53 protein-coding genes (1 of these 53 only partly in view) are annotated in these 57,671 nt (G+C 41.9%); 50 read left to right on the top strand and 3 right to left on the bottom strand.

Translation table 11 applies throughout. The features are described 5' to 3' along the window. From BM095_RS05040 to BM095_RS04955, 19 genes are all read left to right on the top strand, one after another. Positions 1–1,020, top strand: the 3' portion of a protein-coding gene (locus tag BM095_RS05040) for a TAXI family TRAP transporter solute-binding subunit (protein WP_091658400.1). 12 nt of this gene lie to the left of the window's left edge; only the last 1,020 of its 1,032 coding nucleotides appear in the window; its start codon lies beyond the left edge, outside the window; it ends in the stop codon at positions 1,018–1,020. Between the two features lie 44 nt (positions 1,021–1,064). Further along, positions 1,065–1,202, top strand: coding sequence for a hypothetical protein (locus BM095_RS16495; RefSeq protein WP_177194698.1), 138 nt, complete (start codon positions 1,065–1,067; stop codon positions 1,200–1,202). Further along, positions 1,203–2,183 (top strand): prephenate dehydrogenase, encoded by a 981-nt coding sequence (locus BM095_RS05035; RefSeq protein WP_091658394.1) that lies wholly within the window; start codon positions 1,203–1,205, stop codon positions 2,181–2,183. Between the two features lie 242 nt (positions 2,184–2,425). Continuing rightward, entirely contained in the window at positions 2,426–3,334 is a 909-nt protein-coding gene (locus BM095_RS05030; RefSeq protein WP_091658392.1) for a DUF4349 domain-containing protein, read from the top strand. Positions 3,335–3,498: 164 nt separating this feature from the next. Continuing rightward, on the top strand, positions 3,499–4,653 hold the full coding sequence (locus BM095_RS05025; protein WP_091658390.1) for an MFS transporter: 1,155 nt from the start codon (positions 3,499–3,501) through the stop codon (positions 4,651–4,653). Positions 4,654–5,152: 499 nt separating this feature from the next. Then, positions 5,153–7,177, top strand: coding sequence for a hydantoinase/oxoprolinase family protein (locus BM095_RS05020; RefSeq protein WP_091658388.1), 2,025 nt, complete (start codon positions 5,153–5,155; stop codon positions 7,175–7,177). Between the two features lie 20 nt (positions 7,178–7,197). Continuing rightward, the gene (locus tag BM095_RS05015; protein ID WP_091658385.1) at positions 7,198–9,180 is read left to right on the top strand and encodes a hydantoinase B/oxoprolinase family protein; all 1,983 of its coding nucleotides are present in this window, start codon (positions 7,198–7,200) and stop codon (positions 9,178–9,180) included. Between the two features lie 298 nt (positions 9,181–9,478). Then, a complete protein-coding gene (locus tag BM095_RS05010) occupies positions 9,479–10,891 on the top strand; it encodes a purine-cytosine permease family protein (protein ID WP_091658383.1) in 1,413 nt (470 codons plus the stop codon). Positions 10,892–11,096: 205 nt separating this feature from the next. After that, the gene (locus BM095_RS05005; protein ID WP_091658380.1) at positions 11,097–13,160 is read left to right on the top strand and encodes a sigma 54-interacting transcriptional regulator; all 2,064 of its coding nucleotides are present in this window, start codon (positions 11,097–11,099) and stop codon (positions 13,158–13,160) included. After that, positions 13,147–14,040 carry a 5-oxoprolinase subunit B family protein gene (locus BM095_RS05000; RefSeq protein ID WP_091658377.1) on the top strand — a complete coding sequence of 298 codons (894 nt, stop codon included), beginning with the start codon at positions 13,147–13,149 and terminating at the stop codon, positions 14,038–14,040. Before BM095_RS05005 ends, BM095_RS05000 begins: the two co-directional genes overlap by 14 nt. Further along, positions 14,037–15,011, top strand: coding sequence for a 5-oxoprolinase subunit C family protein (locus BM095_RS04995; RefSeq protein WP_091658371.1), 975 nt, complete (start codon positions 14,037–14,039; stop codon positions 15,009–15,011). Before BM095_RS05000 ends, BM095_RS04995 begins: the two co-directional genes overlap by 4 nt. Before the next feature lie 366 nt (positions 15,012–15,377). Then, positions 15,378–16,250 carry a 5-oxoprolinase subunit B family protein gene (locus BM095_RS04990; RefSeq protein WP_091658368.1) on the top strand — a complete coding sequence of 291 codons (873 nt, stop codon included), beginning with the start codon at positions 15,378–15,380 and terminating at the stop codon, positions 16,248–16,250. Beyond that, entirely contained in the window at positions 16,247–17,221 is a 975-nt protein-coding gene (locus tag BM095_RS04985) for a 5-oxoprolinase subunit C family protein (RefSeq protein WP_091658365.1), read from the top strand. Before BM095_RS04990 ends, BM095_RS04985 begins: the two co-directional genes overlap by 4 nt. Before the next feature lie 15 nt (positions 17,222–17,236). Next, positions 17,237–17,473 (top strand): acetyl-CoA carboxylase, encoded by a 237-nt coding sequence (locus BM095_RS04980; protein WP_091658362.1) that lies wholly within the window; start codon positions 17,237–17,239, stop codon positions 17,471–17,473. 69 nt (positions 17,474–17,542) lie between these two features. Next, on the top strand, positions 17,543–18,895 hold the full coding sequence (locus tag BM095_RS04975) for an acetyl-CoA carboxylase biotin carboxylase subunit (RefSeq protein ID WP_091658360.1): 1,353 nt from the start codon (positions 17,543–17,545) through the stop codon (positions 18,893–18,895). A gap of 1 nt (position 18,896) precedes the next feature. After that, positions 18,897–19,655, top strand: coding sequence for a LamB/YcsF family protein (locus tag BM095_RS04970; RefSeq protein ID WP_091658358.1), 759 nt, complete (start codon positions 18,897–18,899; stop codon positions 19,653–19,655). A 641-nt stretch (positions 19,656–20,296) separates the two neighbouring features. Beyond that, entirely contained in the window at positions 20,297–21,505 is a 1,209-nt protein-coding gene (locus BM095_RS04965) for a molybdopterin molybdotransferase MoeA (protein ID WP_091658356.1), read from the top strand. Positions 21,506–21,532: 27 nt separating this feature from the next. Further along, entirely contained in the window at positions 21,533–21,958 is a 426-nt protein-coding gene (locus tag BM095_RS04960; RefSeq protein ID WP_091658353.1) for a molybdenum cofactor biosynthesis protein MoaE, read from the top strand. A gap of 44 nt (positions 21,959–22,002) precedes the next feature. Further along, the gene (locus tag BM095_RS04955; RefSeq protein ID WP_091658351.1) at positions 22,003–22,185 is read left to right on the top strand and encodes a MoaD/ThiS family protein; all 183 of its coding nucleotides are present in this window, start codon (positions 22,003–22,005) and stop codon (positions 22,183–22,185) included. Between the two features lie 14 nt (positions 22,186–22,199). Here BM095_RS04955 and BM095_RS04950 read toward each other — a convergent pair whose 3' ends face one another. After that, on the bottom strand, positions 22,200–23,216 hold the full coding sequence (locus tag BM095_RS04950; protein WP_177194697.1) for a ThiF family adenylyltransferase: 1,017 nt from the start codon (positions 23,214–23,216) through the stop codon (positions 22,200–22,202). 198 nt (positions 23,217–23,414) lie between these two features. On the opposite strand from BM095_RS04950, the gene moaA reads away from it, so the two are divergent. From moaA to BM095_RS04925, 5 genes are read left to right on the top strand one after another with little or no spacing between them, the layout of a single operon-like run. Then, complete coding sequence (moaA, locus tag BM095_RS04945) at positions 23,415–24,428, top strand: GTP 3',8-cyclase MoaA (protein WP_091658347.1); 1,014 nt, start codon at positions 23,415–23,417, stop codon at positions 24,426–24,428. A 58-nt stretch (positions 24,429–24,486) separates the two neighbouring features. Then, on the top strand, positions 24,487–24,951 hold the full coding sequence (locus BM095_RS04940) for a CoxG family protein (protein WP_091658345.1): 465 nt from the start codon (positions 24,487–24,489) through the stop codon (positions 24,949–24,951). After that, positions 24,951–25,484, top strand: coding sequence for a (2Fe-2S)-binding protein (locus BM095_RS04935; RefSeq protein ID WP_091658343.1), 534 nt, complete (start codon positions 24,951–24,953; stop codon positions 25,482–25,484). Before BM095_RS04940 ends, BM095_RS04935 begins: the two co-directional genes overlap by 1 nt. Beyond that, a complete protein-coding gene (locus BM095_RS04930; protein ID WP_091658342.1) occupies positions 25,477–27,825 on the top strand; it encodes a xanthine dehydrogenase family protein molybdopterin-binding subunit in 2,349 nt (782 codons plus the stop codon). The genes BM095_RS04935 and BM095_RS04930 overlap by 8 nt, the downstream gene beginning before the upstream one ends. Beyond that, positions 27,822–28,679, top strand: a complete 858-nt coding sequence (locus BM095_RS04925; RefSeq protein WP_091658340.1) for an FAD binding domain-containing protein — start codon at positions 27,822–27,824, stop codon at positions 28,677–28,679. Before BM095_RS04930 ends, BM095_RS04925 begins: the two co-directional genes overlap by 4 nt. Positions 28,680–28,906: 227 nt before the next feature. On the opposite strand, the gene BM095_RS16835 is transcribed toward BM095_RS04925, so the two are convergent. After that, positions 28,907–29,029 (bottom strand): hypothetical protein, encoded by a 123-nt coding sequence (locus BM095_RS16835; RefSeq protein WP_281243864.1) that lies wholly within the window; start codon positions 29,027–29,029, stop codon positions 28,907–28,909. A gap of 59 nt (positions 29,030–29,088) precedes the next feature. On the opposite strand from BM095_RS16835, the gene BM095_RS04920 reads away from it, so the two are divergent. The 16 genes from BM095_RS04920 (at position 29,089) to BM095_RS04850 (ending at position 45,577) form a co-directional block, all read left to right on the top strand. Then, entirely contained in the window at positions 29,089–29,967 is an 879-nt protein-coding gene (locus BM095_RS04920; protein WP_091658338.1) for an AAA family ATPase, read from the top strand. Then, positions 29,964–31,187, top strand: coding sequence for a vWA domain-containing protein (locus BM095_RS04915; RefSeq protein ID WP_091658336.1), 1,224 nt, complete (start codon positions 29,964–29,966; stop codon positions 31,185–31,187). The genes BM095_RS04920 and BM095_RS04915 overlap by 4 nt, the downstream gene beginning before the upstream one ends. Before the next feature lie 2 nt (positions 31,188–31,189). Further along, positions 31,190–32,305 carry an XdhC family protein gene (locus BM095_RS04910; protein ID WP_245757815.1) on the top strand — a complete coding sequence of 372 codons (1,116 nt, stop codon included), beginning with the start codon at positions 31,190–31,192 and terminating at the stop codon, positions 32,303–32,305. Beyond that, positions 32,302–32,925: a nucleotidyltransferase family protein gene (locus BM095_RS04905; RefSeq protein WP_091658332.1), complete on the top strand. Its 624-nt coding sequence runs from the start codon at positions 32,302–32,304 to the stop codon at positions 32,923–32,925. Before BM095_RS04910 ends, BM095_RS04905 begins: the two co-directional genes overlap by 4 nt. Before the next feature lie 350 nt (positions 32,926–33,275). Further along, positions 33,276–33,359: a putative holin-like toxin gene (locus BM095_RS16900; protein WP_407639142.1), complete on the top strand. Its 84-nt coding sequence runs from the start codon at positions 33,276–33,278 to the stop codon at positions 33,357–33,359. A gap of 950 nt (positions 33,360–34,309) precedes the next feature. Further along, a complete protein-coding gene (locus BM095_RS04900; RefSeq protein ID WP_091658327.1) occupies positions 34,310–35,401 on the top strand; it encodes an amidohydrolase family protein in 1,092 nt (363 codons plus the stop codon). Between the two features lie 23 nt (positions 35,402–35,424). Then, entirely contained in the window at positions 35,425–35,778 is a 354-nt protein-coding gene (locus BM095_RS04895) for a Rieske (2Fe-2S) protein (RefSeq protein ID WP_091658323.1), read from the top strand. A gap of 12 nt (positions 35,779–35,790) precedes the next feature. After that, the gene (locus BM095_RS04890) at positions 35,791–36,537 is read left to right on the top strand and encodes an IclR family transcriptional regulator (RefSeq protein ID WP_177194696.1); all 747 of its coding nucleotides are present in this window, start codon (positions 35,791–35,793) and stop codon (positions 36,535–36,537) included. Positions 36,538–36,725: 188 nt separating this feature from the next. Further along, positions 36,726–37,724, top strand: a complete 999-nt coding sequence (locus BM095_RS04885) for an NAD(P)/FAD-dependent oxidoreductase (protein ID WP_091658314.1) — start codon at positions 36,726–36,728, stop codon at positions 37,722–37,724. Positions 37,725–37,862: 138 nt separating this feature from the next. Further along, complete coding sequence (locus tag BM095_RS04880; RefSeq protein ID WP_091658311.1) at positions 37,863–39,062, top strand: CaiB/BaiF CoA transferase family protein; 1,200 nt, start codon at positions 37,863–37,865, stop codon at positions 39,060–39,062. A gap of 23 nt (positions 39,063–39,085) precedes the next feature. Beyond that, positions 39,086–40,066 (top strand): NAD(P)H-dependent flavin oxidoreductase, encoded by a 981-nt coding sequence (locus BM095_RS04875; RefSeq protein ID WP_091658308.1) that lies wholly within the window; start codon positions 39,086–39,088, stop codon positions 40,064–40,066. A gap of 164 nt (positions 40,067–40,230) precedes the next feature. Beyond that, positions 40,231–41,046: a sulfite exporter TauE/SafE family protein gene (locus BM095_RS04870; RefSeq protein WP_091658305.1), complete on the top strand. Its 816-nt coding sequence runs from the start codon at positions 40,231–40,233 to the stop codon at positions 41,044–41,046. A 147-nt stretch (positions 41,047–41,193) separates the two neighbouring features. After that, complete coding sequence (locus tag BM095_RS04865) at positions 41,194–42,183, top strand: TAXI family TRAP transporter solute-binding subunit (protein WP_177194695.1); 990 nt, start codon at positions 41,194–41,196, stop codon at positions 42,181–42,183. Positions 42,184–42,443: 260 nt separating this feature from the next. Continuing rightward, on the top strand, positions 42,444–44,333 hold the full coding sequence (locus BM095_RS04860; RefSeq protein WP_091658299.1) for a TRAP transporter permease: 1,890 nt from the start codon (positions 42,444–42,446) through the stop codon (positions 44,331–44,333). Positions 44,334–44,416: 83 nt separating this feature from the next. Then, positions 44,417–44,656, top strand: coding sequence for a ferredoxin (locus BM095_RS04855; protein WP_091658296.1), 240 nt, complete (start codon positions 44,417–44,419; stop codon positions 44,654–44,656). A gap of 84 nt (positions 44,657–44,740) precedes the next feature. Then, positions 44,741–45,577: an alpha/beta fold hydrolase gene (locus BM095_RS04850; RefSeq protein WP_091658294.1), complete on the top strand. Its 837-nt coding sequence runs from the start codon at positions 44,741–44,743 to the stop codon at positions 45,575–45,577. A 381-nt stretch (positions 45,578–45,958) separates the two neighbouring features. On the opposite strand, the gene BM095_RS04845 is transcribed toward BM095_RS04850, so the two are convergent. Then, entirely contained in the window at positions 45,959–46,885 is a 927-nt protein-coding gene (locus tag BM095_RS04845; protein WP_091658292.1) for a ketopantoate reductase family protein, read from the bottom strand. A gap of 290 nt (positions 46,886–47,175) precedes the next feature. Here BM095_RS04845 and BM095_RS04840 point away from each other — a divergent pair, with 290 nt between their 5' ends. The 10 genes from BM095_RS04840 to cas2 all read left to right on the top strand — a co-directional run bounded on the left by BM095_RS04840 (position 47,176) and on the right by cas2 (position 57,143). Then, positions 47,176–48,315 (top strand): M14 family zinc carboxypeptidase, encoded by a 1,140-nt coding sequence (locus BM095_RS04840; protein ID WP_091658290.1) that lies wholly within the window; start codon positions 47,176–47,178, stop codon positions 48,313–48,315. 674 nt (positions 48,316–48,989) lie between these two features. Continuing rightward, positions 48,990–49,715, top strand: a complete 726-nt coding sequence (gene cas6 / locus BM095_RS04835; RefSeq protein WP_091658288.1) for a CRISPR-associated endoribonuclease Cas6 — start codon at positions 48,990–48,992, stop codon at positions 49,713–49,715. Positions 49,716–49,730: 15 nt separating this feature from the next. Then, positions 49,731–51,527, top strand: a complete 1,797-nt coding sequence (cas8a1, locus tag BM095_RS04830; RefSeq protein ID WP_091658287.1) for a type I-B CRISPR-associated protein Cas8b1/Cst1 — start codon at positions 49,731–49,733, stop codon at positions 51,525–51,527. Then, complete coding sequence (gene cas7i, locus BM095_RS04825) at positions 51,524–52,417, top strand: type I-B CRISPR-associated protein Cas7/Cst2/DevR (RefSeq protein ID WP_091658285.1); 894 nt, start codon at positions 51,524–51,526, stop codon at positions 52,415–52,417. The genes cas8a1 and cas7i overlap by 4 nt, the downstream gene beginning before the upstream one ends. After that, positions 52,414–53,100 carry a type I-B CRISPR-associated protein Cas5b gene (gene cas5b / locus BM095_RS04820; RefSeq protein WP_091658283.1) on the top strand — a complete coding sequence of 229 codons (687 nt, stop codon included), beginning with the start codon at positions 52,414–52,416 and terminating at the stop codon, positions 53,098–53,100. The genes cas7i and cas5b overlap by 4 nt, the downstream gene beginning before the upstream one ends. 55 nt (positions 53,101–53,155) lie before the next feature. Further along, on the top strand, positions 53,156–55,369 hold the full coding sequence (gene cas3, locus BM095_RS04815) for a CRISPR-associated helicase Cas3' (RefSeq protein ID WP_177194694.1): 2,214 nt from the start codon (positions 53,156–53,158) through the stop codon (positions 55,367–55,369). A gap of 14 nt (positions 55,370–55,383) precedes the next feature. Then, entirely contained in the window at positions 55,384–55,896 is a 513-nt protein-coding gene (gene cas4 / locus BM095_RS04810) for a CRISPR-associated protein Cas4 (RefSeq protein ID WP_091658278.1), read from the top strand. Further along, a complete protein-coding gene (gene cas1 / locus BM095_RS16830) occupies positions 55,893–56,342 on the top strand; it encodes a CRISPR-associated endonuclease Cas1 (protein ID WP_281243863.1) in 450 nt (149 codons plus the stop codon). The genes cas4 and cas1 (BM095_RS16830) overlap by 4 nt, the downstream gene beginning before the upstream one ends. Beyond that, positions 56,342–56,713 (top strand): CRISPR-associated endonuclease Cas1, encoded by a 372-nt coding sequence (gene cas1 / locus BM095_RS16825; RefSeq protein ID WP_281243876.1) that lies wholly within the window; start codon positions 56,342–56,344, stop codon positions 56,711–56,713. Before cas1 (BM095_RS16830) ends, cas1 (BM095_RS16825) begins: the two co-directional genes overlap by 1 nt. A 166-nt stretch (positions 56,714–56,879) precedes the next feature. Next, on the top strand, positions 56,880–57,143 hold the full coding sequence (gene cas2 / locus BM095_RS04800) for a CRISPR-associated endonuclease Cas2 (RefSeq protein ID WP_091658275.1): 264 nt from the start codon (positions 56,880–56,882) through the stop codon (positions 57,141–57,143). Positions 57,144–57,671: the final 528 nt, after the last annotated feature.

The raw sequence follows: 57,671 nt of genomic DNA, 5'->3' as shown, positions 1-57,671 counted from the left end.
TCTTGGCGTAAAATGATGTTAGCAGGTTCTCTTGCCGCAGTGACGGCATTTACGGCTGCATGTGGAGGCGGCGAAGAAGAAGGTGGATCGGAAGAAGGCAATAATGAAGAATCTTCCGGGACACAAGAACTTAACTTCCCGACAGCAAGTACAACGGGAACCATTTATCCGCTTGGTTCTGCGATGGCCAATGTGTGGAATAATGAAATAGACGGAATCCGCGTGAACGCGCAAGGTTCCAATGGTGGTGTTGAGAACTTAAACATGCTGAAAGAAGGCGAAGCGCAAGTTTCTTTCGCTACAGCTGGTATTATTTGGGAAGCTTACAACGGAGAACGAGGCTTTGAAGGCCGTCAGTATGACGATGTTCGTATTGTGGCCGGTCTGTACTACAACCCGAATCAATTCGTTGTCCGTGAAGACGCCGGCATTGAATCGGTGGCTGATCTCGAAGGCCGTAAATTTGCGCCAGGGGCCGTTGGGAGTACACCGGAAGTAGAGTCCAGCATTATTCTGCCTGCTTACGGTATCGATTACCCGGACGGCATTGAAGAAAACTTCGTTGGTTTCACAGAAGCGATTGATTTAATGAGAAATAATCAAATTGATGGAGCGCTCATTCAAGCAGGACTTCCGACAGCGGCTGTCACAGAAATGACGTCCACCGCAGGCGGAAAGTTAATAGGTATTGAAGAAGATGTCCGCTCTCAATTGATGGGCGAGTATCCTTGGTACTCTGAAGTAACGATCCCGGCAGGCACCTATGAAAATCAGGAAGAAGATGTCGAAACGCTTGGTATTAAAATGATGCTGATGACAGATGCTTCAGTGGATGATGAAACGATTTATGAAATGACAAAAACGTTTTGGGAAAATCTTGATCAACTCGAAGAATCCCATGCGATTGTAGAACAGATGGACATCGAAGAAGCAACAACCGAACTTAGCGGTATCCCGCTTCATGACGGCGCGAAACAATTTTATGAAGAAGAAGGCGTCTTAGCGGAGGAAGAAGAGTAAGAGAGTTTAGCGGAGAAGAGCGGAGAAGTGAGGAGACGAGAGCAGTGAAACAAACAGTTACCATTGTAGGAGTAGGGCTGATCGGAGGGTCGATCGCCCTTTCCATTAAAAAAGAACATAATGTTCATGTCATTGGATTAGACGCGAAGGAAGAATCATTACAAGAAGCACTCCGTTTGTGAGTGATTGACGAAGCCGCCACTGACTTTTCACAAGCGGCTGAACGATCGGACTTGATTGTGCTCGCCACCCCTGTTCGGGTAACAGAAACGTTCATACACAAACTCGCAGACCTGTCATTGAAAGAACATGTCATCGTGACAGACGTCGGTAGCACGAAAATGCAAATTGTGCGGGAAGCTGAACAACTGACGAAACGAGGAGTAACCTTCATTGGCGGTCATCCGATGTCAGGTTCTCATCGGAGCGGTGTGGGGGCAGCGCGCCCGGATCTTTTCCAAGCGATGCGTTATGTGTTGACACCAAGCGCCGGGACATCCAGCCAAAAGGTGACGGTGCTGAAAGAGTGGCTGAAAGGGATGGAAGCGGAATTTGTGGAACTTACTCCCGAGCGTCATGATAAGCTGGCTGCTACGGTCAGCCATTTGCCCCGTGTCGTCGCAGCAACCCTTGTGCAACAGACGAGACGAGCAAGCAGCGATCATGCCATCGCTATGGAACTTGCGGCCGGCGGATTTCGAGATACGACTCGAATCGCTTCCTCCAACCCGCCGATGTGGAGAGACATTCTTCTTCATAACAAAGACAACATCTTACATTTATTAGATGGATTTCAGAATAAATTAACGAGCGTCGAAAAAATGGTTGAACGAGAAGATAGTACGGAAATTCTGGAGTATTTTCAAACGATCAAAGCTTTCCGAGACAGTTTTTCCATCCCAGAACAGCATGCAAATTCAGGTGAACATGAACTTTTGGTTAAAGTGCCAGAGGGAGCGGACGCCATTGCGAGAGTCAGCGCAGTACTTGGAAAGGCTGGGATCAACATTACAGCCATCGATATGGTAGACGAGGAAAGCGCCCATGGAATGTTGCGTATCGTGTTCCGTACAGAAGTGGACCGAATGAAAAGTATAGCTCACTTAGAAAACGCTAATGTAACGTGTATTCTTGATAAAACAGAAAAAATAACAGTAGGCTAGGAGTCCTTGAACAGGGCTCCTTTTTTCATGCGACCAGCAGGATGGTGGAAGCAGAATAAACGGTCTGAAGAAGATCAACCATAGATTACTCTTTCTCTATAGCAAGAAGGATGCTAGCTTCCTTAACGTGCTATTTCTCATAAAATATTTTCTATATTTTGTCACTTCTTCTCTTCTTTCACGACAAATAGTTAAAGACATGAAATAGGGGGGGATGGGTTATTTATAATAGCAGGGGTTGGATGACAGGGATTATTCTTTTGTTTCTGTTGATGGTGACGGCCGGGTGCAGTAATAACGACAGTGGAAATGAGGCAGCTGTTGATGGTCCGAGCTCTTCTGTGGGGGAGAGCGATCAGCCGACTGTGGAACAAAGAGATGACGCAGGTTCCGTCGAAGAAGCGAGTGATTCTCGTGAGGCAGAAAACAATGCGGAAGTGATAGATAACGCCAACCAATCGGAACGCAAAGTGATATTCCATGGGGATATGACGATTGAAGTCTCAGCACTAGAAGAAGTGCAAAGTCATATTCAACAGCGAGTAGAAGAAGTGGATGGGTATATTGTAGAGTCCTCGGTAAACGAGTCGGAAAACGATCGTCGTCGCGGTACGTTAGTGGCGAGAGTCCCTCAAGAGCATTTTTCCTCCTTTCTAGATGAAGTGGAAAGTGCGAGTCAACGTGTTGTGAGGCGTTCCACCCGTGGGAATGATGTCACCGAAGAATATGTCGATCTCGAATCAAGACTACGTTCCAAAGAAACCGTTGAACAGCGTCTGACTACCTTTATGGAAGAGGCAGAGAATACAGAGGATTTATTGAATATTTCAAATGAATTGTCTGCTGTGCAAGAAGAAATAGAACGTCTGGAGGGACGTATTCAATATTTAGACAATCGTGTTGACTATGCAACAGCGACCATTCAGATGGAAGAACATGCGGCTTCTTCATTGCAGGATAGTGATAGTCTCGAAACATGGTCGAAAGCGAAAAATTTGTTTATGAGTTCCATCAATGGAATCGTTTCCTTTTTCTCTACTCTTATCGTATTTGTGGTTGGACTCTCCCCTATTCTCGTTCCGCTTCTTGCGATCACCGCCCTCTTATTATTTATACGGAAGAGAAAGGCAGGGAAGGAGAAGGGGGAGTGAACCAGCTCTGAGAGAACCTTTTCTTCCTGTGCAACACGGGAAGAAGGTTCTTTCGGAAGTTCTAACAAGGGCTGTTCTAAAATGAGGGCATCGCTATAATAGATGTAAGTTGTTTGTTAAAAAATTCATGCAATCTCAACTATTATTACAAAAGGATTTTGCGTATGAAACGTACATCTATCAACCTGTTATCAGCCGGTCACTTCACGGTAGATTTTTACCAGGGAGTGGTGCCGGCTTTGATTCCGTTTTTCATCGAACAGCATCAATTTACATATGCCGCGGCGGCAGGGCTGATATTCGCAACAAATATTACGTCTTCGATCGTTCAGCCGTTGTTCGGTCAATTCTCTGATAAATATCCAGCTCCGTGGCTGATGCCGCTTGGTGTGTTACTTGCCGGCGGTGGCCTCGCGCTGACAGGACTGTTTGAAGGGTATTGGATGATATTGCTTCTAACGGCACTCAGTGGGATCGGGATCGCCGCGTATCATCCGGAAGCGGCTCGAGGAGTAAATCGGGCGGCGGGGGATAAAAAATCGCTTGGTATGAGTATTTTCTCGGTGGGAGGAAATGCAGGCTTTGCGGTTGGACCGATCGCGGCGACCGCCAGCCTTGCGATGTTTGGTTTGCCCGGTACGTTATTGTTGATTATCCCGGCGGCTGTTGTCACCGTCCTTCTCATAACCCAGCTTTTTCGTTTTTCTGCCACGGCAGGCTCTGCGAAAAAGCAAGTGGCTGTGACGGAAGCAGAACCCCAGAAAAATGAATGGGGCGCGTTCAGTCGTTTGACAGTGCTGCTCATTTGTCGCTCGATTCTATTCTATGGGTTGAATACCTTCTTGCCGCTGTACTGGATTCATGTTCTGATGCAGTCCAAGGTAGCAGGGGGCAGTGCGCTTACCGTTTTGCTGCTCAGTGGCGCGGCCGGGACATTACTCGGAGGATATCTTGCTGATAAATTGGGAAGAAGACGAGTGGTTTCGACGTCGTTTGTTTTCATTGTCCCGGTTTTGCTTGTCTTTTTGATGTTGGAAAACGTGCTGGCGGCCACACTGTTACTCATTCCTATCGGCGTTCTATTGTTTGCGCCGACGAGTGTGATGGTTGTGATGGGGCAGTCCTATTTACCGAATCGAATTGGAATGGCATCCGGAGTGACGCTCGGCATCGCGATTTCGGCGGGTGGTGTGATGGCTCCGGCTCTCGGTTGGCTCGCTGATCATAACGGTCTGCCACTGATGATGCTGACACTGACGACCTTGCCTATTCTTGCTGCTATATTATCGCTTACTTTGCCAAAAAAAGAACAAATGTAACGTTTGCACAAATGCTCTTCTCGCCAGGAGTGTTTGTGCTTTTTTTCTGTCATTATTTGCTCATTTCATGTTCCTCTTTACATTCTGAAATATACTGGGAAAGTCCGTTTGTTCCATAGAATTATTTCATTTTTGAAAATAAACCTTTCATTATTGAAATAAAATCGACAAGGAAGTATCTATTTTTTAAAAGGATTTCCTATTATGACAATAATCTTAAAAATTGGAATGGAAATTGCATTTATAAAAAGAGCAACAACATAGAATAACAGCGTGAATATAGTAACTGTCTATCTAACAGGATCCACTCACCGTGGACCATACCTTAGATCAGAGCCAGTTATATGTATTTACCAGGCACCCTTCGTGTGTCTGAAATATATAGCTGGCTCTATTTGTGATTTTTATCCTATCCAGGAGGTGATCCTGCTTCTGACATCTAAGTGTTTGCAACTCATTCATCGTTTAGAAAAACTATATTAAACTAAGAGGTGAAAGCATGGAACAATATCGATTAGCTATCGACGTTGGTGGGACGTTTACAGATGTGTTTATTTTTGATGAAAAAACAGGTGCTATTTCCGTTACGAAAACACCTTCTACGCCTTCCAATCCAGAACAAGGGATTTTAGATGGAATTGCAAAGGCAGAGTTGAGTGGTGAAAATATAAAAGTTTTCTCTCACGGTACAACGGTAGGAACAAATGCTTTAATTGAAAGAAAATTGCCAAAAACAGCACTTATTACGACCAAAGGATTTCGGGATGTCACAGAGATCCGTCGTGGTACGAAGCTGGAGTTATGGGATGCGTATGACGATGTCGCTCAACCGTACATTCAACGCAGAGACCGCTTCGAAATAACAGAGCGTGTCGACTATTCGGGTAATATTTTAACAGAAGTGGATGAAGCGGAAGTCCGTGAATTGGCAAAAACACTAAGAGCTCGTGGGACAGAATCTGTTGCGATCTGTTTTATGAATGCTTATGTAAACGGTGCCAATGAAGTAAAAGTAAAAGAAATCCTCGAAGAAGAACTCGACAACGTGTATCTCTGTGCTTCATCAGAAGTATTGCCGGAAATTTTTGAACACGAGCGTATGTCGACTACGATTGTAAATGCTGTCCTCGGACCGCCGATCACTACATACATCGACGTGCTCGAACAAGAGATGGAGAAGCAAGGGTATGAAGATGACATTCTCGTTCTTCACTCCGGTGGTGGTGTGATGACTTCTGAAACGGTTCCGAAGTATGCGGCTCGTCTTGCAAGTTCCGGTATCGCTGCTGGAGCGATTGCTAGTAAACATATTGCGAAACTCTGCGGTTACGATAATGCGATCGGCCTTGATATGGGGGGGACAAGTACGGACATTTCTCTCGTGTACGGCGGGGACCTTCGCATTACGAAAGACTGGTATATCGAATATGGATACCCAATCGGCTTTCCGAGTATCGAGATTCTTACGATCGGTGCCGGCGGCGGTAGTCTTGCATGGACAGATGAAGGAGGATCTCTCCGCAATGGACCGCAAAGTGCGGGAGCGGCTCCGGGACCAGCGTGTTACGGAAAAGGCGGCGATGAACCGACTAACTCGGACGCAAACCTTGTCCTTGGCAGACTTGGTACGAAGCTTCTTGACGGCAAGATGGAGCTCGATAAAGAAAAAGCTGTTGATGCCGTAAACAAAATTGCTGACAAGTTCGGCTATTCTCCTGAAGAAGCGGCCGATGCAATTATTAAAGTGGCCAATGCAAACATGTGTGACGCGCTTCGCTTGATTTCTGTAAGAAAAGGATATGACCCTCGTGAATTCGCACTTGTTACATTCGGTGGCGCGGGGCCGGTTCAAGGAGCGTACGTAGCAAAAGAAATGGAAATCCCGACTGTGATTGTGCCTCCGCATCCAGGTGTTGCTGCAGCAATGGGCTGCTTGCTTGTCGATGTTCGTCATGATATTTCGAGAACCTATGTAAAAAATGTAGATGCTGTATCGACTGATGAACTCGAAAACCAATTTAAAGAAATGGAACAAGAAGCGGCTGGTCTTCTGCGTGAAGAAGGAGTGGCAGAAGAAGATTCCAATCTTGTTCGCTATGTGGAAATGCGTTACATGGGACAATGGCGTTCGCTGTCTGTGCCAATCGGACAAGACATTATTTCTCTTGATGAAGCGCTTGAGAATTTCCACCAAGAGCATGAACGCGAATTTGCATTCTCCAATAAAGATCAGCAAGTAGAAATCTATGGGTTGCGTGTAACGGCAATTGGTACGGTGCCGAAACCGGAATTCCCTACGTTTACTCCTAGCGGGTCCCTTGAAGAAGCAGTCAAAGAATCAAGAGAAGTGTATTTTGAAGACGGTTTTGTCGACACAGTGGTGTATGACCGTGAAAAAATCCCAGTCGGAGCTACGATCAACGGACCGGCCATTGTGGATCAGCTTGATACAACGACAGTGATTCCACCGGAATTTACGGCAGAAGTAGATCAATATAAGAACTTAATTATCAAAACCAACTAATCATAAAGAGGTGATATGATATGACAACAGAACATCAAGCAAGCTCTGTGACGGCGAAAAAGGCATTAGATCCGGTTACGTTTGAAGTTCTTAAGAATGGTTTTACAAACCTCGTCGACCAGATGGCTGAACAAATTTTGAGAACGTGTTATTCTTTCGTTATTTATAACCGTGACTTCAGTTGTGCCATGTGTGATGCGGAAGGAAATACGATCATGCAGGGGACACAGGACATTTCCGTGCACGTCGGAACGCTTCACTTAACTGCAAAAGCAGTGTTAGAAGATTTCGGAGATGACATTAACCCGGGAGACGTGTTCTTAGTCAATGATCCTTATCGCGGTGGTACTCACTTTAGTGATACGAGAGTAGTTCTTCCTGTCTTCGATGGTGACAAATTAATTGCTTTCATGCAGACCAATGGTCACTGGGCTGATATGGGTGGTTCCACACCTGGTTCCTTTGATGTCAATGCGAAAGATCATTTCGGTGAAGGAATGCGTATTCCACCGGTCCGTATTTACAGCGAAGGGGAATATTTGAAAGACACCGTCAATTTGTTAGTTTCTAATATGCGTGTACCGGAAGAACGTGTCGGTGACTTGAAGTCTCAAGTGGAAGCAGCGAAAGTTGGGGAACGACAGCTCCACGGCATGATTGAAAAATATGGCTTGGACACCATTTTAACGGCATTTGATGAAGTGCAAGACTATGTGGAAAAAATGACGAAAGCAAAAGTGTCATCCCTTCCGAATGGCACATGGGAAACAACGGATTACATTGATATGGACCCGGAAGTGGGCGACGGCCTTATTCCTATTCAGGTCAAAATGGAAATTACCGATGACCAGATTATTTATGACTTGGAAGGATCGCATCCGTACATTGGCTGTTTCTTGAACTCCGGCTTCGGTGCGTCAAGCTCAGCGGCGTACGCAGGTACGAAGACATTTTTCCCGGATATCCCGTTGAACTCTGGTTTTTATCGAGTGGTGAAAGTGAAGCTGCCAGAAAACTCGGTCGTAAACGCGCCATATCCGATTGCGGTAACTGGTTTCTGTTCCGGGGCTTACGAAAAAATTATGAATGCGTGTTTCGAACTCTGGTCTCATTTAATGCCAGAACGTGCGATAGCTTGCTCCTTTAACTTGGAATACTTGCTTATTGGCGGGAATGACAACAGACACGAACAAACGAGCTATTTCATGTGGTATGACTGGATGGCAGGTGGACATGGGGGCCGTTCTGACCGTGATGGTGTCAATGCGCTTTCTCCCGTGTTCGGCGTGGGTCTCAGCGTGCAGCCATGTGAAGGACAAGAACGCTTGTCTCCAGTTGTCACATCGAAGCACGAAATTGTCATTGATTCCGGTGGGCCGGGTAAGTTCCGCGGTGGCTGCGGGGTTGAAAAAGGTGGTACGCTTACAGACATATCTGATACCGTCATGTCAGTATGCTGTGACCGTTCCCGCTCGATCACGTGGGGTCTGTTCGGAGGATTGCCGTCTTCTCCGCACGGTGTGTGGTTGAACCCAGGCAAAGAAAATGAAGAATTTTTAGGCGCCATTTTCTCCAACGTGAAAGTGGGAAGTGGAGATTCATTCACCCGTCCTTCAGCTGGCGGTGGTGGACTCGGTGATCCGCTCGAGCGTGAGCCAGAAAAAGTATTGGAAGACGTCATCGACCAATATGTTTCTGTAGCACGTGCCGAAAAAGACTACGGGGTAGTTATTAAAGAAATGAATGCAGAGCTCGATCAATATGAAATTGACTACGAAGCGACAGAAACAGCAAGAGAATACATTCGCAACAACCGGAAAGATTGGTTAGAAGAAGATGCGGAGAAAGTTACCGAAATGTACCATAAAGGTGACATTGATAAGCTTGACGTCATTCGCCGCTATGGTGTCATTCTTGATTACAAAAATGACGAGCTGCTGCCGATCTCTACTCAGCAATTTAGAGAGTCAATGAAAAAGCGCAGTCTGTCGTACTGGAATTAATCAAAAGTTAGCTGACTGTTCCATATGTTTTTAAATTTTTCGCGCTATTTTTAGTGTTGCAGTTGAAATGTACTTCGCTTTCCGTGGGCAACGCTTCAGCTTCCTCGTGAGCAAAACCCGCTCACTGCGGGATCTTCAGCTGTTGCTGTTCCCACAGGAGTCTCGTACATTTCAACTGCTCATTACTTCGAAGAATTTAAAACTAATTTTGTGACAGCTGCGCCTATATTTAATTTTAGACTGAAAATTTTTAAAATTAATTCTATTGAAATATTTCATAAGGGAAAGGGAGATGAGAATGGAAAGAATTTCTGATGAAAATGTCCAGGGCGGAGTTGAAGATAAAGAAACGAAAAAGGATGACTTCGCGTTAGAGAAAGTACCAGCGGAAGGCCGCAACATGGGATGGTTAAGCTTAACCAATGTCACGCTTGGGGTGGCAACCGCCCTTCTATTCATGCAAATGGGGAGCTTAATGGCGGTATACTACGGATCTGTCAATGCTCTTTTGGCCGCTATTTATGCGACAGTGGTGGCTGGTACACTCGGAATCGGAATTTGTTATTACGCGGCGAAATCAGGGATGAATGTTAACTTAATGGCGAGAGGCGGAGGCTTCGGCTACATAGGGGCGTCGATTACCTCCTTCATTTACGCCACAAATTTCATTATGTACTGTGCGATTGAAGGCTCCATCATGGCCTATGCGGTTCATGAATACTTTCAAATGATTCCAGCCTGGGTACTTATGGTGTTTTTCGGACTTGTTGTTATTCCTTTAAACTGGTTTGGAATCAAGCAGTTAAATAAATTACAAAAATGGTCACTGCCTATTTTCATCGTATTATTGGCTGCCGGATTTGCGATTGCCTTAAATCGTGCTCCTGAATTTGCCGGAAATGTATGGAGCTTTTTACCAGAAGGTGTACAAGTCGGAGGGGGAGCTCTCTTAGCTTGTATTGGTATCATGAATGGACTTGTCGGAATAGTAGCACTTCTTGTTTCGGACTATGCTCGTTTTATTAAAAAAGAAGAATTCAAAATTGGTGTGTTCGCAGTGGGCTTTATCCCGCCGCTCGTTTGTTTCTTCTTAATGGGTGTAATTGGAATTTGGTTCGGAGTTCGCTTGGCGGAAGAAAACCCTGGCGTTTATTTCGTTCAGTTGCTTGGAATTGGAGGCGCCTTATTTACGATTTTAACGCAGCTTCGCATTAACATTACGAACTTATACAGTGGTTCTTTATCGCTGTCAAACTTTTTTGAAAATGTATTTAAGTTTACGCCAGGTCGTACTTTCTGGGTCTGCTTTACATCCATTGTTGCGATTATCATGATGTTAGCAGGGGTACTTGATCACTTGGATGCCCTGTTAACTTTCCAGGGAGTGTTCCTCTTATCATGGGCGGCAGTGCTGGTGTCTGACGCTTTTGTAGTAAAACGGGTAATGAAAATTGGACCGCGCTACTTTGAGCACCGACAGGAATATTTATACGCCTGGAATCCGGTCGGTGTCATATCATTATTAGTCGCAAGTATTATCGGCTCGATCGCCGCTTTTGGTTACATGGGAATGTTTTTACAAAGTGTCGCCGCTTTCTTCGCTGCCGTCATTGCTTTTGTCTTAACGATTATTATCGCTGCAGCTACGAAGGGGAAATATTATTTAAAACAAGAAGCTAATGATGTTTCAAAGGATGAATACATCGCTTAAGTAAACAAGGATAAGTCTATGGGAAAGCACTGCCATAGACTTATCCTATTTTTATGGGGAAAGGAGAGGGGGAAGTCAGAGATGCGAGGCTTGCACATTTTCGTTTATTACTAATTGTTGCTAACCTCGTAAAAATAGCCAATGAAGGAAAAAGGCTATTTTTCATTTTTGAAAAAAAGTATAATGATAGAAAAGGAGGGATACATTGATTGCCTGGAAAGACATCGTACGACCCATCGAAGCCGTGATTTACAAGAGTGATTGTTTTCAACAAGCAATTCGAGTGATGAGAGAACATCAGACTGATCTTGCACTTGTGAAAGATGACGACAACTATGTTGGCTATTGTACTCTTTCCCTTCTTCTCGATCATATAGGGGATGGCGGTCAAATCGATGAAACTGTGACGTATCAGACGGATATGATTACCGTGCCTGAAACCTCTGAGGCTGAGTTCCCTCATAACATTACTCTGATTGTGAGTGAAAATAGAAAGCAGGAAGCGACGGGATTTGTCACGTTAGAGGACGCGCGAAATAAGATGAATGCCTATCGCTTGAAAGAGCTGAATGAAATGCTTCACGGTTCAGGAATAGGGATTGTGAAGATGAATCTCCACTATGAAATAGAATTTATGAATGAAGAAGCGGAAAGTATCTTAGGGATACCTAGTGATTTCTTGCTTTTGCGAAATTATAAAACATTGTTAACGATGGAGAAGGATTTAGATCAAGTCGCTCAGGGAGAGACGATGATAAACGTCAGTAGTTCCTTTAATTTTAAAGAAATGAACGGTAATTTTTATCCGCTTCGGATTGACGGGAAAATAAAAGGCATTGTACATATTTTTTCTTTAAAAGAGGCATTTGAAAAAGCCGTACAGGAACTCGATTTTGTTCGAAATATTTATTCTGATTTGCATGCCGTGTATGCGTCGTCCCAAGAACAAATTATAGTGGTGGACCATAGCGGCAAAGTATTGAGAGTAGCCGGCAGTTTCTTAGAAAATTTCTGGGGTATTGAGACGCCGGAGGATATGGTAGGGAACGACTGGGGGCGCTACACCGAGGAGAAAAAGATGGAGCCGGATATTTTTAATATGTGTGTCACGCAGCGCCAAAAAGTATCCGCTCTTCAAACAACAGATCTTTCAGAGAAATTATGGTCCGTGGCAACGCCGATTTATCATGAAGGTCAGCTCGAGCGGGTGGTGATTCTTCTAAGAAACATTTCAGAAAAGAAAGGAAGCGGGATGGGAGAAAACCGTGATATGTCTGAACAGGTAGCTGAAGCCAATCAATTAGGAAACGAGGTTGTCTACCGCTCAGAAAAAATTGAAACCCTTCTTGCTGAACTGCACCGAGTAGCGCAAATGAATTCCACCGTTCTTTTAGAAGGAGAATCGGGGGTAGGAAAAGAGATATTTGCGAACAACATTCATACTTCCAGTCCGCGGCACGATCAGCCGTACATTCGCGTAAACTGCGGAGCCATTCCTGAACAGCTCATTGAGAGCGAATTGTTCGGTTATGAACGTGGGGCTTTCACCGGAGCCGATCGTAATGGCAAAGCAGGTTATTTCGAATTAGCTCATAATGGCACGCTCTTTTTAGATGAAGTTGGGGAGCTTCCATTAAATATGCAAGTAAAGCTGCTTCGTGTCCTTCAGGAAAAAGAGATCGTCCGCGTCGGTGGTACAGAAACGATTTCTATCAATGTTCGTCTCATTGCAGCTACGAATAAAGACTTAGAACATATGGTGCAGATGGGGGAATTTAGAGAAGATTTGTATTATCGTTTGAATGTCATTCCTTTTCAAGTCCCACCCCTTCGCGAGCGAAAAGAAGACATTTTCCCGCTGGCCATTTATTTTTTAGAACAGTTCAATCAGATGTATTCTTTCCAAAAAAAGTTCACGTCAGAAGCTATTGATGTGTTAGAAGCCTATGAGTGGCCGGGAAATGTAAGGGAGCTGCAAAACATCGTTGAACGGTTAATCGTCTTAAGTCAAGATGATTGGGTGGATGAAGATATTGTTGTCAAAGCATTATACGGACGCAGCGGTAGCACGAAAGAAGAAAAACCGTTTGCCGTAGAGATTATGCCGATGAAAGAGGCTGTGGAAAAATTGGAAAATGAATTAATCCGGCAGGCCATCAACAGATATAAAACAGCGACAAAAGTATCAGAGGTCTTAAAAGTGAGCCCGGCCACGATCAGCCGCCGTATGAAAAAATGGAAAGGAGGAGGGGAGAATGCCAACGTTTAGTCTTCCGGAAACAGTCTTCAGTTTCGGGGGAGATGAATTCATTTATGCAGAAATTACAAGAGATATGAAAGTGGAAAGCAATCTGAAAGCACTAGCGGTCACAAAGGAGCTGCGGGACAGAAATATTCCCGGAATTAGCGATGTTGTATCTTCCAATGCCTCCTACTTGGTTCGTTATAACCCGGAAGTCATATCAGGAAAAGATCTGGTGGATTATTTAAAAGAAATTGATTACACGAAAAGTGATCCTGCAAACCTCGGCATCTCCGTGCGAATGCTCGAAATTCCTGTGTGGTACGACGACCCGGTAACGAGAGAATGCACGGACCGGTTTATTGACAGACACCCTGATCCTTCTCTTTCTAATTTAGAATTTTGTATGAAGATGAATGGCTTTTCGGACAAAGAAGCGTTTATTGAACATCATTCCAGCATTCCTTATTTAATTACGATGCTTGGCTTTATGCCAGGAACGGCTTGGCAATTTCCACTAGGTTTGAAAGAACAGGAAATGATTCAAGCACCTAAATATAAAAGTCCGAGAACCGATACACCTGAAAGAAGTGTTGGCGTCGGGGGCGCTTTTACAGTGATATATCCCGTGAGAGGCTCCGGAAGCTACCAATTAATAGGAAGATCCGCTGTCCCTGTGTATGACTCCTCTCAGAAACTGGCTGATTTTCAAGACACTTCCTTTTTAGCTCGTTTAGGAGATTTATGGAAGTACCGACCGGTGAATGAGTCGGAGTACATGCGAATTCGCAAGGAAATAAAAGACGGGACGTACCGCTTTAACAAGAAAGATATTGAGCTCTCACCGCTGGAATATGTCAATAAAGGAAAAAAGTATATTCAAGAGCTGATGGAGGACATCCAATGATTCACATAAAAAAGGCAGGATTTTGGACAACGGTGCAAGACACAGGCCGAACTGGAACCTACTACTTAGGACTCCCACCATCAGGAGCTGCGGATAAATACTCTTATTATATTGGTAATATGCTCGTTGCGAACCCGATGAACTTTGCTGCTTTAGAAATGACACTTGTCGGCAGTACGTTTGAATTCCATAAAAGGACTGTCGTTGCATTAACGGGAGCTCCTATGAAGGCATACTTAAACCATGACCCTATCCCTTTTTGGGAAGCGTTTGAGGTCAAAGAAGGGGATATTTTGTCGGTTCAGGAGTGTCGCAAAGGTGTGAAAAGCTACCTATGTATTTCAGGTGGCGTTCAAGTGGATGAAATATATGGGAGTAAGTCCACTTATGAATTTAATAAAATTGGCGGCTTTAAAGGGAGGAAGCTGAAAGAAGGCGATGAGCTGCCAATCAATGAGCCGTTACCCGGTGCATTTAAACAGGTCGGAAAATCCGTGCCGCTCACGTACACTCCCTTATTGGACGATTTTCAAGAATTACGATTTACGATCGGACTTTCAAGCTATTTATTAAGTGACGAAGGGTTGAAAAATTTCTTATCTACGGATTGGACAGTGTCCTACGAATCCAGCCGAGTGGCATATCGGTACAAAGGGGGAAAGGTATCTTTTTCTCAACAACATCGGCCATTCGGAGCAGCCGGAGGTCCGGCAGATGTTGTTGATTTCGCCTATCCGATTGGCTCGGTGATGTTTGTGAATGAGGAAGAACTCATTGTCCTTCAAAATGACGGCACTACTGGGGGGAGTTATGTATCCGTCGGTGCTGTTATTAGTTCAGACTTGGATCGAATGGCTCAGTTGCGACCGAAGTCTACGTCACGTTTCCGGGCTATTACGTTCGATCAAGCAATGGAAGCTAGAAAGAATAGAAAAGCGAGGCTCGGAAAACTAGAGGAAATATTGTTATGAGAAAAAGCTGGAATGCGACAAGACTAGTACAAAATCTGTCTAAGAAGCAGGAAATGAAAAGAGAACTAGAGAATTAGTAGGAGAGAGGTTTGTGAACGGAGAAAGCCTCTCTCCAATACAAAGAAAAAAAGGAGGAGCATACGTAAATAATTTAAATAATTCTGGCAACAGGTAAGTAAGAGCCAAAAAAAAAGACGACTGCCTTTCATTTATGAAATATCCCTTTTATTTTTGAAAGAAAAACGAAGATAGAAAAAAAGAAAATACGGAACGAGTGGAATTTCGTGAGTTGGCATAGTATTTGCATTATATAGTTGAAAGATTTTTTTGAAATAAATGAAAGAACAACCATAAGAGAGGTGAAGGATGGTGCCCCGTTACGAATATGGCGGTGATGAGTTTATTTTTGTCGAATTGGCGGAGGAAATGAGTTTAGAAGTGAATTTCCAAGCCATGGCCATCACAAAACAATTAAAAGAAGATAACGTACCTGGAATTGTGGACATATGTCCTTCGAATGCGTCTTACATGATTCGATTTAAGCCAGAAGAGATCCATCCGGATGATCTTATTTCAAAATTGAAAGAGTTGGAGAAAACCGTATCACTCGAAGGTTTTGAAATTAAATCTCGTATTGTCGACATGCCGATCTTGTTTGAAGATCCGTGGACGCATGAAACAGTAATGAATAATAGAGATCGCCACCAAGATCCTAATTCGACAGACTTAGAGTATGCAGCACGCATCAATGGCTTTGATTCAAAAGAAGACTTAATTCAAGCCATCACGGATTACCCGTACATCGCTTCCATGATTGGTTTTGTACCTGGTCTGCCGTGGTGTTATCAAATGGTACCTCGCGAACAACAAATCGAAGTTCCGAAGTATGTTCGCCCGCGTACGTTTACGTCCGAAAGAGCGTTTGGGTTTGGCGGTGCATTTGCGGTTATTTACCCTGTTCAAGGCGCAGGCGGCTATCAGTTGTTCGGAACAGCGGCAGCACCGATCTTTGAAAATGAACAGCGCCTCCATGATTTCAAAGATTCGATGACGTTCCCGAGACAAGGAGATTTGCTTCGCTTCCGCAGCATTACTATGGATGAATATAAAAAGATCCGTAAAGAAGTAGAAGATGGAACGTTCCGCTATTTAATCAAAGAGTTCACGTTCACTCCTCAACAGGTGCTGGAAAATCCGAAAGCGTTTTCAGATGACGTGTTAGGGAGGTTGTATGCATGATTAAAGTAAAAAATCCCGGACTCCAAACAACGGTACAGGACTATGGACGAATTGGTTATTATGACGTCGGCATGCCGCCTTCCGGAGCAATGGATAAATATTCTTACACGGTAGGGAATTTGCTTGTCGGCAATGATGAAAATGCAGCTTCTCTCGAAATTACATATATGGGACCAACCCTTGAGTTTCAACAGGATGCGTTTATCGCTGTTACAGGGGGAGAAATCCCGCCGAAAATTAACGGAGAAGCCGTACCTATGTGGGAAACGCATTCCATCAAGGCAGGCGATGAGTTATCGTTTGACTTTGTGAAAAAAGGAGCTCGCGTTTACTTAGCTGTAGCTGGTGGAGTTGACGTTCCTGTTATTATGGATTCCCGTTCCACTTACACGCTGTGCGGCGTCGGTGGAATGGAAGGACGTGCTCTCCAAGCGGGTGATGAATTAAAAATCGGGAATGATAAAAAACAAGAAGTTAAAGAAGGAACAAGTCTTCCGGAAGAATATCGCCTGGACTTCAGCGGAGATAACGAAATCCGCGTCATTCTTGGTTTGTGCAGCTACCGCTTAACGGAAGAAAGCAAAAAGCGATTCTTCGAGCGTGAATGGTCTGTCACCACAGAAGCCAACCGTGTCGGTTACCGCTTTAAAGGCGAACGTCTTCATTTCGTGGAAAGAGAACAACCATTTGGAGCGGGAAGTAACGCGTCAAACGTTGTTGACCTCGGTTACCCGATCGGCTCCATTCAAGTTCCAGACGGCGTTGAGCCGATTGCTCTCTTGAATGATGCGGTTACAGGTGGAGGCTACGTTACAATCTGTACAATCATCAGCACCGACCTCGATAAAATGGCGCAAGTGAAAACCAACGAGAAAGTTCGCTTCGTTTCTGTTGATATCGAAGAGGCATTACAAGCAAGAAAAGAATACAGAGACACCGTAGAGAAAGTAAGACAATTTGTAGCGCAATAAAGGGAGGAATTTATAATGGCAGACAAAGTTTTATCACCACTACCAGGGATTTTTTACCGCAAGCCGTCTCCGGATAAGGATGTATATGTGAATGAAGGAGATTCCGTGAAAGAAGGCGACATTCTCGGACTTGTTGAGGTAATGAAGAATTTTTATGAAGTGAAAGCAGAGAAAGACGGAGTCATTGAGAAGTTTCATGTAGAAAATGAAAGTGAAATCGAAGCAGGCCAAGAAATAGCGACAATATCCTAACAAAAAGAATGAGGCGAAGAAGCAGTGAAACAGCGTCTTCGCCTTTTACTAACATAGAGGTGGAAATGTATGGCTTATTTCAACAAAGTGTTAATTGCTAATCGGGGAGAGATCGCTCTTCGAATTATCGATACATGCAAAAAACTCGGCATTCAGACAGTAGCTGTTTATTCCGAAGCGGATGCGGATGCACCATTCGTGCATGCAGCGGATGAGGCCGTTTGTGTCGGGCCGTCTCAAGCAAAGAAGAGCTACTTAGTCGTTGATAAAATCATTGATGTAGCGAAAGAAACAAATACAGATGCGATCCACCCGGGATATGGTTTCTTATCGGAAAATCCTGATTTCGTCGAGCGTTGTGAAAAAGAAAATATTACGTTCATTGGCCCTTCCGCCGATATTATGAAGATTATGGGAAGTAAGCTGTCGGCGCGAGAACAGATGCAGAAAGCAAATGTTCCCGTTGTACCGGGGTCAGAAGGTAAGTTGAATTCGATAGAAGAAGCGCTCGAAACAGCAGAAACTCTCGGTTATCCGCTGATGCTGAAAGCAAGCGCTGGCGGCGGTGGAATTGGGATGAAGCTCGTTCACAGCCGTGAAGAACTCGAGCGTGCGTTTGATTCTACGGTCCAGCAGGCAGAGTCTTACTTTAATGACGGAGCTGTATTTTTGGAAAAATTAATTACAAAGCCTCGCCATATTGAAGTACAAGTCGTTGCGGACCATCACGGCAATGTGGTTCACGTGTTTGAGAGGGAGTGTTCCGTGCAGCGCCGTAATCAAAAAATTATCGAAGAAAGCCCGTCACCTTTTCTCAATGAAGAAAAACGAGCAGAGCTTCTCGAAGCAGCTGTTCGTGGTGTGAAAGAAATCGGGTACACCAATGCAGGAACAATGGAATTTATTTTCGATGAAGATGGCAGTTTTTACTTCCTCGAAATGAACACACGTCTTCAAGTGGAACACCCGGTAACGGAAGAAGTGAGCGGATTGGATCTTGTTGAATGGCAGTTGAAAGTCGCAGCTGGAGAGAAGCTTCCGCTTGTACAGGAAGACATTCAAAAACAAGGTCACGCCATCGAATGTCGTCTGTACGCCGAAGATCCGAAAACATTCTTCCCTTCACCAGGAACCATTGAAAAGCTAACCGTTCCATCAGAGAATGTCCGTCTTGATTTCGGCGTGATAGAAGGAAGCAAAGTAACGCCTTTCTATGACCCGATGATCGGAAAAATTATTGTACATGGCGCAGGCCGCAGCGCAGCCATTGAAAATATGAAACGAGTGCTTGATCAAATAGAAGTAGAAGGGTTAACGACGAACCTGGATCTCTTGAAGCAAATTATGGAAAACAAAGACTTTGTGAGTGGAAACTACACGACCCAATTCATTAAATCACTTGGACTTGAGGGGGTGAGCTAATATGGCAAAGATTGATTTGAACTGTGACATGGGAGAGAGCTTCAGCCAGTATGTCCTCGGAAACGATGAGGAAATGATGCAGTATATTACCTCAGCGAATATTGCCTGCGGTTATCACGGCGGAGATCCGCACGTCATGAGAAAGACAGTAAAACTTGCGAAAGAGTATGACGTAAAGATTGGAGCCCATCCTGGTTTTCCAGACTTACTAGGGTTTGGTCGTCGTGATATGGCAGCTACTGCCAGTGAAGTGAAAGATTATGTGACTTATCAAATGGGGGCATTGCGTGAATTTGCCCGCGCGGAAGACATTCAGCTGCAGCACTGTAAGCCGCATGGAGCTCTTTTCATGAAAGCAATGAGAGACCGTGACTTGGCGCGCACGATTTTAGAAGCAGTGCATGAAGCAGATCCGAACATGGTTGTCTTTTCATTAGCCCGGTCAGAAGTGTATGAAGAAGCACAAAAAATGGGCGTTCCGGTTGCAAAAGAAGCTTACGCGGATCGCGAACATACGAAAGAAGGTTCTATCGTTATGACGCGGAAAGGCTCTGCGATCGAAGACTACGACAAAATGGCAGAGCGTGTCGTCCGTATCGTTACCGAAGGAAGAGTGATCACAAACGAGGGAGAAGACGTGAAGCTCGAAGCAGAAACCGTATGTATCCATGGCGACACACCAGGAGCACCCAAGCTCGCAAAGACCATAACAGAGGCTTTGCAATCAGCAAACGTTGATATTACTTCTGTAAAAGGGTAACACCTATACGCAAGAGGGGGGCTTTCATGAAGCCCTCTTTCTGTAAAATAGGAAGGTTCAGCATTTTCTCTGTACTGCTCAAGCCTTATCGACTCAAGGTCGCCTCAACAAATGCTTGCGATTTTTTTTACAAGGCTGTTTTCTAAAAGATTGTTGTTTGAAAAATACGAGTATAGATGAGCGATAGGCGGCGACTCCTGCGGTCGTCGGCTAAAAGGTCACGTCCTGTGACCAAACCGACACTAGAACGTCCTGTTCGTCGCAGCACGAGCTGAAAATCAACCGAAACAAGCTCGGCGAGTTTCGGGGGAGTTGAAGCCGTGCCCGCGGAAAGCGTCCGCCGATAGCGAATCTATTTCTTCATTTAAAGCAACAAAGTTTGCATAGGTAGCCTTTTACAATAACAATTGCCGCCAATTTTTCTCTCCTTTCGTTTCACTTGATTGTTTCCATGGGGAAGGGATCGAATAACTTCCTCACATGCCTCTTGAGTTTTAGAAGTAAAAAAGTTATTCACTTTTGAAATCCGCTGACATTTTCCAAAAGCTAGACGCCCCATGCTGCCAACGTTTTGAAAATTGGAACGGTTATTGCATGTTAATAAGAATAAAATAATCTTTCAATAGAACGAGGGATAACAGATGATAAAAGCAAGACAAGCCATAAAGATTGAGGAAGCGAGAGACAGGCTGCTTCAGTTCGACAAACCACTTGATCAAATTGATATTCCTGTCGATGACAGTATCGGCTTCGTGGTAGCCGAAGATCAATATGCTCCTGTTTCCATTCCATCTTTTAGAAGATCCCTATATGACGGTTACGCCATTCGGAAAGAGGATGACGGCCCATTCCCCAAGGAATTTACAGTAGTGGGCAATGTTCCTTGTGGCTTTGTATTTCCTGGTGAATTGGGGGAGCGAGAAGCTGTCCGTATTATGACGGGCGCGAAAGTTCCTGACTCTGCCGGCAAGATTATTATGCTAGAACAAACTGAAACGACGGAAAATCCGCAAAAAGTACGTATCCTCGACACTCATGAAACCGATAACATAAACCCGATTGGCTCTGATTTTCGGAAAGAAGACAAAATTCTGTCCAAGGGAGAAAAAATTAACAGTGGAACGATTAGTCTGTTCAAGGCGTTTGGAATGGAGACCATTTCTGTCTATCGTAAGCCAAAAGCCGCTGTACTCTCCACCGGTTCAGAGCTTCTTTCTGCAGGAGAAGCATTACAAGACGGGAAAATATATGACAGCAACAAGCCACTGTTAGAGCAATTGCTTCGTGAACACGGCTCAGAAGTGACATACTCTGGCCAGCTTGCTGACGAGAAGGAAAGTATAGAAAAAGAGTTAACTCAATTGGCTGAAGAAGTGGATCTCATTGTGACAACAGGCGGTGTGTCTGTTGGTGACTTTGATTTCATGGCGGATATTGTGCTTGATAACACTTTTTTATTTAACAAAATCCAAATGCGTCCGGGCAGTCCGACAAGTGCTGCGATGCTCGGTGACACTCTATTGATGGCGCTTTCTGGTAATCCTGGGGCTTGTTATATTGGATTTCAGCTCTTTATCCGAAGCTATATCAGCCAATTACTCAAGACGACGGATACAATGATTGAAACGAAAGCAGTCTTAGAAAAAGATTACCTTAAACAATCTTCTTTTGACCGTATTTTACGAGGACAATACAGGTTTGATGCCAATGGACAATTGTATGTAACTCCAGTTGGCAGCGACCAATCGAGCTCTCTCGGCAATTTACATCAGACAACCTGCTTGATTAACATACCAGGCCATTCCAACGGACATAAACGTGGCGACACGGTACAAATATGGTTGTTATAAAGCACGAGCGAATAAAGGGGCAGGCATATGATAGATGTGAAACTACAATATGAACCGATTGATATTGGCGAGTTTTTCAACAAAATTTCAAACCCGCATCATGGCGGGAACAACTTGTTCGCCGGTACGATCCGTGACATCACGGAAGATGTACAAACGACAGCCATCGAATATTACGCCTATGAAGAGATGGCCATACAGGAGCTGAGAAGCTTAGCGGAAGAAGTAGAAAGCCGTTTTAAGGCAGATATCATTGTCGTTCACCGGCTTGGAAGATTAGAAGTGAGTGACATTGCGGTGCTGATAGGTGTTTCTACCCCACACCGACCCGAAGCTTACGAGGGCTCTCGGTACATTATTGAGGAATTGAAAAAACGAGTACCTATCTGGAAAAAAGAATTTGATCACGACAAGGTGAGATGGGGAGGGATTCGTGATGACGGTAACCATTAAGTTTTTCGCTTATTTAGAGGAAAAGCTGGGATGATAAAGACACAATGAACATCTCTCGTTTGGAGACGATCGAGGAATTGAAAGAAGAGTTAAAAAGAAAATATCCATCTCTTGCGAACGATGTGTCTCAATGCAAAATCGCCGTAGATATGACCTTTAAACAAGATGACGACCCGCTGGAAGCAAAACAAGAAATAGCAGTTATCCCACCGGTGAGCGGCGGTTGATAACTGCTGAGAGATTACTGAAATAGCTGGTAATATATCTTTTTGGCAGCTTCTTTACTGTCTACTTTGTGAATCAGCATTCTTCCGTCTTTAAAGAGAGTAAACGGATGATTTTCATACGTGAAAGACAGAATAAATGCATTGCTTTTGTATGGAATGGCATGCTGTTCTAAGTAATCGGCCACTTGATGAAAATCAGTGCCGTTTTGAATGGTCGTTCGAAATTGGACGGTGTCTCGGCCGCAAAGCTGCATGGCTTCTTCCGAAAAAGGTTTATGTAAATAGTTATATTCCTTTTTCACGCAAGAAGGACAATTTTCTTTTCGAGAAAGGTTAAATTTATTCATCTCGAGTTTCCAAGAATCGACTTGGTAAAAGTAATAATCATCAAAATCTTCTTCTTCGATAAGCATTCGAACCATGATCGAGCACTGGATACTAGTAATAAAAGGGACTAATGTCGTTTGCACCCCAATTAAGTCACAGCTTGCTCCGTTTAAAAAAGGAGTATCGCTTAACAAACAATCGAGACAGGGAGTTACTTCTGGTTGAATCGGGACAATATTACCGTATGTGCCAGCACAGGAAGCATAAATCCACTTTTTTTCGTGGAGGATGCACGCTTCATTGATGAGAAAGCGGATGTCAAAATTGTCCGTACAATCAAGAACGAGGTCGGCGTCTGCGACATAGTGACCCATTTCATCTTTGGTGAGATCGGTGACTACCCCTTTGATGTCGATCGTTGAGTTAATTTTCTTTAAATGTTTTTCGAGGGCAAAGGCTTTTGCTTCTTTTTGTGCCACATCTTGTTCTGTAAAAAGGGTTTGACGCTGAAGGTTGCTTAGCTCGACATAGTCGCGGTCAATGATCGTCATGCTGGCAATTCCCATACGAGCACACATTTCAGCGGTATGGCTTCCGAGCGCACCCCCTCCGATAATGAGAATGGAGGCGTGCTGCAGCTTGCGTTGACCTTCTTTTCCAATCGATGGGACGAGAACATGACGGGAGTAACGGTCAGCACTCATACGAGGAGCTCCTTTCTGATAATGTATGTCATTTATCATAAATCAGATAGGTAAAACAATCAATTTCAAATTTTTTTAGTTTTCGGTTTCAGTTTCTTAAAAATAAACAAAATGTTAGCAAAGTCTAGTTGCGATATGAAAGGCATCACATTCCATGTAAGCTAAGTCATTTACGCTTTTCATGAAAGGAGGCGTCATATGATTCATGATTCTTACCAACGGCCGCTTCGTGACTTACGGATTTCTGTGACAGACCGCTGTAATTTCCGTTGCACGTATTGCATGCCCGAAGAGATATTCGGCAAGGACTATCCTTTCCTGCCGCGAGAAGAAATTTTAAGTTTTGAGGAAATCGAACGTACGGTTCGGCTACTCGTGCCATTAGGAGTGAAAAAGATACGAATTAGTGGCGGGGAGCCGTTATTAAGAAAAGATATACCGACGCTCATTCAGTCGCTAAGCCGCATAGAGGGCATAGAAGACATCGCACTCACGACAAACGGTACGATGCTTAAGAGGCTAAGTAAAGATTTAAAAGAGGCGGGTTTGCAACGTGTGAATGTTAGTTTGGACACCTTGGATGACAGGGTGTTTCATCGCTTGAACAGCCGACACCACTCGGTTCGAGACGTACTCGAAGGGATAGAGGCTGCCGCTTCAGAGGGCATCCAAGTGAAAGTGAACATGGTCGTGCAAAAAGGGGTGAACGACCAAGACATCTTGCCAATGGCACGGCATTTCCGCGACACCGATCATATTCTGCGTTTTATTGAATTCATGGATGTCGGTAACTATAACGAGTGGAACATGGAAAAAGTCATTACGAAACAAGAAATCCTGGACTTAATCCACAAAGAAATGCCTCTCGAACCTGCAGACCCTCGTTACTTTGGGGAGGTGGCCAGCCGTTTTACTTACAAAGGCACCGATAAAGAAATTGGCATCATTTCTTCCGTAACGGATACATTTTGCGGGTCTTGCACGAGAGCAAGGTTGTCAGCGAACGGTCAGATGTATACATGTTTATTTGCGACAGGAGGACACGACATCAAACGTCTCCTTCGCTCCGACGCAACAGATCTGGAAGTGAAAGAACATATAGCTTCCATTTGGAACGGACGTACGGATCGTTACTCTGAAGAGAGAGGAGGTGGGGACAGGAAAAACGGCAAACGAAGGAAGAAAATTGAAATGTCATATATTGGCGGATAACACGTTTGTTATATCCTAACTCTACTATTTTATTCCAACATGAAAGGGGATTTTACTGTTGGATATTACATCATCACACACATTTAAAGGAATCTCGAAGGACACTTTGTGGAGTACTCTACAAAACAATGAAGTTTTGAAAAGTGCTTTACCAGGATGCAAGAAATTTGAAGAAGTCGAAGAGAATGTGTATGACGCAGAACTAGGTATTAACATTGGCCCAGTAAAGGGGGTGTTCACAGCAAAGGTAAGCCAGGTGGATATTAATGAACCAGATTCTTATCGACTGTTGGTAGAAGGACAAGGAAAGCCCGGTAAATTCAACGGGGACGCAGCGATGGAATTAGTGGAAGAAGGCGACAGCACGACGCTTCATTGCAGTGCGGATGTGGAAGTTACAGGTGTCCTTGCTACAGCGGGACAGCGCGTCATGAGCGGTGTTGCCAAAGTAGTGATGGGACAGTTCTTCAAAGACATTGAGAAAGAAGCGAAAAAAATCGCGAGCTTATTGGAGGGTATGTAATGGCAGTTGAGAAAAGGAATGTATCAGTGACAGCAAACGGACAAGCATGCAGTGCAGAAGTGGAGCCTAGAAAATTGCTCGTTCACTATTTGCGTGATGATCTTGGCTTGACTGGAACTCACGTCGGGTGTGATACAAGTCAGTGCGGTGCTTGTACGGTCATGGTCGATGGGGATATTGTAAAATCCTGTACGACGCTTGCCGTTCAAGCAGATGGTTCCGAGATTACAACCGTCGAAGGGCTTGGAACAGCAAACGACCTTCACCCGATGCAGCAAAGCTTTTGGGAAGAGCACGGTCTGCAGTGCGGCTACTGTACACCTGGTGTCATGATCGCAGCCCTTGGTCTCTTGAAGGAAAACCCAAATCCGACGGAAGAAGAAATTCGCGAAGGGCTCGAAGGTGTCATTTGTCGTTGCACAGGCTATCAATTTATCATTTCTGCGATTCAAAAAGCCGCAACTATCATTCAAGAATCTGGTATCGACTTAAACAGCCAGCAATTAGTGGGGGAGGGAACTCACAATGAGTAAAGTGGTTGGTACGTCCGTAAAAAGAAAAGAAGATTCCCGTCTTCTTACAGGGAACGGTCGCTATTCCGATGATATCGTTCTCCCTGGTATGCTTCACGCGACAGTCGTCCGGAGCACAAGTGCGCACGCGAAAATCAAAAAGATCCACGTGGAAGAAGCACTTAACCATCCGAACGTTGTGGCCGTTTACACCGGAAAAGATTTGGAAGGGAAAGTAGGTCCTGTCCCAACGTCTTGGTATGTCCCTGGATGTAATTTAAAAGAGCCTCCTCAATACCCGTTGGCGATTGACCGTGTTCGCTACGTAGGAGATGGTGTTGCGTTAGTTATTGCCGACGACCGTTATGCGGTAAAAGATGCAGCGGAATTAATTGAAGTGGAATACGAAGAGTTACCAGCAGTCGTAGGTCAAAAAGAAGCCATGAAAGAAGATGCCCCTCTTCTTCATGATGATATTGAAAATAACATAGCTCTCCAATGGAAAGCAGGAGAAATTCCTGAAGGTGTCATGGAAAATGCCGAAGTTGTCGTGAAAGAAAGCTTTTATGTGCAGCGCGTATTCCCGAGTCCGATCGAGCCAAGAGCAGCAGTGGCCCAGTACAATCCGGGAAGTGGGGAGTTGACACTGTGGTGTTCCTCTCAAAACCCTCACATACACCGTATGGTTCTTGCTGAAGTGCTTGGTATTTCTGAAGCGAAGTTCCAAGTCATTGCTCCTGATATTGGCGGTGGATTTGGAGGAAAGATTGGTGTATATCCAGACGAAGCCCTCGTTGCTTTTGCATCGCGTGAAATCGGAAAACCTGTGAAATGGATTGAAGAACGCAGTGAACATTATACCGCTGCTAACGCGGGCCGTGATGAAATCATTGAGGTAGAACTTGCTGGTAAAAAAGATGGGACACTAGAAGCGATTCACGTCAAAAATACAGCTAACTTAGGCGCATACTTATCTACAATGGGCGCTGGCGTGTCTACTATTGACTTTGGCATGATGATCACCGGTACTTATGATATCCCTTACGCTGCCTGTGAAACGACTGGCGTATATACAAACACAACGCCTACAGATGCCTACCGCGGAGCTGGTAAACCAGAATCGACGTATCAGATTGAAAGAATCGTCGACTTGTTTGCACGCGAAGTCGGTATGGATCCTGTGGAATTAAGAAAGAAAAACTTTGTTAAAAAAGAAGCGTTCCCTTATCAAAACGCACAAGGGCTTTTGTATGATAGCGGAGATTATGAAAAGCCATTGAATAAAGCGTTAGAAACACTCAATTATGAAGAGTTAAGAAAAGAACAAGAGAGAAAACGTAAAGAAGGAAAGTTGATGGGAATCGGCTTTTCTACGTACGTTGAAATGTGTGGATTCGGTCCTTCTGAAGTCGTTGGTGCCGTTGGGTTCCAAGGCGGAACATGGGAGAACTCTACCGTACGTGTCCATCCTTCCGGAAAGGTAACCGTATTCTGTGGAACGTCACCTCACGGGCAAGGGCACGATACAACATTCAGCCAAGTGGTCGCAGATAAGCTTGGTATTCCTATCGAAGACATTGAATTTGTGTTTAGTGATACGAAATCAGTATCGATGGGCTGGGGAACATACGGATCCCGATCGACTGCTGTCGGTGGTGCTGCAGTATCGTTTGCTGCAGACCGCGTCGTAGAGAAAGCGAAAAAAATTGCGGCTCATGAGCTGGAAGTAGCAGAAGAAGATGTCGAATTTGAAAACGGCACATTCTCTGTCAAAGGAGTACCTGGAAAAGAAAGAGCGTTTAAAGACATTGCTCATTCTGCCAACATGGCTTGGAATTTGCCAGAAGGAATGGAACCGTCATTAGAAGCACAGTATTTCTTTAAACCAGAGAACTTTGTTTTTCCATTCGGAACACATGTCGCTGTCGTCGAAGTGGACAAAGATACAGGAGAAATTGACTTGCAGCGTTACGTATGTGTGGATGACGTAGGAACCGTGATTAACCCTCTTACTGCGGAAGGACAAGTACACGGAGGAGTCGCTCAAGGAGTAGGACAAGCCCTTTGGGAAGGTGCCGTTTACAACGACAACGGTCAGCTGGTGTCCGGTACATTGATGGATTACACCTTACCGAAAGCACGTTTCTTCCCTACCATTGAATCGGACTTTACAGAGACACCTTCTCCGGTAAACCCGTTAGGAGCCAAAGGGGTCGGCGAAGTCGGGACAACCGCTTCCATTGCTGCTGCAATGAATGCCGTCGTAGATGCTCTATCGGTTTACGGTGTAACGGATGTAGAGATGCCGCTTACTCCGGAGAAAGTTTGGAAAGTCATTCAAGAAAAGGAGGGTAATCAATGATCCCAGTAACATTTGATTATGTTCGTGCGGAGAGCGTAAACGAAGCCATTCAACAATTGAAAGACAGCGATGGGGAAGGAAAAGTGTTAGCAGGAGGACACAGCTTACTTCCATTGATGAAGATGAGGTTAACAGAGCCGCAAGTGTTAATCGATATTACCGGTATCGATGCATTGAAAGAAGTAAGAAAAGAAGGGGATCGTCTCATCGTTGGTGCCTTGAACACGCACAGAGAAGTATCGATCCATCCTGACATCAAAGAACATATCCCTCTCGTTGCCGAGACAGCACGCCAAATTGGAGATATCCAAATCAGGAATAAAGGAACCATGGGTGGAAACATCGTTCACGCCGACTCCGCCGCTGACTTGCCGGCAGCTGCCTTCGTACTTGATGCGGAAGTTCTGATTACAAACGAGTTTGGCGAACAAGCAATGGGCATCGACAGCTTCATTCTTGGACCATTAATCACAATGATGCCGGAAGATAGCATTGTAACAGGGGTTTCTTTCCAAATTCCTCCGACTCATACGAAATCGACGTACTTGAAGTATTTCCATCCTGCGTCCGGTTACCCAGTCGTTGGTGTCGCAGCCGTAGCTGGCACGGACAGCAATGGAAACATTGACTTCGTTCGCGTTGGAATTACGGGCGCCGGAGACGTGGCGTTCCGAGCGACATCTGTCGAAGAAGAGCTGCTCGGTAAAGCTCCATCCGAAGCAGTGATCAAAGAAGCATCCAAGCTCGCGGCCGACGACGGAGAAATGGGAAGCGACTTGTTCGCGTCACCAGAATACCGTGAAAACTTGTGCAAAGTTTATACAGAACGTGCGTTGAAATCGATTTTACTGTAAATCACACATAGGTAGTGGCTTAGGGGCAGCACGTGAAAAGTGGTGCCCCTGCCTTTCCTTGTATGGGGAAAGCCCATTGGTCACCCACCGGCTCTTGGAATAGTGACACAAAGGTTCATGAATCCGTATGCAACGTCAAGAACAAAAGTAGATAATGCCCTAGGAATAGAAGAAATCCAACCCAAGGGAAATAACAAGCAATTTAGATGCCCTTGAAGTCATAGTTTTCAACACCAAGGTAATGTATACTGTTCTTCCGTCTGTAATAGTGACCCAGACATTCCTGTGCCAGTATTCAACGTTACTAACAGGAGACGTTCATGCCCTTGGAGAAATAAATATGCAATCAAGAGTCACTACCCCTAAATATAATCTTTGTTTATTTGTTTACATAGAAAGGAGTGGAGGGATGAGCATCCAAGACGGTATCCGTTCAATTGAAGAAGAGTTTGATCAGCACGGATACATTACCGACCATGCCGTAGCTATTTCGTTACATCTCGTGAAGACATTGCAAAAGCCTTTATTGATCGAAGGCCCTGCGGGAGTCGGAAAAACAGAACTTGCGAAGGTTCTCGCCCGATCGTTAAACACGAAGTTGATCAGACTTCAATGTTATGAAGGGCTAGACGCCGCTCATGCCATGTATGAGTGGAACTACGCAAAACAAATGCTTCATATCCAAATGAGGAATGGAACGAATGCCGATCCAACTCAAATCAAAGAGGAGATCTTTAGTGAAGACTTTTTATTAACGAGGCCTTTGCTGCAAGCGTTAAAAGAAGAAAAAGCTCCCGTGCTATTAATCGATGAAATCGACCGAGCGGATGAAGAGTTTGAAGCGTTTCTCCTAGAAATGCTTGCTGAATTTCAAATTTCTATACCTGAGCTGGGAACGATTCGCGCCAACGAGCGTCCTTATATTATTTTAACTTCAAATCGAACGCGTGAATTAAGTGATGCCTTGCGCCGGCGCTGTTTGTATCAATGGGTGGACTACCCAGATTTTGAAAAAGAAACCGCGATGATTAAAAAACGTTTCCCGGATATTAGTGCGAAGCTCGCTGACCAAATCGCTGCCTTTATGCAAAAGCTGCGGACACTGCCGCTTGCCAAAATACCAGGAGGAGCGGAAAGCCTCGATTGGGCGGAATCGCTGCTTTATTTACATGTCAACGAGCTCGACAAAGAAATTGTGACAGAGACGTTGGGGTGCTTTATTAAAGGAAAAGAGGACTGGAAAACAGTGGAGGCTGTTCTAGAAGAAGAGGAGTTGCTCCATCCATGATATTGTCGTTCCAGCCCCTGTCCAGAACGGGTAATTTGACAGAATATGTGTTATTATTTTGTCAAGCCCTGAGACGGGAAGGTCTTCTCGTCGGTATCCAGGAGGAAATCGATAGTTTGCGAGCATTGGAAGCCGTCGCCATCACGAACTATGAGCAGTTTAAGTTTGCACTACAAACCGTGCTTTGTTCGGGGAAAGAAGATATCCCTATTTTCGAAGACGTTTTTTATCAATATTTTGAAAAAAAAGACGATACGCGAGAGATGCAAAAAAGAAAAACAAAGGACGGGCAGTCCGATCCCCATTCCCCACACAATAAAAGAAAATCCGGCTCCAATGACGAGCCCATGACGAAAACAAAGCGGAAGCAAGGGAAAAACAAGGAGATGTCTTCTTCTTTCTCTTACGGGGCCGATCAACAGAACACAAGCGAGGGACTCGGTCAGGCTATTCAATTTATGGCGGCGAAAGCGAACAAGCAAAGCCAAAAACCTCGAGAAGCGATCATACCTGAAAGCGACTTGGACAAAATGGAGAAAGCGGCGTACCGGTTTATAAAAGCGTTGAAACTCCGTCAATCCCGTCGGACGTCATCCATTGATGGACTGCTGTTACATGGACGAAAGACGATCCGTCGCAGTATGCATACCGGTGGTGTTCCTATCGACCTTATGTTTAAAGGAAAGAAGCCCGAGCAAGCGAAAATTGTATTGTTGGGAGACGGTAGTCGGTCGATGGCTCCTTACACACCAAGGTTTTTACAATTTGCGTATTGTTTAACTGCGAAACATAGATACACAGAAACGTTTCTGTTTTCTAACTCGTTAACCCACGTCACCTCCCAATTAAAAACGGAGGAGCGTTATCTTCCTGCTCTTCACATGTATGAGGATACATGGGGAAGTGGAACGTGTATTGGCGATTCGTTGAATGAATTTGTGAAACAGTACAGTCACGCTTATTTAACGAGAAACACAATAGTTCTTATTATGAGTGACGGGTTAGATACGAGTGAAGCGGGACAAATGAAAGAAGCGTTACAGGAAATCAAAAAGAAAACGTCTCTTCTCCTTTGGTTCAACCCATTGCTTGGCACTCCGGGCTATCAGCCTGAATTGACAAGAATCAGAGAAGCTCTGCCTTATATCGATATTTTTGCGGAAGCACATCGGCTGGATTCTTATGTACAAGTTTCAAGAGAGATAAATAAACAGAGGTGATGATGGTGGAGGAACAAAAGAGGGTATTCGAAGCGATTCGGAAGGCGCAAGTAGAGAATAAAAAATCTGTGCTCGTTACAGTGGTAGAAGTGAGTGGGTCCGCATATCGCCGGGAAGGGGCAAAAATGCTGGTCGATGAAAGCGGAAAGACGACCGGAATGATATCAGGTGGCTGCTTGGAGTCAGACGTGGCAGAAGTTGCGAAAGAAGTATTGGAAACAGGGAAATCGGTGCTGAAGACGTACGTCATGGATGAAGACCTCGTTTGGGGACTGGGACTAGGGTGCCCGGGAACGGTTCATCTCTTTATGGAGCTCGTTCCAGCGGAAGAGGAAGCTTTCTCAGCATGGATCAACGCCATAGAAACAGATCAAGAAGGTATGATGGCTACCGTAGTAGAAGAAAGCCAGTCATCGAGACGGTTGTTTGTGCCGAAGAAAGACGGAAATAGCGTAGGAACCATACAAGATTCCTATCTCGAACAACAAATCAAAGATACAGTAGCAAAAAAGTTTGCAGAGCGTAATCCCAAATCAGAAACGGTACCATACAAGGATGAAGCCGGTAATCAGGTAGATGTATTTTTGGATGTGTATCAGCCGCCCATTCCTCTTCTTATTTTCGGTGCTGGTCATGACGCAATCCCCGTCGCTCGTTACGCAGTGTCACTGGGGATGAAGACGACCGTTATCGATCAACGACTATACTATAACAGTGAGGAACGCTTCCCGGGTACCAACCGGATTATCGCGTCTCCCAGTCAGTTTGCCGACAACGTACACATTGATGACCGTACGTATGTCATTGTAATGAACCACCATATCGAAAGAGATAGAGACACGTTAAAGTTCGTCTTACCGTCTGACGCATGTTACGTAGGTGTATTGGGGCCGCGGAAACGCCGGGTGAAAATGCTGGAAGCTATAAAGGAAGAAGGGATCGAGTTTAGCAGCAGCCAGCTCGCACGGATGTATAACCCCATCGGATTGGACATCGGGGCTAGCACCCCCGAAGAAATCGCGATTAGCATGATGTCTGAAATTATTGCTATTCAGAAAGGCCATACTGGTGGCTTTCTTCAAGGAGCCGAACATATTCATGAGGCGCAAAACGCATGAAGCCTCCTGTGTTCGCGATCATCTTGGCTGCAGGTACTTCCTCTCGAATGGGGGACATAAAGCAAATGCTGCCTCTCCAAGGGAAGGCGATGCTCCAGCACGTCATAGACAAAGTGATAAAAGAAGACTTTACGGAAATCATCACTGTCGTAGGGCACGAAGCGAAGCGAATCCAAGCAGAAATAGAAGGGAAAGATCCTCGCTTCCAGTGGAAGGTAAACCCTGACTACAAACTTGGTCAAAGCACCTCATTGAGATGTGGGTTAGAAACAGTCATCAAACAAGCAGAATCTTATCCCTGTCATGTTATGGTATTCCTTGCAGATTTGCCTTTTCTTTTACCTTCTACCATTCGTGACGTCTATACAAAAGGTATAGAAGTAGCTAAAATGGAAGATAAACCATTTATCGTCCGGCCAAGCTATGAAGACGTAAAAGGGCATCCCGTCTTTTTCGGAAATGCCGAAAACCTTTCCATGGACGTATTGCAAGGGGATGAAGGCGGAAAGCCGCTGATGTCCCAACTACACAAAAAAGAAATCCTTCCTGTGACAGATGAAGGGATTCTTCTCGATATCGATCATAAGAAAGAATATGAGATGGCACGGAAGCGAACATAAAAAGCAGGAAGGCAGATAACAGTCCCTTCCTGCTTTTGTGTGTCATACGGTATTCAAGCGCAGGCTTTCTAGATATTAAAATTCAACGCATTTTCTATTCGTTTCAGTTCCTTATAGATATATTGTTTACTAAAGTCATAACAAAATGAATTAAATGACTTCTCTTGAGTTGTTCCGTCTCGGAGTATTCAGCTAAGAGAATGAGTAACAAGAGCCCACTATCATTACGATGGTGGGTTTTTCCAATATATCGGATACAATCACAATGTACCATGATATACTTATAAGACAATAGATTGGTAACTCAAGGGTGGTCAGGCATCATCTCCGAGGAAAGGGGGTGGTGCACTATGACGGTATTTCAAGCGCTTATTTTGATGATTAGCTTTGCTAGTCTTGTCGTGGCGATACTGTCATTTTACGACAAAAAATAAATCACCCTTGAGTTAGGTTAGGCCCAGGGTGATTTATTCGCACCTAGCCGATCCCCCTTGACGGGAACCAACTATTGTGTGAGACCGTAGGTGTTACCGCACCTATGGTCTTTTTTAGTATATGAATTTTCTAATTATAGTATACCCTAAATTTCGGGAACAGCAAACAATCAGTTATTAATCATAGTGATATTCACTGTGGAAGAGAACGTTTGCTTGAAAAACTTCACCTTATCGAACGATCCGCATGATATCGGTGTGATTAGTGACATAGTTAGATAAAAGTTGAAGTTCAGAATAACGAATTACCTCTATTATTGCCTTTGAAAGGGTAAGCTCACTAATCTCAGAAATTATGCCTTTCCATTCCGATAAAAAGCGGTGAGACAAACGCACCGTTGTTTTTCTGGTATTGTTTGAACTGCGGAAGGACTCCATCTCATTTCCTCTGTAAGAAAAGGAAGGTATTCTTTTATAGGAATTTTACGGTGTTAGATTTTTCTTGTTATCAAATTACCTCCATTAAGAATGGTAACTTTCTAACAAACATGAGTGAGGTTAAAATGTGGGATTTTAGTACTTTAGGAATCTTTGCAAATACATTAATCTTACAGTCCTTTGTTCTCTTATATTATCTTACTAAAAATAAAGATTACTTATAGCTAACATTAAAAAAATTTATTTTTCATGTCGTATATAACATTTTATGCTGAAATGTAACAAATTATTATTGAACGCTTACTCCGTAGGTTACTAACAGCAAAAACCGGTAGTGAAGGATAAGCTTAAGACTAATTAGCATACAGGGAACACATAAAAATGTATTTTATTTAATTTTTATATAATTTTAAAAATTGTGTTGATTATTGGGTAAAAAACTAATATAATCTTTTTTAGGGACAGTGTCCCTCTTACAAAGTTTAAAGAATATTATAAGGAGGTTTTACATTATGAGTACTAAACAAACACAAGTAATCGAGAAAAACTCGCTGTCAATTAGACAACCTATTATCGATGTGGACGTGCATGAAATGTTACCTCATCATCATGATTTAGCTCCTTATTTAGAACAACCCTGGAAGAGATGGTTGACGGAATGTGGTTGGAATGGTACCAGACAGTTACCATATGTACAACACTTACCAGGAGGGGTTGAGAAAATGGACGCAAAGCCTGGGGATGGTAGGCCCGCGGGCTCCGATTATAAGCTAATGAAAGAACAATTATTAGATAAATATGATGTCGAGCATGCAATATTAACTGGTTTATTTTATCCATCTACTATGAAAGCCCAATATGAATTTGCTACAGCACTGGCGTCTGCCTACAATGACTGGCAAATTGAGAATTGGTTGGATAAAGATTCACGATTTAAAGGATCTATCCACGTTGCTGCACAAGACCCTCACTCGGCAGCAAGAGAAATTGATAGGCTCGCGTCACACCCTCAAATGGTTCAAGTATTACTGCCTATTGCCTCATTTTCTTATGGAGACCCATTTTACCATCCGATTTTTGAAGCGGTAGAACGTAATGGACTACTTATCGCAATGCATCAAAGCACCCACACTACCACAGCTTTAGATAATGGATACCCACGATTTTTTATCGACTGGCATACTTTATTACCCCAGGCTTTCATGTCTCAAGTTGTAAGTTTAATAACGAATGGCGTATTTGAGAAATTTCCAAGTTTAAAAGTAATAATGCTTGAGGGAGGTTTTGTATGGTTACCTGCTTTAATGTGGAGGTTAGATTATAACTATAAGTCTCTGAGACAAGAAGTACCTTGGGTGAAAAGGATGCCTAGTGAATATATTAAGGAGCATTTTCATTTTGCTACTCAGCCTATTGAAGATGCGGATCCCAAGGAAATGAAACAAGTAATTGAAATGATTGGAAATGAAAAGACTTTGTTATTTGCAACCGATTATCCTCATTGGGATTTTGATTCACCGACAAGATCACTACCCACAACCTTATCCAAAGAGTTGAAACGTAAAATATTATTTGAAAATGCCAAGGAAGTTTATGGACTATAACAATATGAGAAGAGGTGTTTTTGATGAAATATACCATTTGCAAAAAAAATGAGCTCCTTCCAGGTGAAAAAAAAGCAGTTTCAGTAGGTAAAAAATCTATTGTAGTAGTTTGTACTGGAGATAATGAATACCACGCCATAAAAAATTCGTGTCCACATCAGGGGGCGGAGTTAAGTGAAGGTAGAGTGGGAGGTACTACAGTTTCGCAGGAGGTAGGTGTAATTCAATACGATAAAATAAATGAAGTAATTCGATGTCCCTGGCATGGGTTCGAATTTAATGTAAAAACAGGATGTCCACTATATCCGAGTGATAAAACTAGGATAAAAACCTATGATGTACAAGTTGAAGACGAAAATATCGTAATTAATCTTTAGTAGGTGAATAACTTGGCCGATCACATTAAAATTGTTGAAACTACTATTAGAGCTTTAAAAATACTAAGCGAGACTAATGAAGGCATGGGTGTTAGAGAATTAAGCAGGATGTTAGAGGTTAACAAAAGTACTTGTCATAGAATGCTCTTAACATTAGAGGATAATGGGATCGTTAACTATGATAATAGTAATCAAAAATACCAGCCCAGTTTAGGAATGCTCCAGATAGCTAATAAAACAGCTGAACATAATAACTTGATAAACACTGCTCTCCCTCATATGACAAGGTTAAGAGACTTAACAAATGAAACAATAGCATTGTATGTCCGTATATTAGATTATCGTATAGTTGTAGCGAAAGTAGAGAGCAATCTTGATCTTAGGTGGTCTCCAGTCATCGGAAACGCTTATCCCCTCCACCGAGGAGCAGCAAGTAAAGTTTTTCTCACTTGTGAATCTGATGAGCTTTTTCAGCAGGTGTTGGAAAATTTTTCCGAAGATAAAGACAAAGATAAGTTTGTTCAAGAAATTAGGGAAGCAAAGTTAAATCAATATGCAACAAGTGTTAATGAAATTGAATTAGGGGGCACAGGGATTGCTGCACCAATATATGATAAAGAAGACAATTTGGCAGCAGTAGTCAGTATTTATGGTTTGTCAAGTCGTATAGATAATAAAATGCTAGGTTCATTTATTGAAGAAATTAAACAGACAGCAATGAACATAACAAAGGGGTTAACTCTTACGCTAAAACATTAAATTTATGACTTAATGATGTTACTCGCAGGTATTTAACTAGTAACGAAAATGATTTTTTAATACTTTCTAGAATAATAAGATTTTCATAGGAGAGTGGGGGATATACTGAACAAATAAAGTTTTCATCAATTGTAGATGATATTTTTGAATAATCAAATGTATGTTCGATTATTGGGGAGGTTTTTCTGCTGCAAAGTGACAAAGTGATTTATGACATAACTATTATTGGTGGGGGCCCCACAGGTTTATTTACAGCATTTTATGCAGGCCTACGTCAGATGAAAGTGAAAATAATTGATAGTTTACCAGAGTTAGGTGGTCAGCTAGCCACACTTTATCCGGAAAAATATATTTATGATGTTGCTGGTTTTCCAAAGGTAAGAGCACAAGATCTGGTTGAACAGCTTGTGAAGCAAACTAATTATTTTGAACCTACTATATGCCTTAATCAATTTGTGGAAACACTAGTCCGCACAGATAACAAAACTATTAAACTGACAACAAATAAAGGTGTCCATTTAACAAAGACTGTCGTACTTACAGCAGGAAACGGTGCTTTCAGACCTCGGAAACTAAAAATTGATAATGTGGATCAATATGAAGGGAAAAACTTACATTATTTTATTAATGACCTAGAACAATTCCGAAATAAAAATGTTCTTGTCTGTGGTGGTGGTGATTCAGCAGTAGACTGGGCTCTTATGCTAGAATCATTGGCAAAAAAAGTTACCTTAGTTCATCGCCGTGATAAATTTCGCGCCCATGAACACAGTGTCAAACAACTTCTAGACAGTAACATTGATATAAAAACCCCATACGTTCCGGAAAGTTTTAGGGGAGATGGTGAATTTATTCATGAGTTAGTACTTCGTCATAGTAAGGACAAAAATAATATAGAAACAATCAAGGTTGATGATGTGATTGTAAACTATGGTTTCATATCTTCCTTGGGGCCAATTGTGGACTGGGGGTTAGAAATTGAAAGGAACTCGATTGTCGTGAATACAAAAATGGAGACAAATATTCCGGGAGTTTATGCAGCTGGGGATATTTGTACTTATAATGGCAAGGTTAAATTGATTGCAACTGGTTTTGGTGAAGCACCTACGGCTGTTAATAATGCAAAAAACTTTATAAATCCTGAAGAGAAAGTACAGCCACGTCATAGTACATCCATTTTTTCATAAGGATGAAATGATTTAGAGAGAAGAATGTTTATTATTCTAGGAAGCTATTATAAATATTAGTTTAACTTTCTCCTATCACTAACTTCATGGCAAATTTATTTTTTATAACGCTTCCTCTTAGGAATGGAGGAATAAAATATGGGACTTCCTTTAACTGGAGTAAGAGTCCTGGATCTCTCACATGTCGTAGCAGGTCCTTTTTGTTCAATGCTTTTAGCTGATGCAGGCGCAGAAGTAATAAAAATTGAAAACCCCAGAGGAGGTGAGTATGGAAGGAAAATTGGTCCATTTAAAGAAAATGGGAATGGTGAACGAACTGCAGCATGTTTTACGAGAATGAATCGTAATAAAAAATCAATAACAATTAATTTGAAAGATGAACGAGGACGAAAAATATTTTTAGATATGATAAAAGAAAGTGACATAGTTATCGAAAACTTTAGACCTGGAGTTTTGGATAAAATGGGTATTGGTTATGACGTGTTGAAAAAAGAAAACCCAAAATTAATTTTAGCTTCAATAAGCGGATTTGGCCAACAAGCGGAAGATAGCCCTTATTGGGAGCGGCCCGCTTATAATATGATCGCTCAATCTATGGGGGGGATTATGAGTGTAACAGGGGATGAAGAAGGACCACCAATGGATGTTCCTTTACCAATCGGCGATATGATTCCTGGAATGATGGCTGCATTCGCGATATTACAGGCACTCATTTATCGGGGACAAACGGATAAAGGTCAGAAAATTGATCTTTCTATGTATGACGTAATGTCCCTGTTGAGTGAAAGGAATATGTTTAATTATCAGTTTACTAACATATTACCTAAAAGGGGTAAAGAGGACTATATCGCTCCACATTCTGCCTACAAGGCAATAGATGGTTATTTCGTCGTAGACTGTTATTCGAATAAGGAATGGAGGAAGATATGCGAGAAAATGGGCCACCCAGAGTATATTGAAAGTTTAGACACAGGAGTCAAACGGGCAAAGCAAGCTGAAAATTTAATCAGACCAATGATTGAAACATGGGCTAGTAATAAAACTAAGTTCGAGGCAGCCGAAGAGTTGGTACTTGAAGGAATAGCAGCTGGCCCCGTACAAGACATCTCAGATTTATTAAATTGTCCGCATCTTAAACACAGAGACATGCTTGTAGAAGTAGAGGATCAAATTGCAGGGAAACTAATATACCCGGGTAACCCTATTAAATTCTCTGCAATTGAAAGGAGTTCTTTTGAACCCTCTCCAACTCTAGGAGAACACACTGAAATTTTGAAAGATATGTTGGGTATAAACGAGGCGGAATATGATGAATTAAGAGAAAAAAATATTCTATAGGTTAATTAGGAGGGCTCTTCCAGATGAACACTCGCATAACTGAACTCTTTGGTATAGAGTATCCAATTGTCCAGGGAGGTATGGCCCATATAGCTTATGCTAGGCTAGCTGCGGCTGTTTCTAACGCTGGTGGTTTAGGACAGATAACAGCTATGTCATTAGAGACTCCTGAGTTATTAAGAGATGAAATTTCTAAAATCAGAGAATTAACATCTAAACCCTTTGGAGTAAATTTTGCAATTGGGATGGGTAGAAGACCTTATAAGGAACACTTGAAAGTTGCCATCGAGGAAAATGTACCAATTATTAGTATTACAGGTGGGAATCCCACCCCCTTAATTGAAGAAGTGAGAGAAACTGAAATAAAAACTCTGATCTTAACAGCCACTGTAAGACAAGCTCAGAAAGCTGAAGAGCTCGGTGCAGACGCTATCATTGCCGTAGGACAAGAAGGAGGGGGACATATTGGAAGGGAGAACATTGGCACGATGGTTCTGTTACCAAGAATAACTGAATCTGTCAGTATTCCTGTTCTTGCAAGTGGAGGCATTGCTGATGGTAGAGGATTTTTAGCAGCTATGTCTCTAGGGGCAGAGGGCATTGAAATGGGTACAAGATTTATAGCCACCAAAGAGTCAATTGTGAGCAAAAATTATAAGAAGGCTCTGGTGAATTTGTCAGAAATGGACACCGTAGTTATTAAACGATCATTGGGACAGCCGGGAAGGGCTATAAAAAACAGAGCAACAAAGGAAATTTTAGAAAAGGAATCTAAAGGGGCTAGTTTTGAAGAGTTAAAAGAATACTTAAATTCAACTACCAATAAAAAAGCGATTTACGAAGGGGATGTTGATAATGCCTATTCTTGGGCTGGACAAGCTATAGGATTAATTCATGATATTCCGAGTTGCAAAGAGCTAATTTCAAATATAGTAGAAGAGGCTATAAGCATCAATAGTAATATTGGAGTCAAAATAAAAGGCGAGAATAAGAATTTTGTTTAACAAGTTTTTGACTGAAAGTTTATGCAAGAGATTTACATTTAAGGATATTTGAGATATCAAAATCGAGTTAATCCATAAAGCATAGACCCAGAAACAAAACTACTGTACAGATATAATTTCAACAATTTTTGAGCACCTTCAAAATAAAGAATTTACCAGGGTTCATGCCTACTGGAAATCCCTTATTGGGAGGTGAGTCTTTTAATATTGCAGGGGGGATGATTCTGGAGATTCTATTACTATTAACAGGGGCTTTGCTTACCGGTGTAATTAAAGGGAGTGTGGGTCTAGGCAGTGGGATCCTCCCAGTCACTGTACTATCCATATTTTTGCCTCCTGATCAAGTAGTTGTTTTATTGTATCCTGTCATGCTTACCACAACTTTATTTTCTCTGGTGCCTAACTGGAAGAAATGGAATACTACGATGTTAAAAATCTTATTACCATCCAGTATTTTAGGTTCTTGGTTAGGGGTATTACTGTTAGTAGCTATTACAAATAATGTTTTGCGTATAACCGTAGGGGCTTTAGCTCTCTTATTTGTTATAAATGAGTATTTTAAAACAAGAAAATCAAATAGCGAAAACGAAAAGAGTAAAAAAAAAGGATGGGTATTTTATGCTGTCGCTATCATCATTGGCTTTTGTGGAGGTGTTATGAGTAGTCTGATTCATTCCGGTGGTTTAATTTTTAGCATGTTTTTACTACGTTTGAATCTCTCTAATAAATCATTTGTTGCCACTTTAGTTGCGCTAATGGCAGTCAATGACTTAGTTAAAGGTTTATTTTACGGACAAGCGCAACTTATTGATCTTTCGAGTATAGCCCTTCTAATTGGGATTGTTATTTTGGGAATAATAGGTGTGGCCGGTGGAAATTGGATCCAAAAATTTATTTCGGTAAAACACTTTCGTCTTATAATACTGACTGTCTTAACAATAAGTGGATCATCATTATTTTTCAGTGGTATGAGTTTTTGAAATGAGCATTCAATCGCAAAACCAAATCAATGTAACTAATTTTTACAATATTAAATTTACTGATCTCAAAATGCTTTCTATCATATGTTTGGGGTACCTTTATTCGCGTATTAAGCGATGAAATATATCAGTGAGGAGGAAAATAAAATGAAAAAGTTCCTATCGGCGTTATTTAGTTTATGTTTGGTTTTTGCATTAGTGGCTTGTGGATCGAGTGGAGGAGGAGAAGCATCTGGAGGTGAAAGTGAGGAAACCTTTCTATCAATTGGGACTGGTGGAACTGGGGGTGCTTGGTACGCAATTATGTCAGCTGCAGGAGCGGCGCTTAACTCTGATTTAAATTTAGACGTTCAAGCCACTGGTGGAAGTATAGAGAATATGAAACTTGTGACAAATCAATCAGCCGATCTTGGGTTTGCATCACCTGATACTGCCTACTTTGCGTACGAAGGCGGTAGAGAATTTGATAATGCTAACCCTGATTTAAGAGTAGTAATGGCAGGAAATATGATGTACGAATATATAATTGTAAGAGCTGACTCAGATATTCATGAAATGGAAGATATTAATGGAAAGACCGTATCTATTGGAGCTCCTGGTAGTGCCACAGATATTGTGGGAAATGAGGTTCTTAGTTCATTAGGAGTTGAGCCAGCCGAAACTATAAATCTAGCTCACTCAGAGGCTGCAACTGCGTTACAAGAAGGAACGGTTGATGTCATGATGGCTCTATCTGGAGTCCCGTTTACTGCGGCTACAGAATTAAGTACCGTGGAAGATGTTAGATTTATACCATTAAATCAGAATGAAATTGACACAGTAGTCGAAAATAATCAGTACTGGTCAGGAGGAGAACTTCCTGCGGAGACTTATGAAGGTCAAAATCAACCTATCCCTGGTATTAATGTAGGGTCATTGGTAATAGCAGATGAAAGTGCATCAGAAGATGACATTTACAATCTATTAAATACATTACTGGTAGAAAATCATGATGAATGGGAAAAAGGGCACAATTTAGCTTCTGATTTTACTATCGAAATGATGGAAACCTATGTAGAGAACGGAGTGGTATTGCTGCCATTTCATCCAGGGGCTGAGAAATTCTTTGAAGAACAGGGGGTTACACTCAATAAGTAATTACCTTATTATACCTAATTAGGTGAATGTTATGAATATTTGGAATATTGTCGGCAGATGCACCGTTAATTTAATGATTCGAACTCTGAAGAATTCTATTACCTAGTAAATAAAATTAATGGGATATTGCGCGGAAGGGTCAAGTGTTTAACGCTTTCCTTTCCCGCCCTATCATTTAATAATGCTGAGGCGTGATCGGATCAATAGAGAAATTTAATCTTTTCAAACCTTCCCATTCAAGGGGAGTCAGGAGGGAAATAATGAAACAGGATGTTACTAGTTTTAAAAGTGCATCGATGATGCAAAAAGCAGCTTTTATTATTGCAACCATTTTTGCTCTCACAAGCTTGTACTTTGGCTTAAGTCCCCAAGCCGGGATTATACAACAGGTGGTCCATTTAATGTTTGCGATAATAATAGTCTTATTGTTTTATCAAAACGGTAAAAAGACAATTGTTGGAATAGTCACACAGTTTGTTGATTTAATTGTTTTGATTATGATTACCTGTAGTATGCTGTACTTGCTGATTAATTTTGAGTCTATTGTTTGGAGAGCGGGAAATTTAAATACACTTGACCTAGTTGCCGGTGGTGTTACCATATTCGCTGTTTTATACGGAACCAAAAAAGTTATCGGTTGGAGTTTACCGATAATTGCCTCAGTGTTTATCTTGTATGCAGTATTTGGAAGACATGTTCCTGGGCCTTTTCAACACGGCGGATATAGTTTAGATCGAATTATAGGTCATGTCTATCTCACGGAAGACGGTATTTTTGGCTCACCATTACAGGCATCTGCAACTCTAGTTATCTTTTTTTTAATTTTTTCCTCCTTTTATGAAAGAGCAGGAGGTAGTAATTTAGTAATTCAGTTAGCTAACAGTTTATTTGGGTGGATGAAAGGAGGCCCTGCAAAAGTTTCCGTCGCGGCAAGTTCACTCTTTGGTAGTATTTCGGGAAGTGCTGTAGCAAACGTCGCCGGTACCGGGGCAGTAACCATTCCTTTAATGAAAAGAACTGGATACAAGCCACACTTTTCAGGGGCAGTGGAAGCGGTTTCTTCTACAGGTGGTCAGTTTATGCCGCCTATAATGGGGGCAGCAGCATTTATTATGGCGGAAATGCTAGGCATTTCTTACGTAGAGGTTATTATTGCGGCAATTGTGCCAGCCATATTATATTACTTCACGCTGTTTATCGTAGTACATCTAGAGGCTAAACGGCTAGATTTGAGCAAGATTAGTAAATCTGAACTTCCTCCTCTGAAAAGTGTGTTATTGGACTACGGTCATATGATCATACCCCTGATTATCTTGGTTTATCTTTTAGTTTTTTTACATTATTCACCTGCAAGAGCGGCTTTAATTGCAGTGGGGCTTACTGTTTTGGTGAGTTTTTTACGGAAAAGCACTCGACTAAATATTAGGTTGATATTTGATTCTCTACGAAGTGCCTCTATGAGTGTACTACAAGTAGCATTAGCATGTGCTTGTGCTGGCATAGTCGTAGGTGTATTTGCTTTAACTGGGTTGGGGATGAAGTTGTCACACATTCTGATAGACCTTGCTGGAGGAAGTCTGTTATTGTTACTCATTCTTACGGCCGTTACGAGTATTATTTTAGGTATGGGAATGCCAACTGTTGGGGCTTATTTAGTTTTGGCTATTTTGATTGCCCCTGTACTAATTGATGCAGGATTTCATCCAATTGCGGCTCACTTGTTCATCTTTTACTTCGGTAATATGTCGAATATCACTCCTCCCGTTGCGTTAGCATCTTTTGCCGCTTCAGGGTTAGCCAAGGCGAATATATCTAAAACTAGTTGGACGGCAACACGATTGGCTGTTGCAGGCTTCATCTTGCCGTTTATGTTTATCTATAATCAAGAATTGATGCTGGTAGGTAATTTTATTGATATTGCACGGGTTGTATTCTTCACTGGAACAGGGATTGTATTTTTAGCAATAGGGCTTCAAAAGTATTTTTTGACAACCCTAGGACGCATGGAGCAAGTCATTTTAATTGTCGCTTCTATTATGTTAATAAGTCCAGAAGTCATAACCTCTATAATTGGAATAGTACTTGGAGTAGCTATACTAATTAACAACAAAAGAAAGGTAAGTTCCCTGGAAGCAAAAATCCCTGCCTAGTCAGAGTTTAGGCAATCATTGTTCACCAACGTGTAAATTTATTTTAAAGGTATCAAATGATAATTTATGGAGGTATGTATGGAGTGGCAAAATATACTATGGTTGATCAGGAAACTTGCATAGCTTGCGGAGCTTGTGGGGAATCTGCCCCTGAGGTCTTTGAGTATGATGAAGAGGGTCGTTCCTATGTTGTCTTAGATAGTAACAATGGGATCGAGGAAATTCCAGAAGAACTTCTAGAGGGTGTGGAAGACGCCTATGAAGGCTGTCCAAGCGATTCCATAAAAATGAGCAATAAGCCTTTTAAGGTATTGAATAAATAAAATAATATTTTCATTTCAAATTAGAATTTTTTATGGGTTGTTCACTAACATCTTCGTATTCCCAATACTAGAAAGGTTGATTATATGGGCTCCTATGTAAAAACAAAATCAGGTAACTCATTGTATGTTGAGGATATACACGGGGTTCAAGGAACCATTATTGCTGCCCATGGACTGACTGGAACACACAAGCAACTTCACTATTATAAAGAGGTATTTGGCGGGGATTACCGCTTTATTAGTTATGACCTACGAGGACGCGGCAACAGTGACCCGGCTTCGCCTAATACTTCTATATTTTCTCACGCAACTGATTTAATTGAACTCATCGAAGAACTAGATGTTGAAAACCCAATTTTAATGGGGTATTCGATGGGAGCTTATATATGCGCTCTTGCTGCGGCTAATTTACCCAGGGTCTCTTCGCTTATCCTACTAGATGGCGCTGGAGATGCAGATGAAGTTTCTAGAGAATTAATGCTTCAATCGTTAAACAGAATAGCAAAAGAATATTCCTCTACAGACATGTACGTTGATGAAACACGCCGTTTGTACAAGAATTTTAATATTGAATGGGATGAAACTATCCATTCTATTTCCCGATATGACATTCAAAAGGCACAAAACGGTAACTGGCAGCACAAATCAAATGTTTCCGCTTTAAAAAAGGACATCGAAAGCTTTTATTCTTTCAATCCCATGGAAACTAGTGCTTCCTTGTCTTGCTCAATACTTCTTGTTATTGCCACAGGGAGTATTGGAGATAAACGCTCATTATTTACAGAGGAAATGTATCATAGAATTCAGCACTCCAGTTCTGACTTACACACAATTAAAACACGAATCAATCATTACGAACTTGTATTCAATAGACAACCTGACGATTTCTATCAACGTATCCGCTCGTTTTTAAGCCCGTAAGATAATATGAACTCACTTTTAAGAGCGAAATGTAAGCACAACTCAACATCTTCCAAATTTTTACTAGGTTAATGGCTTAATTTGTCAATTGTCGCATAATAAACTAATAAATTTTTTATATGAAGAAAAAGCGATCAACAACTCCGAAGGAATAACTTAACACTTTTCGTACTTCTGATTGAAAGATGTCAATTAACAATCTCTATCTAACGCGTCTTAAAAGACTATAATTACTCTTTATGGGATCGACGTTCCCGATAGTTTGTACCTAGTTCTTTCTTTTATACAACAGCAAAGACAGTTTGAAATCGTTCTCACCCTGCGACGCAAATTCACTCATGGCAATAACGCAGGGGAGAACTTTTTCGTATGGGTTACCTTCTACTCAGGTGCCCCGTTTTCATATGGCTTCAATAATCCATACACCGTTTCCACTACGGGAACGGAGACGTTATATTTTTTCGCATAACGGAGGGCGCCGCCGTGCAAGTGCTCGACCTCGATCGGAAGTCCTTTCCTTAAATCTTGATGCATGGAAGACGTGGCATCCATCGGTGTTTTCCTCAATCTATCTTGAATTTCCTGGATCTCTTCCTCCGTATAAGGCGTGCCATCTTTTTCAGCAAGCATTGCCATTTCTTTGATCATATTCTTCGAGACAGCAAAAGTGGCTTCGTTATTGAGCGTAAATCGATGAGGGAGGCGAGTAGTGGCAGTTACTCCTGAGAAAGCAGTGATGTAAATATATTTGCTCCACATTTCTTTCGTGATATCGTCCACCTGTTTAATCGTCGTATTCGCCCGATGTCCAATATCAGCGAGTTCTCGGCAAATGCCCCGCTGCTTCTCATGGATTGGCCCAAATTTTAAAGAGCCCTTCGCATTCGTGTGTTCGACATGTCCTTTTTCATTCAATGTGGCAATAATAGCCACAAACCCACCAAGCACATTTTCAGCTCCCACCGCTTCCTGCAGCCTCGGCATATGTTCCATTCCGTTCAAAAGTGGAAGGACAAACGCACCGGTGTTTTGCTGGATTTGTTTGAGTTGCGGCAATACGCCATCCAAATGATAGCCTTTCACCGCAAGAATAATAAGGTCTATGTCGGTTATATCATCTGGCGAGGTGAACAAGACAGGATCCTTTATTTCCATGTTTCCTTCCGGGCTATGGATGTGAAGCCCTTCTTTCCGTAGCTGGGCCGCCCGCTTGTCACGGACGAAAAAGGAGACATTCTCTCCAACCTCTGCTAGTCTCCCGCCAAAATAAGCTCCCAACGCCCCAGCACCATGAACTAAGATATTCATAAAAAAGCAGCCTCCTTATGTACGATTGTTTAGGTTCCTTTCATCGTAACACGGAAAAGTATGTCGATTCTGTTTATTGTCGAACTAAACCGTAATCAATTAAAAACGAACGATGGTCATATAACTTTGTCCCATGACTATATACCACAAATTACAAGTCTAGCTCCAAAAATACAAGGATAAAAGGATGGTTTTATTAAAAATATATTTAAATATTCTGAAATAAATGTTTTAATGAATTTATATAACGGCTTCTATCTAATTTACTAAATATTAACAGGAGGGATGGAATGAGTAAGAAAAAAGCCTTATATGTAGCAATGATTGTCAGTTTGATTGTGTCTATATTTGGCGGGACGGCTTTCGCGGAAGCAGACCGAGTCCCAGGAGGTCCATCTACGGAAGGAAACACAAATATTTCAAGTATTATTACATACGATGAGATGATAAAGGAGCTGAACAAACTAGAAAAACGTAGCAAAGGCAGCCTGGAGATCATGACATTGGACGAGTTTGGATACGAGCCTGGGAAAAGTGAAGCAGGCAGGGATCTTTATGTTGCCAAAATTGGGGAAGGGGATGAAAAAGTATGGGTTCAAGGCCGTATACACGGGAATGAACCATATGGAACAGAAAGTATTTTAGAAGTTATGAAAAAACTAGTTTCAAATGGATCACCTACTTATGAAACGTTAAGGGAAGAAATTACTTTTTATTTTATCCCGATGTATAATCCGGATGGAAGCGAAAAAAACATTCGTCATACGCTGCTGGAAGAATCAGAAGATAGGAGAATTGATTTAAATCGAGATTGGGCAGAGGATGGATTTGCAGCCTCCGAATCTCTTGCTTATTATTCGTTCTGGACCGATGTAAAGCCTGATTATGCGATTGATATTCACCACCAAGGTTTGAAAACGCAATACGGCACAAATAAAGCAGTCACATTGTCGTTAGGTATTTCTCTTGCGCCAGGCGGTCCAACTCTACCATCCATAGAAGACGGTGCTTATGATGAACTAACTCGTCAAATGCAAGTGTATGTATATGATGCTTTAAATGATTATGGAAATATTAACATTGATCGCTACACTGTAGGTGGTGGAGACTACGTCATTGACATTAAAGGAGGTGTCGTTTCCGCGATGATGCTGGGTCTTAATTACGATGGTATGAATGCAGACGGACACAGCAACCCGGCTGTTTTCTTTGAAACCTCCGGCAATACCAGAGATGGAAATTTGGGACAAAAATCCAGAGGTAAGCTCATCCGTCAAAATGTGCGTGGGCTTGAAAGTCTGTTGTACGGCATCGCTACGGAGGAAGTAAAAGATGTCGATGCCGAGCGCTGGGATGAGATTCCTATTTCTCCTATTAAAGGATACCAAACCGACGATGGTATTATTCCTATCGATAACGAAGGGTTTTAATAGCTGGTATTTTGCGACTCGTCGTGGCAGGGACTCAAATGTGGAAAGACCATAGGTGTTCGCGTACCTGTGGTCTTTTCTATCGTACGGATTGATCAGTGAATTGACCAAATCATCATATGACATGGTAAAATTATGTACCAAAATATACAGTTATTGAAGTTCTAAAATGATATACTTACAGTACAATTGTTGGTAACTCAAGGGTGCATTCGGAGATCCAAAGGATGATGGATCTTTTGCTAAAAACATACACCTCTTGTGTATAACACAAAAGCCAGCACATCCTGTGCAAGCCAGGTCGGCGTTGTCTCAGGACGATACCGTTATAGCCGATCTTCCATTGCGCTTTTTTGATGATTACCTTTGCTAGTCTCATCGATGTCTACTTAATTGTTCGCTCGTAGTTAATTAATTGAGAGGTTTTCATTTATCATTAAAAAGTGATTGCGAGTAAAAAAACGATAAGACATATTAATGGAACGTAGTGGGATGTAAAGATTAGTTTTTAATCAATACGAAAATTTTAACTGAACGTAGTGGAAACTCTCTGTACTAGCAGGGAGTTTATTAATTCAGAAAATATTGACAAAATACTACAAGTGTACTACATTACATTTAAAGAAAAATATGGATTAAAATCTAATAGGATCCTAAATAAAGGAGGAGGTTCAGTGAAACTACGAGTGACATTTACCATTCCAGATGGATATTTAGACTACGGATTTCAAATGGGTGTAGTTTCTCTTATTAAAGAGGCGTTAAGACGTTCTGATAACACATATTTCAACAAGCTGTACGGAAAAGACAATGTTACAAAACCTTTTTGTTTTGCTACTTTCTTTCATGAGCCTACATTTAAAAAAGATAAAATATTTCTTAAGCAGTTAAGCATAACCGTAAGCTCTCTTGATCACGAGTTTCTATTACACTTTCATAATGGCCTCATTCAGATAGTGGAGTTTCAATACAAAGAAGTATGTTGGATAAAAGAAAATGTCCAACTGTTGAAAGAAAAAAATATTTCTTCCCCGTCAGTCATCTTCAAAACCCTTTCCCCCCTCCTTATAGAAGACAAAAAAGGTAATCCGCTTTCTCCAGAACATACAAGCTACGAAGAAGAGTTAAACTACTATGCCGATGTGTTGGCTCAGGAATTCCACCACCGCTCGCTTTACCGGTCCATTGTCGTGAAAAATCACAATATGAAAAAGACGGTCATTAAGTCTACTAATCGAGAGTGGGAGAAAAATAAAAAAGGTTTTTTATATTTTACTGCTTATCGAGGGCTGATTGAACTAGATGGCCATCCAGAAGACCTAAAATTGATGTACCGAGTTGGCTTGGGTAGACGAAGAACACAAAATTTTGGACTGCTTGACGTTTATCGACAAACATAGGGGGTGTAACTGAAATTGAAAGTTGAACTACATGCGGATGACTGGCTCCTTACTATGAGTTTAGTTGGGTTAAAACGTTTATTCCCAGAAGAAGCGGAAGCGATCCCAACAGGAATTAGGTTTGACATGAGTCACTTAGAAGATATAACAGACAGGTATTTTAACTATTTATTAAACAATTACAGCATTGCAGAACGTGAAAATAGGATTACAGCTCGTTCCTTGTCAAGAATTGGTAGTAGTACCGATACATTCAAGGAAGCAAAAAAGCAAGTACAGAAACGAATGACAGACCAGCTTAAGAAAATAGTAAAATACTTTCCTGATTTAGAAGCCACGGCAGAACTGGAAAACTCATTAGAGGTAGTTAAGAAAATTAAAAAACAAGAAGAGTTACCGTTGCTTGAAGAGAAGAAAGATATTTACATTGAAACATTGCGAACAGAGGCCATCCATGACAAGTTAACACTAAATTTTGCTAAATCAGTCATCCTCTCCCCACTCTTCGGACAAGTAAGCTTTCTAAACGTAGTCCATAATTCAAAAACAATTTCTGAACAAAAAGAAATTATGGAGAAAGATTATATTCGACCCGCTATATTGGAGACGAAGTGGCTGGAGTTATTGAACAATGAAACAGACATGGAGAAGCTCCGCCAGTTTTTGGAGGATCACAATGATTACAAGCCATTTAAAAATTGGCTGAAAGTAGCAAAAAAGCTTGATACTGTCACTCAAATGAAAACTTATATGGAAGGAAATATACCACCCTGTATTTTACTCGAAGGCCAGCTCGGTACCGGGAATTTTGAAGAGATGATCTTTTCACCATTGGGTACTTCACTAGATAAATCGCTTAATTTCTCTTGGAACCTAAACAAAAAGCAACCAGTACCACTATCTGCTCTAGGGAGATTAATCCTATTTATGGTCCCGATTGGAGCTTCTGTTTATCAACGAAAAATCGGATTTGGCAATCAGTCTGAATACGAGAATTTCTATGGGTTTCTCTATTATAATGACCATTTTGCCAACGTTTATCAAACTAATAACCACTATCGAAGCCACCGCTTAAATGAAAATCCATTTGAAGAAGTTATTATAGATGTACTACAGGAAAGTACATCTAAAGCACAATACAAAAAACAAGAGTACATGTTCATTGAATTCCACTCCAATTATGATTCCAAAAAGACATTATTAGATTACTATCACATGCCAGCATACATCACAGAATTTTTCCTGCAGTCTGGCAAAACCCTGCGATGGATTCATCGCTATGAATACCGAGAAGCTTTCATTCGTTCTATTCTTGATGGAAAAGATCCAAAACAGATTTTATTTCGTTACATGAAAGAAGTCGTGAACAGTAACCGAGATGGGATAAATATTTTAATGGCCGTACGAGAGAGGAGAAGGTTTCAATTACTGAAAAAAGGAGTGGCTGATGTGAAAGAGAATAGCAAAATTGTCTATCATACTTTCAAGCAAGGGCAAAGTCTTCGTAGAAATCTACTTGGAGAACAAAAAGCCCGCGAAGCAGCAATGAAGGGGGTATACACTGCAGGCGGAGATAAACGTATAAGAGGTATCGCGTACAGGTTATTAAATGCTTCCAAGGCAGGGCACCGAAAAAACTTTCTTGATACAGTTTACCGATTATATTTAGGAGCTGATATGGAAATCCCTACCGTACTTCTTAATGTCTTACATGAGAGAGACGCAGATTTTGAAACGATAACTAGTGCTTTTATTAGTGGGCTGCTAAGTAACGACAATATTGAACAAGAAAATGGAGTGAAAGAGCAATGAAAAAAGCTATTACAGTGACAGTCGTCTTTCAAGCGAATTCATTAAACTATGGAGAAGGGATCTCAAATATTTCAGAGCTGAAAAAAATACATCGGGCAAATGGAGATGTATTAACATTCGCGTCGCGACAGAGCTTGCGTTACGACATTGTCCGGTTAGGTAATGAACTGTTCGATTGGAATTTAAATACGGTAGACAAAAGTAAAGGAACGGTCCAATTTAAGGATGATGTCACGATTGAAGATTCCGTGGAAATGGACTTATTCGGTTATTTAAAAACATCTAAAAAATCACAAAAACGGCCAGCGGTTGCACGTCTTTCCCATGCTATCTCGCTTGAGCCTTACAATAGTGACATGGAGTTCCTGAACAATATGGGTTTGGCAGCACGTATAGATGAAGATCCGAACTTAGCTAATATTGAGCAGCATGAAAGTTTATACACCTATACCATAACTCTCGATCTTACTAGACTAGGAAGAGATGGGGAAGTAGATTTATCAACGCAAGAAAAAACGAGTCGTCTACATCAATTACTAGATATTTTGAAAATCTTGAACCGTAATATTCGCGGTCGTCAGGAAAACCTTGCCCCGCTATTCGCAGTAGGTGGAGTGTATAAGGTCGCCAACCCATTTTTCCTAGGAAGAGTGAGTCTTGATACAGAAGAAAAAGGATGGAACATGGATATTGGGACGATTCATTCGGTCTGTGAGCAAACATTTGCAGGGAACAAGGTTGGAGAAGAAACGAGGATCGGTTTATTGAACGGTGTTTTTAGCAACGAAGAGTATATTCATGATGTGTTTGGGGAAAAAGTCGTCTCTATTGAAGAATTTTTTGAACGGTTAAAAAGTGACGCAACCGAGGCGCTCGGTGAGTTAGAATGAAGACTTTGCGTTTGGATTTATACCAAGAAACAGCCTGTTATAAGAAACCCCTAGCATTCAAAGTTGGAGAAACATACCCTTTACCTCCTTATTCGACGGTGAAAGGTATGTTGCATGCATTGATGGATGCTAAAACCTTTGTCCCTATGAGGTTGAGTGTACAAGGGAAATGTGATTCGCTGCTAATTGACTATCAATCTCATTATTTTTTTAAAAAGCTGGATAGCGGTGAATTGCCAATTATTTATGATGGGCTCGGTGTTTCTGTACCGGATAAGCAACACATCACGAAAATGCCTTTATATTCTCACCAGCTCTATAAGGTAGAATTAATGATTCATATTCAAGCTGATGAAGAAATAATTGATTCAATAATCCATGCCATAGAATCCGGGAAAGCGGTTAGTCTCGGCCGGTGGGAAGATTTAGTACAAATAAAGGATTACAGGGTAGTTGAATTAGAAGAAATGGAGGAAGGAACGACGAAGCTACCTGCATATGTTCCCGTGTCGCTTCTCGATGACGAAAATTATGTACCATACCGGTTAAATTGGAAGTATGATATCGTCCAAAATATAAGAAAATGGGAAAAAATTGACGTTGGTTATGTACAGGCCAATTACAGCATCGAAGAAGAACATTATATGGATGAGTGTGGAGATCTCGTATTTTTTCACCAATAATAAAACACCTCGGAGGCATGCTGCTTTCGGGGGTTTTTCTAAAGGTGGGATAGAATTGAAATGGTATGCTAAGTCAGAAAATGAAGAATCTATTAGAGAACATACAGATAAGCTACTAGAAAATCTCGTTATTTTGAAAGAACATTTAAGGGAAGAGCAAAAATTAGATAAAGCCTTTTGGGATTTACTCACAAGAATCGTAGAGTATCATGACATTGGGAAATTCGACTTAAGGTTTCAGAATAAAATACATGAACATCTTGGAAAAAGCCGTCCGTTTTCTCTGAAACGAGAGACGTTCGTCCCTCATAATTATATTTCTGTCGCCCTCATGCCACTGGCAGAATGGGATCTTTCAGAAGAACTTAAGAAGGCTGCCGCACAGGCGGTCGGTTACCACCATGAAAGAGATGTAGAGTTGGACCCTTCCTTAGTAAAGGATATCGTAAAACAAGAATTATCTCCGTATTTAGAAGAAATCCAATCACAAATGAAACTATCACTCCCAGATAAAATTAAAGCGAAGCCGGTTACATGGCTCCGACGAAGAGTGAAACCAACAGCAGATGAATCATTGTTTTACTATTATGTATTACTCAAAGGTTTCTTGCATCGGTTAGACCATGCATCATCCGCAGGCATACTTGTTGAGGAAGGAATACAGGAAGAAATAAGCGAATACACAAATCAATTTTTCAAGGAAAGGTTGAAGAAGCCGAAGCGTCCTTTACAAGTTTTCTCAGAAGAACAGAGAGAAGCTCATGTCCTGGCGGTAGCCCAAACAGGCATGGGAAAAACGGAAGCAGCCCTTTTGTGGGCAGGAAACAGAAAATTATTTTTTACACTCCCATTACGTGTGAGCTTAAACGCGATGTATTCCCGTATCATTAACGATCAAAATATTGCTTTTCCTTCTGAACATACCGGCCTTTTACATTCCACAAGCATGGAAATCATGGAAAAACATTACAAAGAGAAACAGGAGACGGAGTATTCAGAACCCCTGCACGAACAAACAAGACAGCTATCGAAGCGGCTTACATTAACAACGATTGATCAAATCTTAAAATTCCCTTTTTATTATCTGGGATTTGAAAAAGAACTTGCAACAATGTGTGGAGCAAAAGTAGTTATTGATGAATTGCAGGCGTATGATCCCAAAATAGCAGCAATGCTTATCCGGTCTCTTGAGATGATTGACCGTATTGGTGGAAGTTTCATGATTATGACCGCGACGCTTCCCGGCATTTATAAGAATTATATATTGAACAACGAGCGTATTAGTAAAAAGTCGGTCACATATAAGGTCTTTTATGATAACACCCTTCGTCATCGTGTCCGTCTACTTTCCTCTTCTATACTGGATGAAAGAGACACTATTGCAGAAAAGGCAGAAAGGAAAAAAGTCCTTGTTATATGTAACACAGTAGATCGTGCAAAAGAAATGTATTTCAGTCTTGAACAAGTCACCAGTCAGGTATACCTTCTTCATTCTCAGTTCAAAGCAAAAGACAGGCAGACGTTAGAACAACATATCCAGGATTTTGTCCAACAAGATGAGCCAGGGGTATGGGTGACAACTCAGCTCGTGGAGGCTAGTTTAGATATTGATTTTGATGAACTCCACTCGGAAATATCTCCCCTTGATAGTCAATTCCAGCGTTATGGACGCTGTTATCGTAAAAGAGAACTAACTGAACAGGAGCCTAACATATTTGTTTATACGGAAGATGTCTCTGGTAAGGGAACTGTGTATATGGAAGATATTACAGATAGGAGCATTGATTTGCTACAGGGACGACAGAAGGAAGAGTTGGAAGAAAAAACAAAAATGGAACTTATTGAAGACTTATATGACGAAAGAAAATTAGAAGGAACTGCTTTTTGGAGAGAATTTCAAGAGGCGGTGAGTTATTTTGACAGTATAGAACCTTACCAACTGACAGGAAAAGAAGCTCAAAATTATTTGCGTAATATCCAAAATATAAAAGTGCTACCGGAGGATGATGAAGATATTCTGGATTTAATAGAAAAGTATAAAAATGAAGATGAACAGGGAAAAAGGCGAGTGAGAAAGCAACTGGAGAGGCATTCCATAAGTGTGAACAAATACAGAGCAACAAACCAAAATCTTGTTCATCAAGCTGGTCTGCCAACTCGTTTGGGTGATTTTTATCTCATTGAATGTGAGTACGATTTTGATCAAGAGACGAAGAAGGGATTCGGACTGACTCTAAATAAGAACGAGAATTTAGCAAGCTTTCTTTAGAGAGGAGTGGACAAATGAGAGCCAAATCCGTTGGTGGCATCCATCTGCATTATTATGCACTGTGTAAGCGGAAACTTTGGTTATATGACAAGGGAATAGCGATGGAACACGAATCAGATCGCGTGCTTCAAGGAAGTATTTTGCACGAACAAGCCTATCCTCGTCTTCAGCAAAAAGAATGGCTTGTGGATGACGCGTTTCGAATCGACGCCATAGATGGGGAATACATTCGGGAGACTAAAATCTCGAGCAAAATGAAAAACGCAGACCGATTGCAAATGCTTTACTATCTTTATCAACTGGAGAATAGAGGGATTAGGAAGAAAGGTCTGTTAAGCTATACGAAGGAGAAAAGAACAGAAGAAGTCATGTTAGACGATGACACCAGAAAAGAGATAAAAAGAGCAATCGCAGAAACTCACGGGGTACTTGAGGAAGAGAGAACCCCTAAAGTCATAAAGATGCCATATTGTAAGTCTTGTGCCTACTATTCTTTTTGCTATGCCATGGAGGAGGATGAGGAATGAAAAGGGATCACTATTTATATTCCAATGGCCGTCTGAAGCGTAAGGACAACACGATTTACTTTGAAGCAAAAGGGGAACGTGCTAAACCACTTCCTGTCGAAAAGATACGTAACATTCATATTTTCGGCGAAATAGATATGAACAATAAAGTGCTGAATTATCTTAACCAATATGGGATTTGTGTGCACATGTACAACTATTATGGTTTTTATTCCGGCTCTTTTTACCCAAGAGAAGTACAACTATCGGGATATTCTATTACGAAGCAGAGTGAACATTATTTAGATGAATATAAAAGGTTGTATCTGGCGGTCTCCTTCCTGCAGGGAGGAATACATCATATGAAGCGTAACTTACGCCGCTATAAAGAAAAGACAGAAAAACAGCTCAGTGAAATCGAACAGAGGAGAGTACCTTGCAGGAATACAGGTCGATTCAGGAACTAATGGGAAAGGAGGGACGCATACGCCAATCTTATTATGACGCTTTTACAGCTATTTTGCCTGAGGATTTCGCTTACAAAGGTAGGAGTAAACAACCGCCGAATGACCCTTTGAACGCGCTCATTTCTTTTGGGAATTCCATGATGTACCGTGGCGTTCTGTCAGAGATCTATCGTACACAGCTCGATCCAACAATCAGCTACTTGCATGAACCTTCTACGAAACGATTCTCTCTAAGCTTAGATTTAGCGGAGATTTTTAAACCCTTGATCGTGGATCCTCTGATTTTTTCTCTTGTAAACCGAAAAGCTCTTACTTTAAAACACTTTGACATGCTTGAGGAAAAGATGTGCTATTTGAATGAAGAAGGATAGAAACGATTTTTGCGTGCATGGGAAGAAGCATTAGCCAGGTCTATCAAACATCGAAAGTTAAAGAGGAATACCAGCTACCGATATCTCGTACGCTTGGAGTGTTATAAATTGATAAAACACGTGATTAACGATGAAGTGTACAAACCATTGAAAGCGTGGTGGTAGGATGTTTGTGATGATTACCTATGATGTAAATCAAAAACGGGTTGGAAAAGTATGCAAGAAACTTAGGGAGTATCTAGATTGGACGCAAAATTCTGTATTCGAAGGAGAAATAACAACTGGTACCCTTAATAAATGTCTAGCTGAATTACACAAGATCATTAATGTCGAAGAAGATTCTATATATTTATATCGTGTATCCAATCCAAGGAATATAAAAAAAGATATTATAGGAGTCGAAAAAAGCCCATTTGATATCTTTCTTTAACAAAAAAATTAGAATATAATGTCAGTAAGTGAATATATAAGACCTGCAGTAAATCTTAAATTCGGTGAATGTGATTGAATCCCTTGCCAGAAAAGCATCAAAGTAGTACATGAATTATCACGTGAAAACACGACTGGTGATTCACTGCAAAATCACTGAATCCTATAGGGTCGGAATTCTTCTGAAATACCCGTCATTAAAGGAACTTACTGTTGTTCCATTTATGGGGGTTTTAACTGAACGTAGTGGGATATAAAGCGGCTATGCTCGGTATATTGGAACATGAATTTGGTAGTTTTAACTGAACGTAGTGGGATATAAAGTATACAAGGACGTCTTCTCGTAGAAACAAATCAATCGGTTTTAACTGAACGTAGTGGGATATAAAGCAACGAGAAAATCAAAAGAAACGCTAAAAAATAACTTGTTTTAACTGAACGTAGTGGGATATAAAGTTGCGGGCAGACGGAACAATGTCTCATCAAATCAAACGTTTTAACTGAACGTAGTGGGATATAAAGCCTTATA

Origin of the sequence: Alteribacillus iranensis (genome assembly GCF_900113025.1) — a bacterium.
Taxonomy (GTDB): domain Bacteria; phylum Bacillota; class Bacilli; order Bacillales; family Marinococcaceae; genus Alteribacillus_A; species Alteribacillus_A iranensis.
This window is presented reverse-complemented; position numbering and strand designations above follow the sequence as displayed.

Coding starts and splice junctions, on each gene's coding strand:
- BM095_RS05030 (WP_091658392.1), top strand. CDS start 2,426: ATGACAGGGATTATTCTTTTGTTTCTGTTGATGGTGACGGCCGGGTGC.
- BM095_RS05025 (WP_091658390.1), top strand. CDS start 3,499: ATGAAACGTACATCTATCAACCTGTTATCAGCCGGTCACTTCACGGTA.
- BM095_RS05020 (WP_091658388.1), top strand. CDS start 5,153: ATGGAACAATATCGATTAGCTATCGACGTTGGTGGGACGTTTACAGAT.
- BM095_RS05015 (WP_091658385.1), top strand. CDS start 7,198: ATGACAACAGAACATCAAGCAAGCTCTGTGACGGCGAAAAAGGCATTA.
- BM095_RS05010 (WP_091658383.1), top strand. CDS start 9,479: ATGGAAAGAATTTCTGATGAAAATGTCCAGGGCGGAGTTGAAGATAAA.
- BM095_RS05000 (WP_091658377.1), top strand. CDS start 13,147: ATGCCAACGTTTAGTCTTCCGGAAACAGTCTTCAGTTTCGGGGGAGAT.
- BM095_RS04995 (WP_091658371.1), top strand. CDS start 14,037: ATGATTCACATAAAAAAGGCAGGATTTTGGACAACGGTGCAAGACACA.
- BM095_RS04990 (WP_091658368.1), top strand. CDS start 15,378: ATGGTGCCCCGTTACGAATATGGCGGTGATGAGTTTATTTTTGTCGAA.
- BM095_RS04985 (WP_091658365.1), top strand. CDS start 16,247: ATGATTAAAGTAAAAAATCCCGGACTCCAAACAACGGTACAGGACTAT.
- BM095_RS04980 (WP_091658362.1), top strand. CDS start 17,237: ATGGCAGACAAAGTTTTATCACCACTACCAGGGATTTTTTACCGCAAG.
- BM095_RS04975 (WP_091658360.1), top strand. CDS start 17,543: ATGGCTTATTTCAACAAAGTGTTAATTGCTAATCGGGGAGAGATCGCT.
- BM095_RS04970 (WP_091658358.1), top strand. CDS start 18,897: ATGGCAAAGATTGATTTGAACTGTGACATGGGAGAGAGCTTCAGCCAG.
- BM095_RS04965 (WP_091658356.1), top strand. CDS start 20,297: ATGATAAAAGCAAGACAAGCCATAAAGATTGAGGAAGCGAGAGACAGG.
- BM095_RS04960 (WP_091658353.1), top strand. CDS start 21,533: ATGATAGATGTGAAACTACAATATGAACCGATTGATATTGGCGAGTTT.
- BM095_RS04955 (WP_091658351.1), top strand. CDS start 22,003: ATGAACATCTCTCGTTTGGAGACGATCGAGGAATTGAAAGAAGAGTTA.
- BM095_RS04950 (WP_177194697.1), bottom strand. CDS start 23,216: ATGAGTGCTGACCGTTACTCCCGTCATGTTCTCGTCCCATCGATTGGA.
- moaA (WP_091658347.1), top strand. CDS start 23,415: ATGATTCATGATTCTTACCAACGGCCGCTTCGTGACTTACGGATTTCT.
- BM095_RS04935 (WP_091658343.1), top strand. CDS start 24,951: ATGGCAGTTGAGAAAAGGAATGTATCAGTGACAGCAAACGGACAAGCA.
- BM095_RS04930 (WP_091658342.1), top strand. CDS start 25,477: ATGAGTAAAGTGGTTGGTACGTCCGTAAAAAGAAAAGAAGATTCCCGT.
- BM095_RS04925 (WP_091658340.1), top strand. CDS start 27,822: ATGATCCCAGTAACATTTGATTATGTTCGTGCGGAGAGCGTAAACGAA.
- BM095_RS04920 (WP_091658338.1), top strand. CDS start 29,089: ATGAGCATCCAAGACGGTATCCGTTCAATTGAAGAAGAGTTTGATCAG.
- BM095_RS04915 (WP_091658336.1), top strand. CDS start 29,964: ATGATATTGTCGTTCCAGCCCCTGTCCAGAACGGGTAATTTGACAGAA.
- BM095_RS04910 (WP_245757815.1), top strand. CDS start 31,190: ATGGTGGAGGAACAAAAGAGGGTATTCGAAGCGATTCGGAAGGCGCAA.
- BM095_RS04905 (WP_091658332.1), top strand. CDS start 32,302: ATGAAGCCTCCTGTGTTCGCGATCATCTTGGCTGCAGGTACTTCCTCT.
- BM095_RS16900 (WP_407639142.1), top strand. CDS start 33,276: ATGACGGTATTTCAAGCGCTTATTTTGATGATTAGCTTTGCTAGTCTT.
- BM095_RS04900 (WP_091658327.1), top strand. CDS start 34,310: ATGAGTACTAAACAAACACAAGTAATCGAGAAAAACTCGCTGTCAATT.
- BM095_RS04895 (WP_091658323.1), top strand. CDS start 35,425: ATGAAATATACCATTTGCAAAAAAAATGAGCTCCTTCCAGGTGAAAAA.
- BM095_RS04880 (WP_091658311.1), top strand. CDS start 37,863: ATGGGACTTCCTTTAACTGGAGTAAGAGTCCTGGATCTCTCACATGTC.
- BM095_RS04875 (WP_091658308.1), top strand. CDS start 39,086: ATGAACACTCGCATAACTGAACTCTTTGGTATAGAGTATCCAATTGTC.
- BM095_RS04870 (WP_091658305.1), top strand. CDS start 40,231: ATGCCTACTGGAAATCCCTTATTGGGAGGTGAGTCTTTTAATATTGCA.
- BM095_RS04865 (WP_177194695.1), top strand. CDS start 41,194: ATGAAAAAGTTCCTATCGGCGTTATTTAGTTTATGTTTGGTTTTTGCA.
- BM095_RS04860 (WP_091658299.1), top strand. CDS start 42,444: ATGAAACAGGATGTTACTAGTTTTAAAAGTGCATCGATGATGCAAAAA.
- BM095_RS04850 (WP_091658294.1), top strand. CDS start 44,741: ATGGGCTCCTATGTAAAAACAAAATCAGGTAACTCATTGTATGTTGAG.
- BM095_RS04845 (WP_091658292.1), bottom strand. CDS start 46,885: ATGAATATCTTAGTTCATGGTGCTGGGGCGTTGGGAGCTTATTTTGGC.
- BM095_RS04840 (WP_091658290.1), top strand. CDS start 47,176: ATGAGTAAGAAAAAAGCCTTATATGTAGCAATGATTGTCAGTTTGATT.
- cas7i (WP_091658285.1), top strand. CDS start 51,524: ATGAAAAAAGCTATTACAGTGACAGTCGTCTTTCAAGCGAATTCATTA.
- cas5b (WP_091658283.1), top strand. CDS start 52,414: ATGAAGACTTTGCGTTTGGATTTATACCAAGAAACAGCCTGTTATAAG.
- cas4 (WP_091658278.1), top strand. CDS start 55,384: ATGAGAGCCAAATCCGTTGGTGGCATCCATCTGCATTATTATGCACTG.
- cas1 (WP_281243863.1), top strand. CDS start 55,893: ATGAAAAGGGATCACTATTTATATTCCAATGGCCGTCTGAAGCGTAAG.
- cas1 (WP_281243876.1), top strand. CDS start 56,342: ATGGGAAAGGAGGGACGCATACGCCAATCTTATTATGACGCTTTTACA.
- cas2 (WP_091658275.1), top strand. CDS start 56,880: ATGTTTGTGATGATTACCTATGATGTAAATCAAAAACGGGTTGGAAAA.